This is a genomic window from Mesorhizobium sp. M0296 (assembly GCF_040321675.1).
GTDB lineage: Bacteria > Pseudomonadota > Alphaproteobacteria > Rhizobiales > Rhizobiaceae > Mesorhizobium.
On sequence record NZ_JAMYRZ010000006.1, the window covers coordinates 54,160 to 107,221 of the forward strand.

Annotated in this window: 66 protein-coding genes and 1 pseudogene (1 of these 67 cut by a window edge); 41 read left to right on the forward strand and 26 right to left on the reverse strand. The window is 62.9% G+C overall.

Translation table 11 applies throughout. From position 1 onward, the window contains the following. Positions 1–79: 79 nt before the first annotated feature. Positions 80–1,105 (reverse strand): aldo/keto reductase, encoded by a 1,026-nt coding sequence (locus tag NKI97_RS08360; protein ID WP_352750041.1) that lies wholly within the window; start codon positions 1,103–1,105, stop codon positions 80–82. Between the two features lie 328 nt (positions 1,106–1,433). Between NKI97_RS08360 and NKI97_RS08365 the strand changes: the two genes are divergently transcribed. From NKI97_RS08365 to NKI97_RS08375, 3 genes are all read left to right on the forward strand, one after another. Next, on the forward strand, positions 1,434–2,330 hold the full coding sequence (locus NKI97_RS08365) for a LysR family transcriptional regulator (protein ID WP_352451546.1): 897 nt from the start codon (positions 1,434–1,436) through the stop codon (positions 2,328–2,330). A gap of 311 nt (positions 2,331–2,641) precedes the next feature. Then, the gene (gene nadE / locus NKI97_RS08370) at positions 2,642–3,475 is read left to right on the forward strand and encodes an NAD(+) synthase (protein WP_352750038.1); all 834 of its coding nucleotides are present in this window, start codon (positions 2,642–2,644) and stop codon (positions 3,473–3,475) included. A gap of 385 nt (positions 3,476–3,860) precedes the next feature. Continuing rightward, a complete protein-coding gene (locus NKI97_RS08375) occupies positions 3,861–4,043 on the forward strand; it encodes a LexA family transcriptional regulator (RefSeq protein WP_352451545.1) in 183 nt (60 codons plus the stop codon). A 6-nt stretch (positions 4,044–4,049) separates the two neighbouring features. Here the strand turns inward: NKI97_RS08375 and NKI97_RS08380 are convergent, their stop codons facing one another. After that, the gene (locus NKI97_RS08380) at positions 4,050–4,322 is read right to left on the reverse strand and encodes a hypothetical protein (protein WP_023676123.1); all 273 of its coding nucleotides are present in this window, start codon (positions 4,320–4,322) and stop codon (positions 4,050–4,052) included. Positions 4,323–4,579: 257 nt separating this feature from the next. On the opposite strand from NKI97_RS08380, the gene NKI97_RS08385 reads away from it, so the two are divergent. The 8 genes from NKI97_RS08385 to NKI97_RS08420 are packed head-to-tail and all read left to right on the forward strand — an operon-like array spanning position 4,580 to position 13,539. Then, positions 4,580–5,686: an NAD-dependent epimerase/dehydratase family protein gene (locus tag NKI97_RS08385; protein ID WP_352833524.1), complete on the forward strand. Its 1,107-nt coding sequence runs from the start codon at positions 4,580–4,582 to the stop codon at positions 5,684–5,686. Then, positions 5,683–6,762 (forward strand): NAD-dependent epimerase/dehydratase family protein, encoded by a 1,080-nt coding sequence (locus NKI97_RS08390; protein WP_352833526.1) that lies wholly within the window; start codon positions 5,683–5,685, stop codon positions 6,760–6,762. Before NKI97_RS08385 ends, NKI97_RS08390 begins: the two co-directional genes overlap by 4 nt. Further along, positions 6,759–8,051, forward strand: coding sequence for a TIGR04295 family B12-binding domain-containing radical SAM protein (locus tag NKI97_RS08395; RefSeq protein ID WP_352743947.1), 1,293 nt, complete (start codon positions 6,759–6,761; stop codon positions 8,049–8,051). The genes NKI97_RS08390 and NKI97_RS08395 overlap by 4 nt, the downstream gene beginning before the upstream one ends. Next, positions 8,036–9,139 carry a glycosyltransferase family 4 protein gene (locus NKI97_RS08400; protein ID WP_352743949.1) on the forward strand — a complete coding sequence of 368 codons (1,104 nt, stop codon included), beginning with the start codon at positions 8,036–8,038 and terminating at the stop codon, positions 9,137–9,139. Before NKI97_RS08395 ends, NKI97_RS08400 begins: the two co-directional genes overlap by 16 nt. Before the next feature lie 2 nt (positions 9,140–9,141). Continuing rightward, positions 9,142–10,272, forward strand: a complete 1,131-nt coding sequence (locus NKI97_RS08405; RefSeq protein ID WP_352833528.1) for a CgeB family protein — start codon at positions 9,142–9,144, stop codon at positions 10,270–10,272. After that, positions 10,269–11,363, forward strand: coding sequence for a CgeB family protein (locus NKI97_RS08410; protein WP_352833531.1), 1,095 nt, complete (start codon positions 10,269–10,271; stop codon positions 11,361–11,363). The genes NKI97_RS08405 and NKI97_RS08410 overlap by 4 nt, the downstream gene beginning before the upstream one ends. Continuing rightward, positions 11,360–12,469: a CgeB family protein gene (locus NKI97_RS08415; RefSeq protein ID WP_352451537.1), complete on the forward strand. Its 1,110-nt coding sequence runs from the start codon at positions 11,360–11,362 to the stop codon at positions 12,467–12,469. The genes NKI97_RS08410 and NKI97_RS08415 overlap by 4 nt, the downstream gene beginning before the upstream one ends. 23 nt (positions 12,470–12,492) lie before the next feature. Continuing rightward, positions 12,493–13,539 (forward strand): UDP-glucuronic acid decarboxylase family protein, encoded by a 1,047-nt coding sequence (locus NKI97_RS08420; RefSeq protein WP_352451536.1) that lies wholly within the window; start codon positions 12,493–12,495, stop codon positions 13,537–13,539. A 243-nt stretch (positions 13,540–13,782) separates the two neighbouring features. Here the strand turns inward: NKI97_RS08420 and NKI97_RS08425 are convergent, their stop codons facing one another. After that, entirely contained in the window at positions 13,783–15,528 is a 1,746-nt protein-coding gene (locus NKI97_RS08425; protein ID WP_352833535.1) for a protein kinase family protein, read from the reverse strand. Positions 15,529–15,767: 239 nt separating this feature from the next. Between NKI97_RS08425 and NKI97_RS08430 the strand changes: the two genes are divergently transcribed. From NKI97_RS08430 to NKI97_RS08475, 10 genes and pseudogenes are all read left to right on the forward strand, one after another. Beyond that, positions 15,768–16,871, forward strand: coding sequence for an inositol-3-phosphate synthase (locus tag NKI97_RS08430; protein WP_352451533.1), 1,104 nt, complete (start codon positions 15,768–15,770; stop codon positions 16,869–16,871). Further along, positions 16,868–17,464, forward strand: a complete 597-nt coding sequence (locus tag NKI97_RS08435; protein WP_352743960.1) for a histidine phosphatase family protein — start codon at positions 16,868–16,870, stop codon at positions 17,462–17,464. The genes NKI97_RS08430 and NKI97_RS08435 overlap by 4 nt, the downstream gene beginning before the upstream one ends. Positions 17,465–17,478: 14 nt before the next feature. Continuing rightward, positions 17,479–18,582 carry a CgeB family protein gene (locus NKI97_RS08440; protein WP_352451531.1) on the forward strand — a complete coding sequence of 368 codons (1,104 nt, stop codon included), beginning with the start codon at positions 17,479–17,481 and terminating at the stop codon, positions 18,580–18,582. Next, the gene (locus tag NKI97_RS08445) at positions 18,582–19,382 is read left to right on the forward strand and encodes a nucleotidyltransferase family protein (RefSeq protein ID WP_352593695.1); all 801 of its coding nucleotides are present in this window, start codon (positions 18,582–18,584) and stop codon (positions 19,380–19,382) included. The genes NKI97_RS08440 and NKI97_RS08445 overlap by 1 nt, the downstream gene beginning before the upstream one ends. A gap of 2 nt (positions 19,383–19,384) precedes the next feature. Beyond that, positions 19,385–20,146, forward strand: a complete 762-nt coding sequence (locus tag NKI97_RS08450) for a TIGR04290 family methyltransferase (RefSeq protein ID WP_023676138.1) — start codon at positions 19,385–19,387, stop codon at positions 20,144–20,146. Then, positions 20,139–21,071: a glycoside hydrolase 5 family protein gene (locus NKI97_RS08455; protein WP_023676139.1), complete on the forward strand. Its 933-nt coding sequence runs from the start codon at positions 20,139–20,141 to the stop codon at positions 21,069–21,071. Before NKI97_RS08450 ends, NKI97_RS08455 begins: the two co-directional genes overlap by 8 nt. Before the next feature lie 20 nt (positions 21,072–21,091). Further along, on the forward strand, positions 21,092–22,156 hold the full coding sequence (locus tag NKI97_RS08460; protein ID WP_352833538.1) for a glycosyltransferase family 4 protein: 1,065 nt from the start codon (positions 21,092–21,094) through the stop codon (positions 22,154–22,156). A gap of 7 nt (positions 22,157–22,163) precedes the next feature. Then, entirely contained in the window at positions 22,164–23,153 is a 990-nt protein-coding gene (locus tag NKI97_RS08465; protein WP_031211613.1) for a GNAT family N-acetyltransferase, read from the forward strand. A gap of 59 nt (positions 23,154–23,212) precedes the next feature. Beyond that, a pseudogene (locus NKI97_RS08470) lies at positions 23,213–23,917 on the forward strand (class I SAM-dependent methyltransferase); the annotation flags it as partial. A 222-nt stretch (positions 23,918–24,139) separates the two neighbouring features. After that, on the forward strand, positions 24,140–24,358 hold the full coding sequence (locus tag NKI97_RS08475) for a hypothetical protein (RefSeq protein ID WP_023676213.1): 219 nt from the start codon (positions 24,140–24,142) through the stop codon (positions 24,356–24,358). A 188-nt stretch (positions 24,359–24,546) separates the two neighbouring features. Here the strand turns inward: NKI97_RS08475 and NKI97_RS08480 are convergent, their stop codons facing one another. Further along, a complete protein-coding gene (locus NKI97_RS08480; RefSeq protein WP_352451525.1) occupies positions 24,547–24,675 on the reverse strand; it encodes a hypothetical protein in 129 nt (42 codons plus the stop codon). Positions 24,676–24,725: 50 nt separating this feature from the next. Further along, entirely contained in the window at positions 24,726–25,289 is a 564-nt protein-coding gene (locus NKI97_RS08485; protein WP_023676143.1) for a sigma-70 family RNA polymerase sigma factor, read from the reverse strand. Positions 25,290–25,602: 313 nt separating this feature from the next. Here NKI97_RS08485 and NKI97_RS08490 point away from each other — a divergent pair, with 313 nt between their 5' ends. From NKI97_RS08490 to NKI97_RS08500, 3 genes are all read left to right on the forward strand, one after another. Continuing rightward, the gene (locus NKI97_RS08490) at positions 25,603–25,806 is read left to right on the forward strand and encodes a hypothetical protein (protein ID WP_023676144.1); all 204 of its coding nucleotides are present in this window, start codon (positions 25,603–25,605) and stop codon (positions 25,804–25,806) included. Between the two features lie 125 nt (positions 25,807–25,931). Next, the gene (locus NKI97_RS08495; protein ID WP_352833541.1) at positions 25,932–26,225 is read left to right on the forward strand and encodes a DUF982 domain-containing protein; all 294 of its coding nucleotides are present in this window, start codon (positions 25,932–25,934) and stop codon (positions 26,223–26,225) included. A gap of 70 nt (positions 26,226–26,295) precedes the next feature. Continuing rightward, complete coding sequence (locus NKI97_RS08500) at positions 26,296–26,595, forward strand: DUF982 domain-containing protein (RefSeq protein WP_023676146.1); 300 nt, start codon at positions 26,296–26,298, stop codon at positions 26,593–26,595. Positions 26,596–26,627: 32 nt separating this feature from the next. Here NKI97_RS08500 and NKI97_RS08505 read toward each other — a convergent pair whose 3' ends face one another. The 3 genes from NKI97_RS08505 to NKI97_RS08515 all read right to left on the reverse strand — a co-directional run bounded on the left by NKI97_RS08505 (position 26,628) and on the right by NKI97_RS08515 (position 28,419). Then, on the reverse strand, positions 26,628–27,122 hold the full coding sequence (locus tag NKI97_RS08505; RefSeq protein ID WP_023676147.1) for a hypothetical protein: 495 nt from the start codon (positions 27,120–27,122) through the stop codon (positions 26,628–26,630). Positions 27,123–27,310: 188 nt separating this feature from the next. Continuing rightward, a complete protein-coding gene (locus NKI97_RS08510; RefSeq protein ID WP_352451523.1) occupies positions 27,311–27,496 on the reverse strand; it encodes a hypothetical protein in 186 nt (61 codons plus the stop codon). Positions 27,497–27,588: 92 nt separating this feature from the next. Further along, positions 27,589–28,419, reverse strand: coding sequence for an SIR2 family NAD-dependent protein deacylase (locus tag NKI97_RS08515; protein ID WP_502894793.1), 831 nt, complete (start codon positions 28,417–28,419; stop codon positions 27,589–27,591). 329 nt (positions 28,420–28,748) lie between these two features. Here NKI97_RS08515 and NKI97_RS08520 point away from each other — a divergent pair, with 329 nt between their 5' ends. From NKI97_RS08520 to NKI97_RS08560, 9 genes are read left to right on the forward strand one after another with little or no spacing between them, the layout of a single operon-like run. After that, positions 28,749–30,542, forward strand: a complete 1,794-nt coding sequence (locus tag NKI97_RS08520; protein WP_352744053.1) for a methanol/ethanol family PQQ-dependent dehydrogenase — start codon at positions 28,749–28,751, stop codon at positions 30,540–30,542. Continuing rightward, on the forward strand, positions 30,523–31,386 hold the full coding sequence (locus NKI97_RS08525) for a substrate-binding domain-containing protein (RefSeq protein ID WP_352451521.1): 864 nt from the start codon (positions 30,523–30,525) through the stop codon (positions 31,384–31,386). The genes NKI97_RS08520 and NKI97_RS08525 overlap by 20 nt, the downstream gene beginning before the upstream one ends. Before the next feature lies 1 nt (position 31,387). Next, positions 31,388–31,921, forward strand: coding sequence for a c-type cytochrome (locus NKI97_RS08530; protein WP_352833544.1), 534 nt, complete (start codon positions 31,388–31,390; stop codon positions 31,919–31,921). Beyond that, complete coding sequence (coxB, locus tag NKI97_RS08535; RefSeq protein WP_352833547.1) at positions 31,918–32,934, forward strand: cytochrome c oxidase subunit II; 1,017 nt, start codon at positions 31,918–31,920, stop codon at positions 32,932–32,934. Before NKI97_RS08530 ends, coxB begins: the two co-directional genes overlap by 4 nt. After that, entirely contained in the window at positions 32,931–34,907 is a 1,977-nt protein-coding gene (gene ctaD / locus NKI97_RS08540; RefSeq protein WP_352451518.1) for a cytochrome c oxidase subunit I, read from the forward strand. Before coxB ends, ctaD begins: the two co-directional genes overlap by 4 nt. Then, positions 34,904–35,509, forward strand: a complete 606-nt coding sequence (locus NKI97_RS08545; RefSeq protein WP_352451517.1) for a cytochrome c oxidase subunit 3 — start codon at positions 34,904–34,906, stop codon at positions 35,507–35,509. The genes ctaD and NKI97_RS08545 overlap by 4 nt, the downstream gene beginning before the upstream one ends. A 1-nt stretch (position 35,510) precedes the next feature. After that, on the forward strand, positions 35,511–35,852 hold the full coding sequence (locus tag NKI97_RS08550; protein WP_352743974.1) for a hypothetical protein: 342 nt from the start codon (positions 35,511–35,513) through the stop codon (positions 35,850–35,852). Then, a complete protein-coding gene (locus NKI97_RS08555; protein WP_352833550.1) occupies positions 35,849–36,733 on the forward strand; it encodes a cytochrome c oxidase assembly protein in 885 nt (294 codons plus the stop codon). Before NKI97_RS08550 ends, NKI97_RS08555 begins: the two co-directional genes overlap by 4 nt. Continuing rightward, positions 36,714–37,283 carry a c-type cytochrome gene (locus NKI97_RS08560; RefSeq protein WP_023676158.1) on the forward strand — a complete coding sequence of 190 codons (570 nt, stop codon included), beginning with the start codon at positions 36,714–36,716 and terminating at the stop codon, positions 37,281–37,283. Before NKI97_RS08555 ends, NKI97_RS08560 begins: the two co-directional genes overlap by 20 nt. Before the next feature lie 39 nt (positions 37,284–37,322). On the opposite strand, the gene NKI97_RS08565 is transcribed toward NKI97_RS08560, so the two are convergent. Genes NKI97_RS08565 through NKI97_RS08590 form a run of 6 tightly spaced genes read right to left on the reverse strand, consistent with a single transcriptional unit; the run spans position 37,323 to position 41,411 of the window. Continuing rightward, a complete protein-coding gene (locus NKI97_RS08565) occupies positions 37,323–37,796 on the reverse strand; it encodes a DUF2269 family protein (protein WP_352451514.1) in 474 nt (157 codons plus the stop codon). Then, complete coding sequence (locus NKI97_RS08570; protein ID WP_352743978.1) at positions 37,796–39,082, reverse strand: SDR family oxidoreductase; 1,287 nt, start codon at positions 39,080–39,082, stop codon at positions 37,796–37,798. Before NKI97_RS08570 ends, NKI97_RS08565 begins: the two co-directional genes overlap by 1 nt. A gap of 34 nt (positions 39,083–39,116) precedes the next feature. After that, complete coding sequence (locus NKI97_RS08575; RefSeq protein ID WP_352750024.1) at positions 39,117–39,458, reverse strand: hypothetical protein; 342 nt, start codon at positions 39,456–39,458, stop codon at positions 39,117–39,119. After that, positions 39,455–39,817, reverse strand: coding sequence for a hypothetical protein (locus tag NKI97_RS08580; RefSeq protein ID WP_352451511.1), 363 nt, complete (start codon positions 39,815–39,817; stop codon positions 39,455–39,457). Before NKI97_RS08580 ends, NKI97_RS08575 begins: the two co-directional genes overlap by 4 nt. After that, entirely contained in the window at positions 39,817–41,037 is a 1,221-nt protein-coding gene (locus tag NKI97_RS08585; RefSeq protein ID WP_352833553.1) for an NRAMP family divalent metal transporter, read from the reverse strand. The genes NKI97_RS08580 and NKI97_RS08585 overlap by 1 nt, the downstream gene beginning before the upstream one ends. Continuing rightward, positions 41,034–41,411, reverse strand: a complete 378-nt coding sequence (locus tag NKI97_RS08590; protein WP_352451509.1) for a hypothetical protein — start codon at positions 41,409–41,411, stop codon at positions 41,034–41,036. Before NKI97_RS08590 ends, NKI97_RS08585 begins: the two co-directional genes overlap by 4 nt. A gap of 240 nt (positions 41,412–41,651) precedes the next feature. Between NKI97_RS08590 and NKI97_RS08595 the strand changes: the two genes are divergently transcribed. From NKI97_RS08595 to NKI97_RS08605, 3 genes are read left to right on the forward strand one after another with little or no spacing between them, the layout of a single operon-like run. Continuing rightward, on the forward strand, positions 41,652–41,867 hold the full coding sequence (locus tag NKI97_RS08595; RefSeq protein ID WP_023676165.1) for a DUF2934 domain-containing protein: 216 nt from the start codon (positions 41,652–41,654) through the stop codon (positions 41,865–41,867). 5 nt (positions 41,868–41,872) lie between these two features. Then, positions 41,873–42,001 carry a hypothetical protein gene (locus NKI97_RS08600; RefSeq protein ID WP_280952094.1) on the forward strand — a complete coding sequence of 43 codons (129 nt, stop codon included), beginning with the start codon at positions 41,873–41,875 and terminating at the stop codon, positions 41,999–42,001. An 8-nt stretch (positions 42,002–42,009) separates the two neighbouring features. Then, positions 42,010–42,198 (forward strand): hypothetical protein, encoded by a 189-nt coding sequence (locus tag NKI97_RS08605; protein ID WP_352451508.1) that lies wholly within the window; start codon positions 42,010–42,012, stop codon positions 42,196–42,198. A gap of 17 nt (positions 42,199–42,215) precedes the next feature. Here the strand turns inward: NKI97_RS08605 and NKI97_RS08610 are convergent, their stop codons facing one another. From NKI97_RS08610 to NKI97_RS08635, 6 genes are all read right to left on the reverse strand, one after another. Then, a complete protein-coding gene (locus tag NKI97_RS08610; RefSeq protein ID WP_352451507.1) occupies positions 42,216–43,001 on the reverse strand; it encodes a GntR family transcriptional regulator in 786 nt (261 codons plus the stop codon). 70 nt (positions 43,002–43,071) lie between these two features. Further along, positions 43,072–43,854 carry an SDR family NAD(P)-dependent oxidoreductase gene (locus NKI97_RS08615; protein WP_023676169.1) on the reverse strand — a complete coding sequence of 261 codons (783 nt, stop codon included), beginning with the start codon at positions 43,852–43,854 and terminating at the stop codon, positions 43,072–43,074. A gap of 98 nt (positions 43,855–43,952) precedes the next feature. Next, positions 43,953–44,867 carry a PfkB family carbohydrate kinase gene (locus tag NKI97_RS08620; RefSeq protein ID WP_352743984.1) on the reverse strand — a complete coding sequence of 305 codons (915 nt, stop codon included), beginning with the start codon at positions 44,865–44,867 and terminating at the stop codon, positions 43,953–43,955. After that, entirely contained in the window at positions 44,864–46,063 is a 1,200-nt protein-coding gene (gene uxuA, locus NKI97_RS08625; protein ID WP_352743985.1) for a mannonate dehydratase, read from the reverse strand. The genes NKI97_RS08620 and uxuA overlap by 4 nt, the downstream gene beginning before the upstream one ends. A 148-nt stretch (positions 46,064–46,211) precedes the next feature. Then, the gene (locus NKI97_RS08630) at positions 46,212–46,871 is read right to left on the reverse strand and encodes a ThuA domain-containing protein (RefSeq protein ID WP_352680924.1); all 660 of its coding nucleotides are present in this window, start codon (positions 46,869–46,871) and stop codon (positions 46,212–46,214) included. An 11-nt stretch (positions 46,872–46,882) separates the two neighbouring features. Then, positions 46,883–47,980: a Gfo/Idh/MocA family protein gene (locus NKI97_RS08635; RefSeq protein ID WP_352743987.1), complete on the reverse strand. Its 1,098-nt coding sequence runs from the start codon at positions 47,978–47,980 to the stop codon at positions 46,883–46,885. A gap of 265 nt (positions 47,981–48,245) precedes the next feature. Between NKI97_RS08635 and NKI97_RS08640 the strand changes: the two genes are divergently transcribed. Beyond that, on the forward strand, positions 48,246–49,154 hold the full coding sequence (locus NKI97_RS08640) for a dihydrodipicolinate synthase family protein (protein ID WP_352833557.1): 909 nt from the start codon (positions 48,246–48,248) through the stop codon (positions 49,152–49,154). Here NKI97_RS08640 and NKI97_RS08645 read toward each other — a convergent pair whose 3' ends face one another. The 6 genes from NKI97_RS08645 to NKI97_RS08670 form a co-directional block, all read right to left on the reverse strand. After that, entirely contained in the window at positions 49,155–49,553 is a 399-nt protein-coding gene (locus tag NKI97_RS08645; RefSeq protein ID WP_352744055.1) for a DUF1801 domain-containing protein, read from the reverse strand. It abuts the gene before it with no gap. Positions 49,554–49,644: 91 nt separating this feature from the next. Then, on the reverse strand, positions 49,645–50,115 hold the full coding sequence (locus tag NKI97_RS08650; protein WP_352833560.1) for a DUF1801 domain-containing protein: 471 nt from the start codon (positions 50,113–50,115) through the stop codon (positions 49,645–49,647). A 4-nt stretch (positions 50,116–50,119) separates the two neighbouring features. After that, positions 50,120–50,350: a hypothetical protein gene (locus NKI97_RS08655; protein ID WP_352547400.1), complete on the reverse strand. Its 231-nt coding sequence runs from the start codon at positions 50,348–50,350 to the stop codon at positions 50,120–50,122. Between the two features lie 87 nt (positions 50,351–50,437). Further along, positions 50,438–50,830, reverse strand: coding sequence for a VOC family protein (locus NKI97_RS08660; protein WP_352833562.1), 393 nt, complete (start codon positions 50,828–50,830; stop codon positions 50,438–50,440). Positions 50,831–50,901: 71 nt separating this feature from the next. Then, positions 50,902–51,312, reverse strand: a complete 411-nt coding sequence (locus NKI97_RS08665) for an SRPBCC family protein (protein ID WP_352833565.1) — start codon at positions 51,310–51,312, stop codon at positions 50,902–50,904. Beyond that, the gene (locus tag NKI97_RS08670; protein ID WP_023716560.1) at positions 51,309–51,632 is read right to left on the reverse strand and encodes an ArsR/SmtB family transcription factor; all 324 of its coding nucleotides are present in this window, start codon (positions 51,630–51,632) and stop codon (positions 51,309–51,311) included. The genes NKI97_RS08665 and NKI97_RS08670 overlap by 4 nt, the downstream gene beginning before the upstream one ends. Before the next feature lie 259 nt (positions 51,633–51,891). Here NKI97_RS08670 and NKI97_RS08675 point away from each other — a divergent pair, with 259 nt between their 5' ends. The 4 genes from NKI97_RS08675 to NKI97_RS08690 all read left to right on the forward strand — a co-directional run. Next, positions 51,892–52,134, forward strand: a complete 243-nt coding sequence (locus tag NKI97_RS08675; RefSeq protein ID WP_352451010.1) for a type II toxin-antitoxin system Phd/YefM family antitoxin — start codon at positions 51,892–51,894, stop codon at positions 52,132–52,134. Beyond that, positions 52,131–52,559 carry a type II toxin-antitoxin system VapC family toxin gene (locus NKI97_RS08680; RefSeq protein WP_352743996.1) on the forward strand — a complete coding sequence of 143 codons (429 nt, stop codon included), beginning with the start codon at positions 52,131–52,133 and terminating at the stop codon, positions 52,557–52,559. Before NKI97_RS08675 ends, NKI97_RS08680 begins: the two co-directional genes overlap by 4 nt. A gap of 107 nt (positions 52,560–52,666) precedes the next feature. Continuing rightward, on the forward strand, positions 52,667–52,897 hold the full coding sequence (locus NKI97_RS08685) for an AbrB/MazE/SpoVT family DNA-binding domain-containing protein (RefSeq protein ID WP_023676182.1): 231 nt from the start codon (positions 52,667–52,669) through the stop codon (positions 52,895–52,897). Next, positions 52,887–53,062: the 5' portion of a PIN domain-containing protein gene (locus tag NKI97_RS08690; RefSeq protein ID WP_352451008.1), read on the forward strand. The gene runs 232 nt beyond the window's last position; the window shows 176 of its 408 coding nt (coding positions 1–176); its start codon is at positions 52,887–52,889; the stop codon falls past the right edge of the window. The genes NKI97_RS08685 and NKI97_RS08690 overlap by 11 nt, the downstream gene beginning before the upstream one ends.

Sequence of the window (53,062 nt, forward strand, 5' to 3'; positions counted from 1 at the left end):
CACAGAGGTGGCAGCGCCTCGGACAAGAAGCGCCGCAGGTACCCGGCTAGACTTCAGCCCGTCGGTTCTTGTGGGTTGGTCACCTGACCGGTGACATGCCGGTTCCGCCCTTGGAACTCGTTCCAAGTTTTGCGCCGGTATCGATCATCGCGAGCATTGGTGGGCTCAGACGCGCGCCCTGGACCGTGATCCGGGCAAAGCCGTCATCGATCTCCTTGACATCGGCCGCACTCAACTGGACCTGCAGCGCGTCCATGTTCTGGTCCATCTGGTCCTCCGTTATCGGGCCGGGAATGGGCACGATCCACGGCTTGCGGGCGAGCAACCAGGCAAGGGCGACCTGGCCGGGCGCAGCCTGATGACGTGCGCCTACGCGCTGTAGCAGTTCGACCACCGGCCAGTTGGCGCGGCGGGCTTCAGGCGTGAAGCGCGGCAGGTTGGCCCGTAGGTCGGCAGGGCCATGCACGAACATGGGGGTGACTGTACCGGTCAGGTATCCCATGCCGAGCGGGCTCCATGGCACGAACCCGATGCCAAGCTCCTCGCAGGTCGCCAGAACCTCCACCTCCGGATCGCGGGTCCAGACAGAGTATTCATTCTGCACCGCCGTGACTGGCTGCACTTTGTGGGCGCGGCGGATGGTCGCTTCGCCTGCAGCGGACAAGCCGAAGTGGCGGACCTTGCCTTCACGGATCAATTCCTGCACCGCTCCGGCCACTTCTTCGACGGGCACGGTCGGATCGACACGGTGTTGGTATTGAAGATCAATGTAGTCCGTCTTCAAGCGGCGAAGCTGTTGCTCGGTCACCCGCTTGATATTGTCAGGGCGGCTGTTGAGGCCTGTGACCTGGCCTTCGGGCGTGATGTCGAAGCCGAACTTGGTCGCGATGATCACCTGGTAGCGGATCGGCGAAAGCGCCTCGCCAACAATATCCTCGCCCAGGAAGGGTCCATAGACTTCAGCGACGTCGAAAAAGGTCACGCCCCGGTCATGCGCCGCCCGGATGATCCGCACGGCCTCCTGCCTGTTCGTCGGCGGGCTGTACATCCCGGCAAAGTTTTGGCAGCCCATCCCCATGGCAGAGACTTCCAGCGAGCCGAGCATGCGACGCTGAAGGTTCGATGACCTTGCACCTGTGGCTGCGGCACCCGATGTTGCCGTTTGAGCTCTCGACTCGGAAAGAGGCAGCAGTGACGCTGCGGCGATGCCTAGCCCAGCGGCGAACAATTTACGGCGGCTTGGCATCTCGGGAGCGCCTGTTTCGAAATCGTCTGCATAGTTCTTCATGGTGCTGCACCTCCACTGGGTTTGATCAACCTCCGAAACACATCAGCGTTTGCGGCTGTGTCTTCGTGAGTGAGCGCAGAATACGATGGCCGTTCCTTTCAAAAAATGGCATTCGGGTTGATGCGACATTAACCAGAGGTTCATAATGGACAAGGATCAGCTTGATGGGCTTGTGGCGTTTGCGCTTGTCGCCGAGAAGCGGAACTTCACGGCGGCGGCAGAAGCACTCAGGGTTTCGCCGCCTGCGATAAGCAAGATGATCAGACACCTCGAAACTCGCCTGGGCGTCACCCTGCTTACAAGAACGACACGAGCTACGAGCTTGACCGAAGCCGGGGAGAAATTCCTGCAACAGGCGGGACCGGCGCTGGATGCGATCCTTTCCGCTATGAAGGACGCGGGAAGCGCAGCGGACAAGCCTGCCGGTCGTCTGCGCTTGAATGTCCCGCAGACCGTCTATCCGAACTTCCTTAGGCCGCTGATCGCGACCTTTATCGAAAAGTACCCGGATGTGACGGTTGAGATCTTCTTCGAGAACGCGGCCACCAACATATTCGAGCGCGGGTTTGATGCAGGAATACGGGTGTCAGACATCCTTGCCAAAGATGTCGTGGCGCTCAAACTCTTCGGTCCCGTCCGATGGGTTGTGGCTGCTGCACCGGCCTACCTTGACAAGCATGGGCACCCTGAACATCCAAAAGACCTGTTGGCCCATCCTTGCATCTGCGCGGGAGCTGGCAATCGTGTGTACGATCGGTGGGAGTTCGAGAGCGACGGCAAGGAATTTGAGGTTCAGGTAAAGGGGCCGCTGATCCTCAATGATGTTCTGCTGGCGATCGATGCGGCCGTCGACGGCTTAGGGGTCGTTTACAGCCCTGAAGAAGCGATCAGCGACAAGGTGACGAGCGGCAAGCTCGAAGTCGTTCTGGACCACTTCACCGGGACAAGCTCGGGTGTGTACCTCTACTACCCGCAGCGGTCTCAAGTTCACCCCAAACTGCGGGCCTTCATCGAACATCTCAAAGGCCTGGAGAAGAGGTAGCGCGAGCTTCCTATTGGACGCAGCTTTCGCTTCCCACAGAACCGCTGTCAACGCGAAGAATATTGACCGCCTTCGTCACCTTGGTGCTGCGGATCGCAATCCAACAACGTCCGAACGCGACATGCAGCGCTTCTTCGGCGTCACCGCGCCTTTCGTCCATAAGATGGTGCTCGCCCTTGAGCGCGCTGGATTGATCCGCAGGCAACCCAGCCTCGCGCACAGCATTGAACTGCTCGTCAAACCCGATATCTTACCCAGGCTACAACCCATCGAACCCGTCATTGCTGTGATATCAGGAGCACCCACTGCCAATGACCGAACAGGAAATGATCATCAACGCGTTGGGTGTCGCTCCCAGTGTTGACGTCGCGCTGGAGGCACGCCGGCGTATCGACTTTCTCGGCACGTATCTGCGTGCATCGGGGCTCAGCACCTATGTGCTGGGGATCAGCGGCGGGGTGGATTCCCTTACCGCGGCCCTTCTGGCTCAACGGGCCGTTGAGGAACTGCGAGCGGCTGGATACGACGCCAAATTCCTGGCCGTTCGGCTCCCGTATGGCAACCAGGCCGACGAGAGCGACGCCCAGCGGGCTTTGGACACCATAGGGGCGGACGAAGTGCATCGGGTCGACATCAAGCCGGCTGCCGACGCAATGCTAGATTCGATCAAGCGGGCTGGTGTCGAGTTCGGCGACGCAGGCCGCGAGGATTTCTTGCTTGGCAACATCAAGGCGCGTCAGCGCATGATTGCCCAGTTCGCGCTCGCCGGTGCCAGCCGAGGACTGGTCATCGGCACCGACCATGCGGCCGAGGCACTGATGGGCTTCTTCACCAAGTTCGGTGACGGCGCCGCCGATATCCTTCCTCTTTCGGGGCTAAACAAACGCAGGGTGCGAGCCTTGGCCGCGCATCTGGGCGCTCCGCCCGAACTCGTCGACAAGATCCCGACCGCCGACCTGGAGAACCTTGTCCCGCTTCGTCCTGACGAAGATGCCCATGGCGTCACGTATGAACAGATCGACGATTTCCTCGAAGGCAAGGAAATCGACGAGGCCGCGCGGACGCGGATTCTTCATGTGCATTCCAGCACGGCACATAAGCGCGCGCTTCCGGTGACAGCGATTGCGCTAACACTCTCGCCATGACGGCATTGGCAATAGTTCCATGATACCGTTTCGTGGTCAGCACCTCGTGGAGATTGCTTCCTCCATGTTGGCAACCGCATCGATGAGCACTTTGACGGCATGAACAGCCGGACCCTCGATAACATTCCGCACTCTGGTTTGCTGCCTTCGAGCGCCTGAGCAGGTTGGCCGATCCGACGTAGGCGGCGACGCCATCTGCAAGCACGATCTTCACGTGAAAGGGTTCTTGCGTGAGGCCGCCGCAGCCATAGTCGATGATGCGCGTCGTCGCCTTTTCCAGGCGAAGTCTAGCGTCGGCGCACCCCGAGAGTTGAGAGGCATCCCTTATGACGAGGACGCGCTCGATCGCTTCCGTCGTCTCGAATAGTTCTGCGGCCAACGCGACATGCAGCGCTTCTTCAGCGTCACCGCGCCTTCCGTCCATCAGATGGTGCTCACCCTCGAGCGGGCCGGATTGATCCGCAGGCAACCGGGCCTCGCGCGCAGCATTGAACTGCTCGTCAAACCCGATATCCTACCCAGGCTACAACCCATCGAACCCGTCGAATCCTCTGTGCAGGGGTACTAGACGATGTTAGCCTTTCCGGCTGCGCTCGACGAACTTGTTGAAGCGGCTAGTCTTTCCGCCGCTGGTCTCATCCTGGTAGAGGAACGCCAGTTCGTTCTCATCGAAGATCCTGAAGAACTCGTCCCATTCAACGGGCTCGAACGTCTCTTCAGGCTCGCCGAAGTCGATGCGCAGTATGCCGCCCTCGCCCTTGGTGCGCACAACCGCCGGCCGCCCGTCGCGATCCTCGGCCCAACGGCGGATTTCGTCGTGATCGGTGGTCGTCTTCGATTCAGACATCGCAATCTCCCTTCGATTCCACCGCAGACCGCGAGACCCCCGCGTTGCCGGTCTGCCTCCACACAACCAGCAGATGCATCGCTGCCCGGCATGTGCGCGCGGTTAGTCGAACATGGCTCCTAACACCAAGCAGCCTTCGATGTTCCCACGCCTGGTTGAACCTACCCCGGCGAGCCTCCTGAACTTTGTTGAAGCAAGGGAACAAACCTTTCGCCCGGAAGTTTGGGGCGGCAAAGCCATTCGTATGAGGAGTTGTCGTGAAACGTATACTGGTCACGGGAGGCTGCGGTTTCATCGGCCGCCACGTCGCCCAGGAACTCGTTGAACATGGCTATGGGGTTTCAATTCTCGATGCGCTGCTGGACCAGGTGCATGGCGGCGAGGCAATCAGCCTGCCGCCAGGCGCCAAGCTGATCAAAGGCGACGTTCGCGATCGCGACGCCGTCGCAGAGGCGGTCGACGATGTCGACGCGATCATTCACCTGGCGGCTGAAGTGGGCGTCGGCCAGTCCATGTACGAGATCGCCCGCTATGTCGGCGCCAACGACCTCGGCACCGCCACGTTGCTGGAAGTGCTGATCAAACGCCCGATCGAACGGATCGTCGTTGCGTCGTCGATGAGCGTCTATGGCGAGGGTCTCTATGCCACGCCGGACGGCCGGCGCATCGACAATGCAAGACGGCAGCCGGACGACATCCGCAGCGGCCAATGGAATCCCCTGTCGCCGGAAGGTGAAGTCCTGTCGCCGCTGCCGACCGACGAGCAGAAACCGGTCGACCTCGCCTCGATCTACGCATTGACAAAATACGCCCAGGAACGCGCCGTGCTGATCTTCGGCGAAGCCTATGGCGTCGATGCGGTGGCGCTGCGCCTGTTCAATGTCTTCGGCGCCGGACAGGCACTCTCCAACCCGTATACCGGCGTGTTGGCGAACTTCGCCTCGCGCATCGCCAATGGCCAGCGGCCGCTGATTTTCGAAGACGGCGAACAGCAGCGCGACTTCGTTCATGTACGCGATGTCGCCCTCGCCTTCCGGCTGGCGCTGGAACAGCCTCAGGCGCGAGGCCACGTGATCAACATCGGCAGCGGGCGGGCCTACCCGGTCAGCGAGGTCGCCCGGCTGCTCGCCGAAACCATGGGCGTGCCTGGGCGCCAGCCGGAAATCCTCGGCAAGGCACGCTCCGGCGATATCCGCAACTGCTTTGCCGACATCTCGAAGGCGCGCGAACTGCTCGGCTTCCAGCCGCAGTACCGGCTGGAGCATTCGCTCGGCGATTTCGTCGCCTGGGTGCGCAACACGGTCGCCATCGATCGCAGTGCAGAGATGAAGCGGGAACTCGAAGCGCGAGGGCTGGTATCATGAGACCGGATTCACGCAATTTTCGCGAAGCGCCCGTCGCCATTATCGGCGGCAGCGGCTTCATCGGCTCGAACCTCGCCGACAGCCTGTTGTCGGACGGCGAGCCGGTGCTGGTCATCGACAATCTGAGCCGTCCCGGCGTCGAGCAGAACCTGGAATGGCTGACGCAAAAGCACGGCAACCGCCTCGCTGTCGAGATCGCCGATGTCCGTGACGCCGAGGCGCTCACGCCGTTGGTGGCAGGCTCGAGGGCAGTTTTCCACTTTGCCGCGCAGACCGCCGTCACCACGAGCCTAGTTCGGCCGGACGAGGATTTCGACATCAACCTGCGCGGGACGTTCAACGTCCTGGAAGCCGCTCGCCGCAGCGGCAAGCGCATCCCCGTCGTTTTCGCCAGCACCAACAAGGTCTATGGCCGCCTCGCCGACCTCGCCATGCGCGAAGAAGACGGCAGATACGCGCCTCGCGACGCGGGCGTCCGAGCGCACGGCGTCGACGAGACGCGCGGCCTCGATTTCTGCACGCCCTATGGCTGCTCCAAGGGCGCAGCGGACCAGTATGTCCTCGATTACGCCAAGTCATACGATCTGCCGACGGCGGTGCTGCGCATGAGCTGCATCTATGGACCGCGCCAGTTCGGGACGGAGGATCAGGGCTGGGTCGCCCATTTCCTGCTTAACGCGTTCTCCGACCGGCCGATCACCATCTACGGTGATGGCAAGCAGGTGCGCGACATCCTCCACGTTGCCGACGCGGTCGCGGCTTACCGCGCCGTGCTCGACCGCATCGAGGCGATCAAGGGCCAAGCATTCAATCTCGGCGGCGGACCGGAAAACGCCGTCAGCCTGCGCATGCTGCTGAAGGAGATCCGCAACATAACGAAACGGGACGTTCCGATTCGTTACGACCGCGAACGCACCGGCGACCAACCGTTCTTCGTCGCCGACACACGGGCGATCGAGGCGGCACTGGGATGGAAAGCGCACGTCCCGTGGCAAAACGGCATCCGCGACCTCGCCGACTGGCTGCAGCGTCATCGCCTCGACCCGCATCCCGAACCGGCGAGGTACGTGGCATGAGGGTCGCTCTGGTCAATCCGTCCTGGACGTACCAGGACAGCATCTATTTCGGCTGCCGCCAGCCGCATCTGCCGCTCGAACTCGGCTATTCGAAAGCGCTGCTCGAAGCCGCCGGCCACGAGGTGCTGATGCTGGACGGGCAGATCCAGAAGCTCGACAACGCCGCGCTCGCCGATCGCGTCGCCGCATTCGAGCCTGACATGACCGTCGTCAGCACCGCGCCGACCTACCTGTTCTGGCGCTGTGCACCGCCCGAGTTGCGGGTGCCGGCCGATTTCCTCAACCGGCTTGCCGGACGCGGCGGGCGCACCGTCGCCGTCGGTCCGCATGGCTCGGCGACGCCGGCGCCGACATTACGCAAGCTTGGCGTCGACATTGTCGTGCGCGGCGAATGCGAGGAAGTGGTCGCTGAACTTGCCCGGCGCGACGACTGGAGCGCGGTGCCGTCCACCGCCCATTTCGAGGATGGAAAACTGGTCTCGAACGGCGGCGTGCATGCGAGCTCGTTCATCGATCACCCGCCGCTCGAATGGCCGTCGGACTGGATTGCCGCGCATTCGCACCACCATCACCGCTTCGACGACAACCAGGTCGGTTTCGGTGCGGAGGTCGAGGCGTCGCGCGGCTGCCCGTACAATTGCAGCTTCTGCGCCAAGATCGATTTCCGCGATGCCTATCGCCGCCGGAACCACGAAGCAGTGATCGCGGAGATCGACCGGCTGATCGCACAGGGCGTCGGCTACATCTACTTCATCGACGAGATCTTCCTGCCGCAAAAGGCTTTGCTGGAGGCGCTGGTCGATCGCGATGTGAAGTTCGGCGTGCAGACCCGTATCGACCTCTGGAAACCGGAACTGCTGAGGCTGCTCGGCGCCGCCGGCTGCGTCTCCATAGAGGCGGGGCTCGAAAGCCTGACTGTGGAAGGCCGCGCCATGCTGGCAAAACGCTGCCGTTTGGGCACCGAGGAGCTGGCCGCGCTGCTGGTCGACGCCAGGCGCCACGTGCCGTTCGTGCAGGCCAATCTGATCGGCGTGGTCGAGGACGATCCCGCGCTCGTCGATTATTGGCGGAAGCACCTGATCGACAACGGCGTTTGGGCCAACGAACCGGTGCCGCTGTATCCTTATCCGAGTTCGCCGAGCTACCGCGAACTTTGGGGCGAGCCGGACGATCTCGCCTGGGAGCGCGCGCATGAACATTATCTCGCATCCTTCCGAACGTTCAGCGACATCCAGGAGAAGCGGCCGCGTCCGCTGGCCGAATTGGAGGCCACATGTTGCGGACACTGAGCCCGCGGCCGCGGCGTATCCTGATGACTGTCGATGCCGTTGGGGGCGTCTGGCGTTATGCGCTCGATCTGGCCAGGCAACTGGTCGCCGGCGGCGACAGCGTCGTGCTTGCCGGGCTTGGTCCGGAACCGTCCAGGCAGCAGGCCGAGGAGGCCCAGTCATTCGCGGCGCTGACCTGGCTCGCCACACCGCCCGACTGGATGACCCGCAACGAGCACGATCTCGACACATTGCAGCAGGAGCTGCACCCACTCATACGTGACTACGCCATCGACGTCCTCCATCTCAATGCGCCGACGCAGGCTGCGGGGCTGGACGTGCCCTGCCCCGTCGTGGCGGTGTCGCATTCCTGCGTGGTGACATGGTTCCACGCCGTCAAAGGACAGGCGGCAGACGGCGAATGGGCTTGGCAGAAGGACCGCAACCGGCGCGGTTTCGACAAAGCAGGCATGGTCGTTGCGCCCAGCCGCAGCCATGCCGACATGCTCGAAACCTGCTACGGGCCGATCGCGCGCCTGAGCGTCGTCGGCAACGGCGCACGGCCCGGCGCGAAGAGCGAAAGGCGGGAATCGGTCGTTTTCGCCGCCGCGCGCTGGTGGGACGAAGGAAAGAATGCGGCGGTGCTGGACCAGGCCGCCTCCCTGACGCAATGGCCGGTTTTCGTCGCCGGTTCGCTGCAAGGGCCGGACGGCCAGCATGTTGGCTTCAGTCATGCGGTTCCCGTCGGGCCGGTGCCGCATGAGGAAGTGCGCTTGCTGATGGCCCGGGCCGGCATTTTCGTATCGCCGTCGCTCTACGAACCGTTCGGTCTGGCCACGCTGGAAGCCGCGATGTCGAAGACGCCTTTGGTGCTCGCCGATATCTCGACCTATCGCGAATTGTGGGACGGCGCGGCCTTATTCTACGACGCGCGCGATCCGGACGATCTCGCCAGATGCATCAACAACCTTTGTAGCGACGCGCAGCGCCGGCGAGAACTCGGTGAGGCAGCCGCCCGCCGAAGCCGCAGATTTTCATTGGCAAGACAGGCGACTGCCATGCGCGGCGTCTACGACAAGGCGGCCCTGGCCACCATGGCGGATAGTTGATCATGCGGTTTTTGTTCTACACCCATTCGATCGTTTCCGACTGGAACCACGGCAACGCACATTTCCTGCGCGGCATCATGCGTGAGCTGGTCGCGCGCGGGCACCAGACGATCGCGCTGGAACCCGCCGACGGTTGGAGCCGGTCGAACCTGGTAGCCGAGAAAGGGTCCTTCGCGATCGAGCGATTCCGGAAGGATTTCCCCGAGTTGATGCCGGTGACCTACGATGCCGCTTTCGACCACGAAGCCTGGATATCCGATGCCGATGTGGTGATCGTGCATGAGTGGACCGAGCCGGACCTTGTTGCGCGGCTGGGCAAGGCGAAAGCAACTGGCGGCCGTTTCACGCTGCTGTTCCACGACACGCACCATCGCGTCATCTCGGCCACGCAAGCGATTTCTGCCTTGCAGCTTGAACATTACGACGGCGTGCTCGCCTTCGGCGAGGCGCTGCGGGAAAGCTATCTTCGCGCCGGATGGGGCAAGCGGGTCTTTACCTGGCACGAGGCAGCCGATGACCATCTGTTCCAGCCCCATCCTGAAATCGAGCGCAGCGCCGACCTGATCTGGATCGGCAATTGGGGCGACGACGAGCGCAGCGCCGAAATCAGAGAATTCCTGGTCGAGCCGGTGCGTGAGCTCGGATTGAGCGGCACTGTCCACGGCGTTCGCTATCCACGGCAAGCGCTCGCCGACCTTGCGGCCGCCGGCCTGCACTACGAAGGTTGGATCGCCAACGCCGACGTGCCGAAGGCGTTTGCAGCAAACCGCATCACAGTGCACATCCCCAGGCGTCCATACCGCGAAAGCCTGCCCGGCATCCCGACCATCCGCATGTTCGAGGCGCTCGCCTGCGGCATCCCGCTCGTTTCGGCGCCGTGGTCCGATGTCGAACGCCTGTTCAGGCCCGGCGTAGATTTTCTGTTTGCAAACAACGGTTCCGAGATGCGGCGTCATCTTCGCGCCGTGCTGCACGACGCGGATCTCGCCGCTTCTCTGGCGACATCGGGCCTCGAGACCATCCGCTTGCGGCACACATGCCGGCACCGGGCGGATCAATTGTTCGGCGTGCTCGCCGAATGCGGGCGCCGCCAAGCCGCCGACACGATCCTTGCAACGGAGGCCGCCGAATGAAGATTGCATTTTACGGGTCAAGCCTGCTGTCGTCCTACTGGAACGGCGCGGCCACCTATTACCGCGGGCTGCTCAAGGCTCTGGCCAGGCTCGGCTATGACATCACCTTCTATGAGCCCGATGTCTACGATCGCCAGAAGAACCGCGACATCGAGGCGCCAGACTGGTGTGCCGTCGTCGTCTATGAGGCGACCCCACAGGCGCTGATGCAGGTGGCGGCGCGGGCGGCGGAGGCAGATATCGTCGTCAAGGCGAGCGGCGTCGGTTTCGCCGACGACGCGCTGTTGCGGGCGGTGCTCGATCACGCCCGTGCCGGTGCGCTCACCGTATTCTGGGATGTCGATGCGCCGGCGACGCTTGGCCAGTTGCGCGACGAGCCCGACCATCCGCTGCATCGCGCGCTGCAGGAAATCGACTTGGTGCTGACCTATGGCGGCGGCGACCCGGTGGTCTGGGCCTATCGGGCAATGGGGGCGGCCGAATGCGTGCCGATCTACAACGCGCTCGATCCGGAAACGCATCATCCGGTCGGCAAGGACATTCGCTTTGCCTGCGATCTCGCCTTTCTCGGCAACCGGCTGCCGGACCGCGAGGCGCGCGTCGAGGCCTTCTTCCTCGACCCGGCCGGCCGCTCCGCCGATCAGCGCTTCCTGCTCGGCGGATCGGGCTGGGGCGACAAGCAGATGCCCGCCAATGTCCGATGGCTCGGCCATGTCGGCACGCGCGACCACAATGCATTGAACGTCACGGCCAAGGCGGTGCTGAACATCAGCCGCGACAGCATGGCGGCCAATGGCTTTTCACCTGCGACGCGCGTTTTTGAGGCGGCGGGCGCCGGCGCATGCCTCATCACCGACGCCTGGCTCGGCGTCGACCTGTTCCTGAAACCCGGCGAGGAAATCCTGGTCGCGCGCGATGGCGAGGACGTCGCCGAGATCATGCAAAGCCTTAGTGCCGAACGGGCTAAGGCGATCGGGACATCGGCGCTTCGGCGCGTGCTTGGCGAACATACCTATACGACACGTGCCGTTTTAGCCGACGCTATCTTCAGGCGCCATTTCGAGCGTCCGACCGTGGAGGCGGCCGAATGACAAAGCCGCTCGACATCGTCTTTCTTGGCCTGTCGCTCTCCTCATCCTGGGGAAACGGCCACGCCACCACCTTTCGGGGGCTGCTTAAAGGTTTCCACGAACTCGGTCACCGCGTCACCTTTCTCGAACGCGACGTGCCGTGGTACGCAAGTCACCGGGATCTGCGCGATCCCGATTTCTGCGCCTTGCGCTACTATGAAACGATCGATGATCTTCGCCGCAATTTTGCGCGCTGCCTGCGCGATGCCGATATCGTGGTCGTCGGCTCCTTCGTTCCCGAAGGCCCTGAAATCATCGACGTCGTGGCATCGCTATGCACGGGTCAGTTCTGCTTCTACGACATCGACACGCCGATCACGCTGGCAAAGCTTTCGACCGATGATTGCGAGTACATTGCCAGGCGGCAGGTCCCGTATTTCGACGTCTACTTCTCCTTCACCGGCGGGCCGACGCTTGCCCGTCTGACGGCGGAATTCGGCGCGAGGCGGGCCGAGCCGCTCTACTGCTCCGTCGACCCGGAACGGCATCACGGAACCGGTGATCCAATCCGCTGGGATCTCGGCTATCTCGGCACCTACAGCCCCGACCGCCAGGCGACGCTGGAGGCCCTGCTGTTCGAACCGGCGCGTCGCATGCCGGAGCGCCGCTTCGTCGTGGCAGGCTCGCAATATCCGCGCGAAATCGCCTGGCCGGACAATGTGGATCGCATCGAACACCTGCCGCCGGCAGATCACGCCGCCTTTTACAGCCGCCAACGCTATACGTTGAACGTCACGCGCAGTTCCATGATCGCGGCCGGATGGTCGCCCAGCGTGCGCCTCTTCGAGGCAGCCGCCTGCGGCACGGCGATCATCAGCGATAGCTGGGCGGGACTGGACAGCCTGTTTCCGGGGCAAACGATCCACATGGCGCGCAGGACCGAGGACGTGATCGGCATCCTGTCTGGGGAATCCGACAGCGCCCGGCTTGCCATGGCCAGGCAAGCGCGCGCGCTCATCCTGGCAGCCCACACAAGCACCGCGAGAGCCCGCGAATTCGTTTCGCTGCTGGCGCAGGCCAAATCGCCACGTTCTGCTCTCGATCTGGATGTCGAGAGTGCAGCATGACCCGCAGACGGGAGAAAATAGAGATGCAGCTATCAAGAAAGGCGCAACGGACCAGGACCGTGCTTGTCGCCGGCGGCGCCGGTTTCCTCGGTTCGCATCTTTGCGAGACAATGCTCCAGACCGGCTGGCGCGTGATCTGCGTCGACAATTTCCTTACCGGCCGTATGGAGAACATAGCATCGATCGCCGATCGTCCGGATTTTCGGTTGATCAAGCAGGACATTTGCCGACCGTTGGAGCTTGGCGAGCCGGTGGATCGCATCTTCAACATGGCGTGCGCGGCCTCGCCGCCGCGTTACCAGGCCGACCCGGTCCATACGACGCGGACTTGCGTCATCGGAACGCTCAATCTGCTGGAGCTCGCCGCCCGCAATGGCGCCCGGTTCCTGCAGGCGTCCACCAGCGAAATTTATGGCGATCCCGAACAGCATCCGCAGAAGGAAGACTATGTCGGCCACGTGAACTGCATCGGCCCCCGCGCCTGCTATGACGAAGGCAAGCGCACCGCCGAAACCTTGTGCTTCGATTATTTGAGAATGGGAAAGGCCGATATCCGTGTAGCGCGCATCTTCAACACCTATGGTCCCAGGATGGATCCTGCGGATGGACGGATCGTTTCCAATCTGATCATGCAGGCACTCGAGAGACGGCCGCTGACGATATTCGGCGACGGGCTGCAGACCAGGTCGTTCTGCTACGTTTCCGATCTGGTCGACGGCTTGATCCGGTTGATGGAGGTCAATCCCAACCCGCGCCAGCCGATCAATCTAGGCAATCCGGGGGAGTTCACCATCCTGCAACTGGCGGGCCTGGTGAGAGGCATGACCGCCACCAAATCGGACTTGAAATTCCTGCCGCTGCCGCAAGACGATCCTCGTCGTCGGCAACCCGACATTTCCCGTGCAAGGAAGCTTCTCGGCTGGTCGCCCAAAGTGCCGCTCAGGCAGGGTTTGATGCGCACAATCGCCTATTTTGCCGAGCTTGAGACGGCGCAGATGGTCGACAGAAGACGTCGAATTGCCGCCACCGTGCGTTCTGCCTCAGGCCGGCTGCAAAACCTGCCGGCCTGAGGCGGGGAGCGTCTGGCCGCTGCATGAAAGCGCCGTCGTCTCGGATTTGGTCACTTTTTCTCGTCGCGGGAACAACCCGTCCAGCTTCTGGTTCTGTCAAGGTACCGGCATGGAGACGATTGTGCATCCGAAGCGATCCGCCAAAGACATCGAACAAATGGCCGCAAAGGAGACGGCTGCCTTCCTGCGGCGCGCCTCCATCACCTATCTGGAATGTTGTGTGAGCCTGATGATGACGCATCTTCAGCGCGAGGAGGTAGCGGCCATCCTCGAAAAGGAAGCGGATATGCTGCGCCGGCTGGACTGATCCTGGTCGAGCGGCGGCAGGTCGCCTTGGCTTTCCAGGAAACGAAGCAGCGCGGCAGCGTAACGTCTTGCCGCGGCCGCCAGCCGGATTTGTTCCCGATCATCGCCCGATCGCTCAGCCATGCTCCACAAGCCAAGCTGGAAGGCGAGATAGCAGGGCTCGTAGTAGTGGACCAGATTGGCATCGACCGGACGAGACGTAGTCGCCTCGACAGCTTTGCACAGTGCCGCAGTCGCCGCGTCGGCGAGGCTGTACTCGACACGGGCGCCGGCAATGTCCCAGGCGATGTCCTGGCAGCCGACCAGATCGTGCGACCGACAATGGTCGAGGGCGTCCGTCTTGATCAGCGTTCCGCCGCGCGAAAGGATGAACTCCCACGGATGAAGCCGCCCGTCGATTTCGACCCGCTGCATGGTCTTTGGTGGAGCCTGTTTCGAGAACCAGTTCCGCAGCTCCGCCGCGCGGCTTTCGCCCAAAGCCTCGCTTGTATTCCGCACGGCCATGTCGGCAAGCGCCTCCAGCGAGGCGCCCGGTTCGGAGGCGGGCAGATTGGCTGCCCGCCAGGACAGATAGCGCGCGAGACGAGTGACCATTTTTTCTTTCGAAAGCCTTGCCCGGTCCAGCGTTGCACCGTCGATCCAGCGTTCGACGAGAAAGCCATGGCACAGCCCGGCGACTTCCGGGCCAAAGCCTGCATCGTGCAGCTTCCTGGCGGTCTCGGCCTTTTGCATTCCGATTTCGCCGAGGCCAACGAATTTGACCGACCATTTTCCCCGGCCCGCAAAAGCGAGGAACTTTCGCCGCTCGAAGCCGCGGTGAACAGGTGGCCAATGATCCAGCGAGCCATAGTGCAAGCGACGCCACTCTCCGGCGGATGTTTCGGTCAGGCTGGCCGCTGTGCGGCCGATCGTCCTGGCCACCCAATCCCGCAACGTCGGGACAGCGGATCCAGCGGGGAAAGTCCGTTCGAAATCCGCGGTGTGTTTTTGGCAAACCGTCCATGCCTCACGACTGTCCGCCGATGCCTCGGGACCCGGCCCACCCGAATGGCTGGGGAACAGATGGATGCGCCCGGCATCGATGCCCAGCCTTTGCAGCCATGCGACGACGGCGTGAAACGAACTTCCTGACAGGCCCGGGCCTTCGTCGACGATGGCAAAGCGGGCCGACGGCTTCGTCATCCAGCTACCGATCAGTTCCGGATCGGCGGCAAGCCGCCTGCGAAACGGATGACCGGTCGGACGGACGCTGACGGGTGCCGGTGCGCCAATGGCTGCAGCCACCATCGCTGCAAGCCCCAGGCCGATGCTGCGGATGCCGATTACGCATGTGTTCGCATCGAGACCCGACTGCCGCGCGGCGACGAAATAGCTCTCCGGATAGAGCGCGTAATGGGCGTAGCCCTCGGCCGTGTCGATGAGGATTTCGCCGTCGCAATCGAGTTCGGCCAGCATTCGCGGCACGTCCGCACGGACCGGGCCGTCGATCGCGAATCCGGCCGCCCACGATCTGCCCACGTCCCGGGCCAAGCCGACCAGGAGATTTGCGCCCGCGATCCGCTGTCGGGAATTCCTGTCCATGCAGTTGGCCTCGAATTCAGCATCGGCAAGGCCCTGGACCAATTCCGAGATCTTGATGAACAGGCCGACCAGGGCTGCGTGGCGTTCGATCCCGCTTGGCATGTCCGCAATGTGCCCGGCCGCTTTGCAGGCTGAGCCGCGAACATATCCCGCGCTCTCAATTCGCTTGTGGTCGCCATAGACGATCATTGTCCCGTCCCGGTTGGCCTCACTGCACAACTCGGCGAGCGCTACTTTGATCCACCATCGGTTGCACGATTTTTGCAGCCGGCAAGGAACAATCAGCGAGGCAGGCGGTTTGGCACGAAGAACTTACCTTCAACAGCATAGGCAGCGGTTTCGTGGGATCGAAGAAAGTTCGGATCGGAATAGTCGGCGTCGGCAACTGCGCCTCCTCCCTTGTTCAGGGCATCACCTATTACCGCGACGCAAGGAGCAATGAGCCCATACCCGGGCTGATGCATGCCGATCTTGGCGGCTATCATGTCAAGGACATCGAAGTGGTCTGCGCTTTCGACGTCGCCAAGGGCAAGGTCGGACGCGATGTGGCAGACGCGATCTACAGCGCGCCGAACAATACTTTCCGCTTTGCCGATGTGGCGGCTACCGGCGTTCGCGTCGAACGCGGGCCGACACTGGACGGCATCGGCAAATATCTGCGCGACGAGATCCAGGAGGCCGACGACCCCGTCGCCAACATCAGCAAGATCCTCGCCGAAAGCGGCGCCGAAATCCTGGTGTCCTATCTGCCTGTCGGTTCGGAGGAGGCAACGCGCTTTTATGCCGAGTGCGCGCTCGAGGCCGGCTGCGCCTTCGTCAACTGCATACCCGTCTTCATCGCCTCGCGGCCGGAGTGGCGCCGCCGCTTCGAGCAGCACGGCCTGCCGCTGATCGGCGACGACATCAAGAGCCAGGTCGGTGCGACGATCGTACATCGTCTGCTCGCCAACCTGTTCCGCGAGCGCGGCGTGCGTATCGATCGCACCTACCAGCTCAATTTCGGCGGCAACACCGACTTCCTCAACATGCTGGAGCGCGAGCGACTGGAATCGAAGAAGATCTCAAAGACGCAATCCGTCACCAGCCAGATCGACGTTCCCCTGGAGCCCGGCAACATTCACGTCGGGCCGAGCGACCATGTCCCGTGGCTGACCGATCGCAAGTGGGCCTATATCCGGGTCGAAGGCACGACCTTCGGCGGTGTGCCGCTGAATGCCGAGCTCAAGCTGGAAGTGTGGGATTCGCCCAATTCGGCCGGCGTCGTCATCGATGCGGTGCGTTGCGCCAAGCTGGCGCTCGACCGCGGTATCGCGGGCGCGCTGACCGGTCCCTGCAGCTATTTCATGAAATCGCCGCCCGAGCAGTTCACCGACGCGGAAGCCCGCCAGCGCACGCTCTCTTTCATCGCCGGCAAGGACGAGCCGATGCTCGATGCCGCGGAATGACGACGACGTTCTTTCTGGTGCGCCACGCCGCGCACGACAATGTCGGCTGTTATCTTGCCGGACGGATGGCCGGCGTTTGCCTCGGCGAAGCCGGCAAGGCACAGGCCTCGCATCTGGCAGACCGCATGGCACGCGAGGCGATAGCGGCAATCTTCTGCAGCCCGCGCGAACGCACGCAGGAGACTGCCAACCCGATCGCGCTCGCCTGCAATGCCGGTGAGATCGTGATCCGCGAGGAACTCGATGAGATCGACTTCGGCACCTGGTCGGGAAAGACCTTCGAAGAGCTGAACCAGGATGCCGACTGGCGAGTGTGGAACGACCAGCGTCAGCAGGCGAGAACACCGAGCGGCGAGACCATGCTGGACGTGCAGCAACGCGTCGTCTCATTGATCGAGCAGGTCCGCGGCACCTACCAGAACCAGGGCGTCGCACTTGTCAGCCATGCCGACGTCATCAAGGCCGCCGTGTGCAAGGTGCTCGGCCTGTCGCTGGGAAACTGCTTTCGCTTCGATATCGACCCAGCGTCGATCACCACGGTTGTTTGGGGGGACTGGGGGTCGAAGCTGATCAGACTCAACGAAGCTGCCTGACGAGGAATTGCCGGATGCGCATGGTCATTTTCGGTCTTACCGTGACATCGTCGTGGGGCAATGGGCACGCCACGCTGTGGCGCGGATTGATCCGGGCGATGGCCGGGCTGGGCTGGTCTATCACCTTCTTCGAACGCAACACTCCCTATTATGCCGGGACGCGCGACCTCGACCAATTGGATGGCGGCAACCTCGTCCTTTATCAGGATTGGGAGGACATCCAGCGCGTTGCCGAGCAGGCGATGAATGAGGCCGATGTGGTCATCGTCACCTCCTATTGCCCCGATGCCGTGAGCGCATCGCGCCTTGCCCACCAGGCCTGTCGCGGGCTGAAGGTGTTCTACGATCTGGATACGCCGGTGACACTGGCGCGGATCGAACAAGGTGAGCCTCCGGCCTATTTCGGGCCGGAAGGGCTTCGCGATTTCGATCTCGTGCTGAGCTACACGGGAGGCACCGCGATCGACGCATTGAAGTCGATGCTGGGTGCACGCCGCGTCATGCCGCTCTACGGCCATGTCGATCCAGAGCGACACCGGCCGGCTCCGCCCAGGCCGGAGTTTGCCGGCGACCTTTCCTATCTCGGGACCTATGCGGCAGACCGCCAGGTCGGGGTCGAGAGGCTGCTGGTCAGTCCGGCTGCGCGCCTGCCGGAGCGCCGCTTCATCATTGGCGGCGCACAATATCCGCAGGAATTCCCGTGGAGCGACAATATTTTCTTCGTCCGGCATCTGCCGCCGGCCGACCACCCCGCCTTCTTTTCATCATCACGGCTGACCCTGAACGTGACCCGCGAGGCGATGGCCGAAAGGGGCTGGTGTCCTTCCGGCCGGCTGTTCGAAGCCGCCGCTTGCGGTGCCGCGATGGTGAGCGACACATGGCCGGGACTGGAGGCCTTTTTCCGGCCCGGCGAAGAGATCGTCGTGGCGAACAGCACCGACGACGTGGTCGCCGCGCTCGACCTGTCCGACGCCGAGCTTAACGCTATCCGCCGCCGAGCGCGCGAGCGGGTGCTGGACGAACACACCTCGGCGCGGCGCGCGAAGGAATTCGACCGCATCCTGTCCGATGCACTGCACGGCTCCACGCATGGCGAGCCGTTGAAGGAGGCAGTTTGATGTTGGGCATCGTGCCCGCAGCCGGACGGGGAAGCCGCATCCAGCCGCTCGGCTTTTCGAAGGAGCTTCTGCCGGTCGGCAGCCGCATCGACGGCAACACCGAGCGGCCTTGCGCGGTCAGCGAATACCTGGTGCGCCGCATGGTGCGCGCGGGGGCCGACAAGATCTGCTTCGTCATCGGCTCGGGTAAGTCGGATATCCTCGAATATTATTCTGCCGGCTATGCCGACGCGACTGCGCTGTTTGTGGTGCAGCCCTCTCCGGTCGGCCTTTGCGACGCCATCTTCCGTGCCGCACCGCTCGTCACAGCCGATGAGACCGTTCTGGTCGGGTTGCCCGATACGATCTGGTTTCCCGAAGACGGCTTCCTGGCCCTCCCGGACGACGGCCTGTCCTTCCTGCTGTTTCCGGTGGACCAGCCGGAGTTCTTCGATGCCGTCGTTGTCGACCAGGACGACCGGGTGAAGCAAATCCAGGTCAAGCAGCAGAATGCCCAATCGAACTGGATCTGGGGTGCGTTCAAGATGCCCGGCCGCACCCTTCACCAGCTCGCCGCGCTGTGGCGGGAACGGGACCGGTGCGACGAATATATCGGCACGCTGGTCAATGCCTATCTCGCCGCCGGAGGCGATGCCTATGGCATCAAGGCTGGCACCGCCTATGTCGACGTCGGCACCTTCAACGGCTACCGCACCGCACTTCGCCTGCTTGAAAGCGCCGCCGGTACCAAGGACGACCAAGTCGCCATTACGCTGCCCGGCCACCAGCACGTCCCTGTCCTCGCAGGCGAAGGAGGCTAGCCATGCTGCATTCCGATGCCGAAATCCGCCGCCGTATCGATGCGCTCGGCCCATGGTTCCACAATATGGAACTGGCCGGCATCGAAACCGCTCCCGACCATTTCCTTGGCAACTATCCGCTGATCAAATGGCGCAAATTCGCGGACGCCATCCCCGCCGATCTTTCCGGCAAGGCGGTGCTCGACATAGGCTGCAATGCGGGTTTCTATTCGATCGAGATGAAACGCCGCGGCGCCGGCCGCGTGCTTGGCATCGATTTCGATGAGGCTTACCTAGCGCAGGCGCGCTTTGCCGCCGAGGTTGCGGACTGCGACATCGAATTCCGGCAGCTCTCGGTCTACGACGTTGGCGCCCTGCATGAGCGGTTCGACATCGTGCTGTTCATGGGCGTGCTCTACCATTTGCGCCATCCCTTGCTCGCTCTCGATCTGATCCGGGAGCACGTCGCCCGGGACCTGATGATCTTCCAGTCGATGCAGCGCGGCAGCACCAACGTGCCGGCGCTCGAGCAGAATTATCATTTCTGGACGCACGACCTGTTCGACCGGCCGGATTTCCCAAAGCTGCATTTCATCGAGCATCGTTACGCCGACGACCCGACCAACTGGTGGATTCCCAATCGCGCCTGCACCGAAGCCATGCTGCGCAGCGCCGGCTTCGAGATCGTCCTGCAACCGGAGCAGGAGGTCTATTTCTGCCGCACCGCCGACGTGCCGGCCGGTGGCGGCGTCGTCTACCCGTCGAAAGGACAAATAAATGATTGAAGCCGCGATGATCTGGAACGAGCCCAACAACAAATCCCACTGGGATCCCGAGCTCGACCCCGACTGGAGCCGCTTCGCCAACATGGCAACCCTGGTCGCCGACGCGATCGCGTCGGAGAATCCGGCCTTGACCAAGGTCCTTGGCGGCATCTCGCCGATCGATGCCGGTTTCATGACACGGATGAAGGAGTTCGATGTGCTCGATCATGTCGATGCTGTCGCCGTGCACGGTTTCCCGCTCGACTGGAACCTCTGGCAGATCCACGAATGGCCGCAGAAGATCGGCGAGATTTCGGCTGTCACCGATCTTCCGGTATGGGTCAGCGAGGTCGGCGTGTCGACCTTCGGCGCCGAGGAGGTACAGGTCTGGGGCCTGCGCCGGACCGCGGAATTGCTGATCGGCAACGCACCGCGCATCCAATGGTACAGCCTCTACGACCTGCCGCGCGAGTGGGAAGCGACGACGCGCCATCGCGAGGCGGAAGGCTCGTCTTACTACCGCCATTTCTACATGGGCCTGCTCCGCCAGGACGGCACGCCAAAGCCCGCGCTCGAGGAGTTCCTGCACCACACGCCGGCAATGGGACTGGTGCAGTGGTTCCATTTCGAAGATCACCGGCTGGACGACGCCGTTGCCTGGATGAAACGGCTCGGCGTCACCAATCTGCGCACCGGGCTTTCCTGGGCCGACAGCTTCAGGCCGAACGCACTTGACTGGTTCGACCGGCAGATGGAGGCTTTGGCCGACTTCGACGTGACGGTTACTTTCTGCTTCACGCCGGAACACCGCGGAATGATGCCGCACCACAGCAGTCCGCCGCTGGTGCCGGAGGAATTCGCCGACTTCTGCGCGGCAATGACGCGCCGATATGCCGGCAGCATCGCTGCCCCTTCGGTCGGCAGGCTGCGCGCCTCCGCAGCGTGAGGAGCTTCGGCTCTCCAGCCATGACGCTCACCGTCCTCAACGTCGCCTATCCCCTCGCCCCGGTCGGGCCGGATGCGGTCGGTGGTGCCGAGCAGGTGCTGTCGATGCTCGACCAGGCGCTCGTACAGGCCGGACACCGCTCGATCGTGATCGGCTGCCAGGGCTCGAGCGCTGCGGGTGTCCTCATCGAGACGCCGGCCGAATCGGGCGTGCTCGATGAAGCGGCGAAGCGTCGGGCGCAGCGTGCTCATCGCGCTGCGATCGCCAACGCGCGGGCTCGCTGGCCAATCGACGTGGTCCATTTGCACGGTATCGATTTCGATGCCTATCTGCCGGGCGACGGGCCGACATTGGTGACCCTGCATTTGCCGCTCGACTGGTATCCGGCCGACGCTCTCAATCCGGCGCGGGAGGATCTGTGGCTGCATGCCGTATCGGCGGCTCAGCAAAGAACCGCGCCGCCGGGAGCCAGGCTGATCGGGCCGATCCCCAACGGGGTGGACATAGACGCTTTGAGTGAACGGCGGGCCAAACGCGACTTTGCGCTCGTGCTCAGCCGCGTCTGCCCGGAAAAGGGCATCCATCTGGCGCTGGACGCAGCCAAGAAGGCCAGCGTGCCGCTGGTCATCGGTGGCAAGGTCTACCCCTATGAAACGCACACAGCGTATTTTCGCGACGAGGTCGAACCCAGGCTGGACGACCGGCGCCGCTTCCTTGGTCCGCTCGGCTTTGTCGCCAAGCGGCGCCTGCTGAACACGGCCCGCTGCCTAGTCATCCCGAGCCTTGCCGCGGAAACCAGTTCGCTCGTCGCCATGGAGGCGCTCGCCTGCGGCACCCCCGTGGTGGCCTTCCCGAATGGCGCACTGCCGGATGTGGTCGAGCACGGCAAGACCGGGTATCTGGTCGGGGATGTCGACGAGATGGCCGAAGCCATCGCTGCCGCACCCAGCCTGGACCCCGAGACCTGCCGGGCCGAGGCGCGGCGGCGCTTTTCACTCGACCGCATGGTTTCCTCCTACATGGACGCCTATCGGGCGCTGGCACGGCTCGGCACAGACAGCGGGCAGCTCGCGACGGCAAAGTGAGCGCGACATGCTCCGCAGTGAGATCATCGACGATCCGGCGGACCTCGAAGCCCTCGAGCCGCACTGGTGGGAACTCTGGTCGCGCAGTCCCTCGGCGACGCCGTTCCAGTCTCCCGCATGGTTGCTGCCATGGTGGCGGACATTTGCTCCCGGCGAGCTAGCGACGGTCGCCATCTGGCGTGGCGACGATCTGGTCGGCCTGGCGCCACTCTATCTGGAACGCCACGACGCCGGCGCGCGATTGCTTCCGCTCGGCATTTCGTTGAGCGACTATCTGGATGTCCTTTGTCTTCCCGAGATCGCCGAACCGGTCGGCGCAGTCATCGGTGGCGCCGTTCTTTCCGTCGGCTGGTCACAGTGGATCTTGCAGGACCTGCCTCCCGGCGGCGCCGGCCTTGCCATCAGGCATGCCGCGCTCGAATCGTGCCAAGCCGTCGGTCACGCCGCTTGCCCGGTGCTCGCCCTCGCCGGCGACCAGACGCTTCAAGGCTGCGTTCCGGCGCGGCGGAGGCGCCAATTGCGCCGCGCCCACAGGGCCGCGTCGAGACGCGGCAGTGTCTCCATCGAACCCGCTTTGTCCGATCCGCAGACATTCCTCGACCACCTGATCCGCCTTCACCGCGCGCGCTGGGCCGGACACGGCGACGGCGTTCTGTCCGATTCTCGCGTGGAAGCATTCCACCGTCAGGCGCTGCCGCAGCTGGTCGCACAGGTGCTTGCCCGATGCTGGCTTATCACGATCGGTAACGCGATCGTGGGCGCCTATTACGGGTTCCATCATCGGGGCCGCGCTTGCGCTTACCTCGGTGGCTTCGATCCGGCCTATGCCGAGGAAAGTCCCGGCGCGCTGCTCATCGGCCAAGCGATAAGGCAGGCGATCTGCGAAGGCGCGGAAGAGTTCGATTTTCTGCGCGGACAAGAGGCCTACAAGTACAGCTGGGGCGCCGTAGACCGGTGGACGATGCGCAAGATCTGGACGCGGAGCAAAGGGCGATGAGCGCGACCCAGCCAGGATCTCGGCGGTCGACATCAGCAAGGCGGGTGCTGGAGGATTGCATGGCAGACGGTGCCGGCGTCGAAGCCGTCATCGCCAGGCTGGCTCTCCGTTTCGAGACAGGAATCGATGCCGCAGAATTGGCGAAGATTGCGCAAAACACGCACTCGGCTGACCCGCGAAACACGGCAAAACTGCAACGGATTGCGGACCTGCTGCGGCGCAGGCCCGAGATCTTCGCCACGCTGCGCAAAACGGGTGCTGCCGTTCGGCACGAGCGTGGCGAGGACGAGACCGACGATGCGGTCGTCAAGCGGCTGGCGGCCGGGTTTGACGCGGCGGCGGCGATCTCCCCGGCGGCCAGCGTCCAGCTGTCATCGCTGGGCGATGAGGAAAAGCTCTCGGCCGTTACGGCTGAGATCGTTGCATGGCTGGAGAGGCGAGGCTTTACCGGCACTGACCGCGACATACTGGATATCGGCTGTGGTATCGGTCGGTTCGAACAGGCGCTCTCCGCTCTGTCGCACCGGATCGTCGGCAGCGATATATCCCCAGCGATGATCTCGATCGCCCGCCGGCGATGCGCCGGGCTCGGCAATGTAGAATTCCGCCCTACGCGCGGTTTCGATCTTGCCGATTTTTGCGATGCCAGCTTCGACCGCGTGCTGGCCGTCGACAGCTTTCCCTATCTGGTGCTGGCCGGCCTTGCGGAGCGACATTTCCTGGAAATCGCGCGCGTGCTGAAGAGGCCGGGCATGGCCGTGCTTTTGAATTATTCATATCGCGGATCGCCGGCGCTGGATCGCGCCGATGTCCATAACTTCGCCAACGCAAATGGCATGCAAGTCCTCGTCGACGGCGAAAAGCCTTTCCGGCACTGGGACGGCGATGCCTTCCTGCTTACGATTTCCAGCGGAACATTGCGGCCCAACGCTGGTTCGGATGCCGAACGGGAAAAGCCGCTATTCGACAGTATGAAGGAGAACAAGATGGCGTCCGGCAGCAAGAAGCACATCGGTCGCGGCAGTCACGGCAAAGGCGCTGGCGCTGGCGCGATGACCGATCTTCCCAAGGACAAGATCGGAGAGAACGCCGTTCTGTCCAACAGAGACAAGAAGCAGCACACCAAGGAGCGTGGGCTCGACGGCAATCGGGTCAAGTCCGAGCAGTACCAGGATCATTCAGCGGATCGGCGGCCTGAAGACTGATCGTTGCGGCAGCATGTGGCTTGCGGCCGGCGAGCAATTGAAACACCGCGAGAGCCCAACCGCTGACGAAGCTGTGCAAGGACCGAAGCCGGTCGCATGGACGCCCTGCAAATTCTTGCAAACTCGCACTGTTGCCACCAGAGTGAGGTGAAGGGACCAACATTTGCCAAGAGAACGCGATGTCTCGCTCAAGGGAAGATTCCGTCAGCACGCGTGCCGATCTGACGATAGACCGGGAAATCGCTTCCTTGCTTGCGGCCATCGAGCAGGAAAGGGTTCCTGACAGGCTGACCAAACTTGCGATCGAGTTGCAGCATGCGCTTGTCGAAAGGCGCTTGCGCGAGACCAGCAACTAACGTGACGTGTATTAGCGGCGCCTCTCGGCTTCGAAGTCCAGCTGTCCTTCGGACAGATAGCTGCGCCTTTCCATCAGGGTCTGTGAGGAACTTTCGCCAAGGTATTCCAGCACGCCGGCGCGTGCCCTGTTGAGCCGGCTCTTCACGGTTCCCACCGCGCAACCGCATATTTCGGCCGTTTCCTCATAGCTGATGCCCAGAACGCCTATCAACATCAGAACCTCGCGCTGGTGCTCAGGAAGACTCTGGATGGCCTGGTGGACCTCCTTGCCCTGTACGGACCATTCCTGCGTCGCTTCCGAGATCGGCCGCAGCGAAGCGCAGTCGAGCAGGCCGGGCGCTTCCCTCACCGCGGCCCTGACACGCGTGTAGTAGGTGTTGCGCATGATCGTGAAGAGCCATGACTTCATGCGCGTTCCAGCTTCGAACTTGTCAATGTTGGCCAAGCCCTTGGTCAGCGTCTCCTGGACCAGGTCGTCGGCATCATCGGGAGTGCGGCAGAAGGTGCGGGCGAAAGCCCTCAAAGCGGGTATGAGGTCGACGATGGAAACTTCTTCGGTTTCGCGAGTCGCCAAGGCGTAGGCTGTAGGTGGCAATGGTCCAGCTCCCGTCCAGAATGAGTTCGTGAGCGCAGACCAGTTAAATGCATTGGGCGAAAGATCGTTCCGGCTGGCGAAAATCACCCGGTCCAGGAACCGGAGCGGCTTGGCTGGGCAATCCCGGCCGACGGCGATATTTTTGACGGAACAACCGTCGGGATCGCGGAGTTGGAATCTAAGCCGTCCGAAAATCCGGGGCGCCGCCATTGGCGTGTCGAAACGCGATTTTCGCAGCGAGCCTGGGCCGCCACCTCAAGGACAGTCCGCCACCTCAAAACAGGAGGAACCCATGACAGGAAACAAGCACGCCAAAGGCAAAACGCCGGCCGATAGCGACCTTGCCAACGATCCCGGCATCGGCAGTTCCAAGGGCACGATCAAGGAGGGCGACCGGCTCGATCAGGGCGACAACACGTTCGAAGGCGATGTCGAGAACGACACCACGCCTCAAGGCGGTATCAATCCCCGGCAAAAGATGCGGACCAACAAATGACGCCAGCATCGGCCGGCGCACGATCGAACAAACCCGCTGCAACCCGTGCAGCAATCCCGCGTTAAAGAGCATGGGCCTCGCGTCCGCCCAGCGTTGATGCGACAGGCTCTTTCGCGGAGACACAGATGACAAAAAAATCGTTTGGCCGCCCCGTTCCAATTCTCGTCGGCCTTGGTTTCCCTCGCCATGTCGAAAATATCTGGCAGGCCTATGACGTCTTAAACGAATGGCCGAGCCGCGGTCCGGCGCACAAGGCGGCGTTCGACGCCTGTCGCGCCGGGCTGGCTGACGAGGTCGACGTCGAGACGGTGCGCGCGGCGTTCGATTCATTCGCCCGCAAGGCGGGCATTCTGGCCTACGATATCGCCGCCGAAATACCAGCAGGCACCAATCCCACTGCGGTTCGCGACGTCGGCTAAAATGCCCAGCAGGCCATGTGACCCGCTGAGGCTAATTTATATCAAGGGTGGTTAAATCGGGAGGACCGCCATGCTGGAGATAAAGTTCGATGCTCCGGTTTGCATCTACTTCGGCAAGCCGGGACGATCGCGAATGGTCAGCTCCGTTTTCGAGGCTTCTTACTGCCTCAAAAGCGAGAAATGGCCTGCCCGCAATGCCCCGTTGTCGCTGATGGCGGGAGATGCACTGGATGGCGCCCAGATCGGCCAGATTACGGCAGCGGAAGCCCGCGAAGCATTTATCGACGCGGCTTTGGAAGCGAAGATTCTTGTCGAAGGCGAGCCGCATGACACACATGCCCGGACAGCCTTCATGCCGGACGGCGGGTGAACCGGCAGGCTGCTTCCCCGCAGAGCCGTTTATCACGAATGGCTGGCTTCCTCGGCCTTTTTCTCCCGCTGCTGCCTGAGGACCTCGTCGGTTCCGACCAGCTTCTTCGATCCGCCGGGGATCGCGGTGGAAACAACAGCCGGCGGGTCGCTTGCGGGGAAAGAATCCTCCAGACCCGCCTGCAGCTGGTCTTCCAGCGTCTGCGGCTCTTCCGAGCGGCCAGGGGTCCTTCGGGTGTCTACATTCTCCAGCGGCTGTGTCATGTCCGGTGAAGACCTGACCTCTCGAATCCAGCCATAGAGCTGTTCGATGGCAAATTCCTTCATCGTGTCGAAATCGGCCTTTTCGTCACGCGATGCCTCGATTTGGTCAACCATGGTCTTCTCGAACCGTTCGAGGCTCTCGCTTCCACACGCTCGGCAGAGACGCACCAGCGCCTCGCGCAGTATGAGCGGCGCAAAGTGCGCTGTCGCCTCAAGCCTGAGCTGCTGCAAACGCTCCGGGGTAGCGGCTTGGAACTTCGACATGTTCGACCTCTCGCCTTGTGGAGCATGTCAACGAAAATTGTCGGCGGATGTTCCATCGGCGGCCGCTGCATCGCTCGATCCTCAGCGGTGCGCGCCACCACCGACTGCCATGCGGATTACCGAGACCGACGACGAAGCAGCTGTGCCGGATGACCGTCCCGGCCGCCCGCTATGTAGAACCCATGCGGCTACTTCGGCCCGGATTCGCCAGATGCCTTGGTGCCATCGTTGGACCTGCCGGCATTTCGCATCATCTTGAGTGCTTCGTCCCTGGTCAGGCCGCACCTGCGGGCAAAGAAATTGACCTCATAGGCCTGCTCGGCCGACAGGCCGTCTTTGGCATGCACTCTGCGCTTGTGTTTGCGTCCGCTCATCGAGGCTCGGTCCCGGATACGTTAGTCCTCCCGAACTCACATCGGATCAGCCGGTTCCCACTGCCGGACCAATCCGCTTTCCGCAGGTTCTCTCACGCGCTTTCTGGCCGGCCCACCCTGTCCTTGAGTTCGTTCAGGAATGCGAGCAGCGCGTCCTCAGGATCGTCGGCCGCTTCGGTCAGCATATCGATGCCCCAGCGGCCGAGGACAGCCTCCTGGACGATGCTCGGCTGCGACATGAAGATGAAGGATTTCGGGCGATTCTTGTCATAGCCGGAGCGGCGCCAGGTCTGCCAAAGCCGGTGCAGCAGCAGACGGATGTTCATGTCGGACATGCTGTAGCCGATGAACAGGATGGTGCGCCCGAGCGCGTCGGCCCGAAATTTCACGTCGAGCGGCGAATCGAAGGATAGCCGGTCGAAATAGTCGGTCTCCGCCAGGACCAAAGATTTGTCGTCGTCGAAATCGCCGTGGAATTTGATGATCTGCGTCACCTCGCCAGTGGCCTTTGGCAAATCCTTCGCATTGGCGACTTTGACAAAGGGCCGGCTATGGATCTCGAAGGCAACTTCGAGATTTCGGTCGTAGTTTGTCGTGTAGATGATCGGAAAATCGAGCGACACGATGAGCTTGTGGATCGCCGAGCCCTGCACTTTCTCCCGCGAGACGCTCCATTCACGATCCATCCAGCTGCGCAAAGGGCCGAGGCTCCCCTGCTTCAGCCGGTAGTATTCGGCAAGCGCCTGATAGCTGGCCTCCGGCGCACCGATCGTATCCTCGTCCAGACCGAGCTCTTTTTGCATGTGTTCGATGAGCTTTTGCCAGGACGGCAAGCCGACGCTCATCGACACCCCGGCTCCAACGAACAAGATCGCTCGCCGCTCTTTTACCGATTGAGCCAGTTGCTCGACTGCAGACAGCATTCGACACAACTACGAAAAGCGCCGCTCCGTTCCAGCCGAACCCGGACCACCGGGAATAGATTTACTTCCGACTTCAGTGCTAACATTCGGATCGGCTGTCCCGAGCGCCCGGCCGCCGACTTTGGCCAACCGAATCCGACATTTATTTCGTTGCATTTGGCACTTCTGCGCCGCTCACGCGTTGGAGAGTGTTCAACAAACACGGCGCAGCTGCAGCTAATGGAGCTCTGCGCCAACGTCGGCAAACTCGACAGCCAATGAGGCAAGCGCGACTGGTGGCGGCGAAAAATAGGGTGCCTGGCAAAAGGGGAAAGAGGCCACTGGCTGCGATGCTGGGATGGACGCTGCTGGCAGGCTTCGCGCTGACTACCGCGGCGGTTGCTCAGTCAACGTCAAGCTTTGCGATAAATCCGCCTGCCGCAGCTGCTCCGCCCGACGACGGCCAATGGGCGATGCCGGCAAAGAACTACGCCTCGACCCGCTACAGCGAACTTGCGGAGATCACCGAGGACAACGTCAAGAACCTGCAGGTGGCCTTCACCTTCTCGACCGGCGTCAACAAGGGCCAGGAGGCCGCGCCCCTGGTCGTCGGCAACACGATGTACATCGTGACGCCCTTCCCCAACATCCTCTATGCGCTTGACCTTACCAAGCCCGGCGCGCCGATGAAGTGGAAATTCGAGCCCAACCCCGAGCCCGCCGCGCAGGGAGTTGCCTGTTGCGACGTGGTCAACCGCGGTGCAGCCTTCTTCGAAGGGCGCATCTATTTCAACACGCTCGATGGCCATGCCATCGCCGTCGATGCGGCCACCGGCAAACCGGTCTGGAACACCCATATCGGCAACATCAATATCGGCGAGACCATCACCATGGCGCCGCTGGTGGTGAAGGGCAAAGTTCTGGTCGGCAATTCCGGCGGCGAAATGGGCGTACGCGGCTGGATCAAGGCGCTCGACGCCAGCGACGGGCACGTCGTCTGGACGGCCTACAATACCGGCCCGGACGCCGAGGTGCTGATCGGCCCCGATTTCAAGCCGCATTACGACATGGACAAGGGCAAGGATCTCGGCGTGACGTCGTGGCCGCCCGACGCCTGGAAGATCGGCGGCGGCAATGTGTGGGGCTGGATCTCCTATGACCCGGACCTAAACCTGATCTTCCATGGCACCGGAAATCCCGGTCCGTGGAATCCGGATCTGCGGCCCGGCGACAACAAATGGACCGCCGGAATCTTTGCCCGCGATCCCGACACCGGCGCAGCCAAATGGTTCTATCAATGGACCCCGCACGATTTGCACGACTACGACGGCATCAACGAACAGGTGCTGCTCGACATGACCTGGCAGGGCAAGCCCCGCAAGGTGCTGGTCCGACCGGAACGCAACGGCTACGTCTATCTGTTGGATCGCACCACAGGCGAGGTCCTGTCGGCAGTCCCCTTCGGGCCAGTCAATTCCAGCACGGGCGTCGACCTCAAGACCGGCCGGCTGATTGTAAATCCGGACAAGAAGACCGGCACCGGCAAGGTCGTGCGCGACATCTGCCCGACCGCATCGGGCCTCAAGGACTGGCAGCCTTCGGCATTCTCGCCCAAGACCGGTCTGCTCTACATCCCGCACAACAATCTCTGCATGGATGAAGAGGGCGTCGAGGTGAATTACATCGCCGGCACGCCCTATGTCGGCATGAACGTGCGCATGATCCCCGGGCCGGGCGGCAATCGCGGTGCTTTCACCGCCTGGGATGTCGCCGCCGCCAAGCCGGCGTGGAGCCTGAAGGAGAACTTTCCTGTGTGGAGCGGCGCCGTCGCCACCGCCGGCAACATCGTGTTCTATGGCACTATGGAAGGCTGGTTCAAGGCGGTCAGCGCCAGGACCGGCGAACTGCTGTGGCAGTTCAAAACGTCGTCCGGCATCATCGGCCAGCCGGTCACCTATCGCGGCCCGGACGGGCACCAATATGTCGCGATTCTTTCGGGCGTCGGCGGCTGGGCCGGCGCGATCGTATCCGGCGATCTCGATCCGCGCGACGCCACCGCCGCGCTCGGCTTCGTCAACGTCATGAAGGATCTGAAGGATGTAACCACGCCGGGAGGTACACTGTATGTGTTCCGGCTCCCTTGAGACGACCGGCCGAGTTGCGCGCGCACGGAGAAAATCTTCCCGGCGGGTTGGCGCCGCGGTCGGCGCACTGGCGCTCTCGCTCGTCGCCGCCGTTGCCGATGCGCGCGAATTGAGGATCTGCGCTGATCCCAACAACATGCCGTTCTCCAATGCCGCCAGGCAAGGCTTTGAAAACAAGATCGCCGAACTCGTCGCGACGGAGCTTGGCGCGACTGTTTCCTACACATGGTGGGCACAGCGCCGTGGCTTCGTCCGCAACACGCTGAAGGCCGGGCTATGCGATCTGGTGCCCGGCGCGCCCGCCAATCTTGAGATGCTGCGCACCACCGCGCCCTACTACCGGTCTTCCTATGTGTTCGTGACACGCAAGGATGCGCCGGAAATCACGTCCTTCAACGATCCTCGCCTGCGCGATCTGCACATCGGCGTCCAGCTGATCGGCGACGATGGCGCCAACTCGCCCCCCGTCCAGGCGCTTGGCCGTCGTGGCATCGTCGGCCATCTCATCGGTTTCCCCGTCTATGGGGACTATTCGGCGCCGAACCCGCCAGCGCGCATCATTGAGGCGGTCGCGAATGGCGACATCGATATGGCCGTCGTCTGGGGGCCGTTGGCCGGCTACTTTGCATCCAGGCAGAAGGTGGCGCTGCGGATCACGCCGGTTTCGCCGCGCGTGGACGGCCCGCAACTGCCGATGATCTTCGACATCTCGATGGGAGTGCGCCGTGGCGACGATACGCTGCGCAGCGAGGTGAACGCCGCCCTGACCAGACGCCGCGCCGAGATCGACGCGATCCTGGCGACCTACCAGGTGCCCCGCCTCGATCCTGTCGGAGCGCCTTGAAATGAAGCGAGGTCTTCTCTTGCTGGTGTTCGCAATCCTCGCGGTTGCCGCTTGCCAGCGTGAGGAACGCGACACGCGTCCACAATCGGCGCTCGGCTCGGGCGATCAACCGGCAGCCGTGACTGCCCTCGAGCCGGGCGGCCAACGGCCGACCTCGTCCGACAGCAAGGCCGGCGTGTTCGAGGCCAACGCCTTCCACCTCAGCGAGGGCAAGCGTCTGTTCAACTGGTTCAACTGTTCCGGCTGCCATGCCAATGGCGGCGGCGGCATGGGCCCGGCGCTCATGGACCAGAAGTGGCTCTATGGCAGCTCGATCGAAAGCATCCACGCCACGATCAGGGACGGCCGGCCAAACGGCATGCCGAGCTTCCGCGACACGATCCCGGATGACCAAATATGGGAGCTTGCTGCCTTCGTCCGGGCACTGAGCGGCAACGCACCGTCCTCCGCCGCGCCGGGCCGCGACGACGACATGATGCCCCATCCATCCGAGAATCGCCTGCCGGACGCCGCGACGCTGGGGAAGTCGCCGTGAGCCGCGGTGTCTGGACGGTGTGCGGGTGCACGGCCTGCATCCTGCTCCTTGCAGGGTGCAGCGGCTGGCAATCCGCGCTCGACCCAAAGGGGCCGGCCGCGGGCGAACTCGCATGGCTGATCTGGTTCTTCACCGCGCTGTGCACGGTGGTCTGGCTTCTGGTGATGGCCGTGCTGATCGTGCCATTGGCCCGGCGCCCGGCGCCGCTCGGCGACCCGCTTGTCCTCGACGCTGCCGCCGAGCGCAGCAAGATGCGAATTGTCGTCGCCGCACTCGCCGCTACCGCCCTGATCCTGGTCGGCCTGACGCTGCTGAGCTACTTCGCTAACCGGACGCTCGCCGCCATCGGCTCGGATGCGGCGCTGACGATCCGGGTGACCGGGCATCAATGGTGGTGGGAGGTGCGCTACGAAAACGATCAGCCGAACCGCATCCTGACGACCGCCAATGAAATCCACATCCCGGCGGGCGAGCCGGTGCGGCTTGTGGTGACCTCGACCGACGTTATCCATTCCTTCTGGGTGCCGAACCTCTCGGGCAAGCTGGACCTTATCCCCGGCCACGAGAACGTTCTCGATCTGAAGGCGGACAAGCCCGGCGTCTATCGCGGGCAATGCGCCGAGTTCTGCGGCGCGCAGCATGCCAATATGAGCACCTTCATCATCGCCGAACCTCGGCCCGTCTTCGATGCCTGGCTGAACGATCAGCTGCGGCCGGCGGCCGCTCCCGTGTCGGCCGAGGCCAAAACCGGCCACGACCTGTTCCTCAAACGGCCATGCGTGATGTGCCACAAGATCGGCGGCACCATCGCCGGCGGCACGGTCGCCCCAAACCTCACCCATATCTCAAGCAGGCAAACGCTCGCTGCCGGCACGCTGACAATGAGCCGCGGCAATCTCGCAGCCTGGATAGCCAATCCGCAGGGGATCAAGCCAGGCGCCCACATGCCCGTGGTGCGACTGGACGGGGACGAACTGAATGCGATCGTCGCCTATCTCGAGGGCCTGAAATGAGCAGCGCCGACGTGGCCCGTGAGCGTCGGCTCGCCGGCGAGCGAGCAGCGGCCGGCAAAGGAGACCTGGCCCCCGAGCGCGACGGTCCTCGCGATACCAGCCTCGACGACTCCAGCCTTGACCGCTGGCTGGCGCGGACATGGCAGACGGCGCCGGGCATCATCGGTGCGCTCTCGAGCGTCGACCACAAGATTGTCGCGCGGCGCTACCTGATCACCGCTTTCGCCTTCCTGTGCCTCGGTGGCCTCAGCGCCGTTGCCATGCGCATCCAACTGTCGGGGCCGGAGCGCGGGCTGATCGGGCCCGACCGCTACAACCAGCTGTTCACCATGCATGGCGTGACCATGATGTTCCTGTTTGCGGTGCCGATCGTCCAGGCGACCGGCATCTACCTCGTGCCGCTGATGGTCGGCACCCGCAACATCGCCTTTCCGCGCCTCAATGCATTCAGCTTCTGGATTTATCTCTCCGGTGGCCTCTTCGCCTGGGTGTCGTTTGCACTCGACATGGCGCCCGACGTCGGCTGGTTCTCCTACGTGCCGCTGTCCGGCCCTGAATTCGGGCCGGGCAAGCGTTCCGACGTGTGGGCGCAGATGATCACCTATACCGAAGTGTCATCGTTGGCGGTCGCGGTTGCCACCATCGTCACCGTGCTGAAGCAGCGTGCGCCGGGCATGTCGCTGGACAAGATTCCGCTCTATGTCTGGGCGATGCTGGTCACCTCCTTCGTCATCGTGTTCGCCATGCCGGCGGTCATGATCACGTCGACGTTCCTGATCCTCGACCGGCTGGTCGGCACCCATATCTTCAATCCCGCCGAGGGCGGCGACGTATTGCTGTTCCAGCACCTGTTCTGGTTCTTCGGCCACCCCGAAGTCTACATCATATTCCTGCCGGCTACCGGCATGGTGTCCTCGATCATCGCCGCTTTCGCCCGGCGTCCGGTATTCGGCTATCTGGGCATGGTACTCGCCTTGATCGCAGTCGGCTTTCTGTCGTTCGGCCTGTGGGTTCACCACATGTTCGCAACCGGTCTGCCCAAGCTCGGCGCGAGCTTCTTCACGGCCTCGAGCATGCTGATCGCCATTCCGAACGGGTTGCAGATCTTCTGCTGGCTGGCGACATTGTGGGACGGACGCCCGATAATCAGAACGCCGCTGCTGTTCGTGTTCGGCTTCTTCTTCACGTTCGTCGCGGGCGGCCTGACTGGGGTGATGCTGGCGTCGGTGCCATTGGACCTGCAAGTGCACGACACCTATTTCGTGGTCGCGCATTTCCATTACGTGCTGATCGGCGGGTCGGTGTTCCCGCTGCTCGGCGCGACCTATTTCTGGTTCCCCAAGATCACCGGCCGGATGATGAGCGAACGTCTCGGACGCTGGCACTTCTGGCTTGCCTTCCTGGGCTTCAATGCGGCGTTCTTTCCGATGCACATTGTCGGCCTGTGGGGCATGCCGCGGCGGGTCTACACCTATCCGGTGGAACTCGGCTGGGGCAACATCAACCTGTTCATCACAGCCGGCGCGATCATCCTGTTCCTAAGCTTCGTTCTGTTCACTATAAACCTGGTGTACAGCGCCTCGAGGGGCGCCCCGGCCGGGGACAATCCCTGGAATGCCGGCACGCTGGAATGGGCGACGAGCTCTCCACCGCCGAGCTATAATTTCGCTCGGATCCCGGTGGTTACCCACGCCGAGCCGCTCTGGGCCGAACGTGACACGCTGCCTGTCGCGACCGGGCTTCGCGTCGACGCGCGCGAACTTGTCATTTCGACCGTGGCAGAGGCGCATCCAGAGGTGCGCGAGAAGTCGGCGACGCCGTCGATCTGGCCATTGTTCGCCGCGCTCGCCGTCGGCGCCACCTTTCTCTATTCGATCTTCAGCCCGTGGGCGGTGGTCTGGGGAGCCGGGCCGATCGCCATCACTTTGATCGGTTGGTTCTGGCCGAAAGGCGATCCGGAGGATGAGGAATGAAACAGCGTCTTGTCGCCGATCTTTCCAAACTCCCGACCTTCGGGATCGGACCGCGCAGCCCGACCTGGTGGGGCACTCTCGCCTTCATGGCGCTGGAAGGCACCGGCTTTGCGCTCGCCGCAGGCACCTATCTTTACCTCGCCTATCTGTCGCCCAAATGGCCATTGGGCGTGCCGCCGCCCAACCATTGGCCGGGCACCATCGTCACGCTGTTGCTGCTCGCCAGCGTGGTGCCCAATCACATACTGAACCGCTACGCCGAAGCCTGTGCCATGGTGCCCGTGCGCATCGGCCTGATCGTCATGTCGCTGCTCGGTATCGCACCGCTTGTCGTGCGGTGGTTCGAATTTCCGGCCCTCAACATTTATTGGGATACCAATGCGTACGGCTCGATGTTGTGGGTCCTGCTCGGCCTTCACACAACGCACCTGATTACCGACGTCGGCGACACGCTGGTGCTGACGGTCCTGATGTTCACGCGCCATGGCTATAGCGGCCGGCGTTTCGGGGACGTTGGCGACAACGTCTTCTACTGGGATTTCGTGGTCGCGACCTGGATCCCGATCTATCTGTTGATCTACTGGATGCCGAGGCTTGACTGAGATGCGTGCGCTTCGCTTGGGCACATCATGGGGCGGGCTGTTGTCCGGACCTTTGGCCTGGGCGGTGTCGACGCAGCTGAATTACGCGGTCGTGGAGTGGCAGTGCGCCCACGGCATTCCCGTCATACCGGTCATTGCGCTGGTGCTGACAGTGCTGGCCTTGCTCGGCGGCGTGCTTTCGTGGCGGGCGCGACAGCAAGGTGGCGCCGCCTTTAAACCGGATCGTACGCGCGGCACCGAGCATTTCGTCGCCAATATCGGCATTCTCAGCGCGGTGCTGTTTGCGCTGGTAATCGTCATGCAAGGCGCGGCTTCGCTCATTGTTGACGGCTGCCTACGATGAGCTTCGACGCGCTCTTCTCGACCTCGATCTGCTACGGTGCCGGCGCCCCGCAGGCCGGCTGGACGCTGGCGTTGCCGATCACGCTGCCACTAACCATGATCGCACTGCTTTACGCGGCAGGCGCCTTTCGGCTGTGGCGGCGGAGTGCCCGCAGCCGCCCGTTGCGGTTGCGGCAAGCCTTGCTGTTTGCGACCGGCTGGGCCATTTTGGCGGCAGCACTGGTCAGTCCGCTCCATGCATTGGGTGAGCGCGTTTTCACCGCCCACATGATCGAGCACGAGCTGTTGATGGCGGTGGCGGCACCCCTGCTGGTCGCCTCCCGTCCGGCGGCGGCGATGATGTGGGCATTGCCGATCAAGCTGCGGCTGGCATTTGGCGCAGCCGGGCAGGCGAAGGTGCGTCGAGCCGTTTGGGCCGCCGTCAGCCGCCCTCTAGCCGCGACCTTCCTGCACGGCGTCGCGATATGGGCGTGGCACGTTCCGGCGCTGTTCGAGGCGGCGCTTGCACAGGGTGTCCTGCATTATGCGCAACATGCCAGCTTCTTCGGTACGGGGCTGCTGTTCTGGTGGGTGCTGCTGCCGCGTTCAGGCCGCGAACAAGCCTACGGCAGCGCAGTCATGCACCTCTTTTTCACCTCGCTGCACACCGGCCTGCTCGGGGTGCTGCTGCTGGTCTCGCCAAGGCTGTGGTACCCGGTAAACGCAGCCGGCGCGGAATTGTGGAGCCTTAGCCCGCTCGAGGACCAGCAGCTCGCCGGCTCGGTGATGTGGGTTCCGGCCGGCCTGATTTATGGCGGAGCCGCGTTGCTGCTGGCCGGTCTGTGGATTCGCTCAAGTGGACAGAGAAGATGGGAGGCGTCGCATGCGCTCCAGGCTGTCTAAGCTGGTCATTGGTGCCGGGACGGCAATTGCCGTGCTGGCCGCAGCTTGGGCGGCGCTGACGTTGTGGCCGGAGCGCCTCGTCAGGGTCGCGCATAAGACGGACAATGCCCCTGGCAGCATCGGCGTGCGCGCAACATCGCGCTTCACTCCGTCCGGACCCATCCTCGGCGCCGCGGCAATTGTCGTGCTTGTTGCAGCCCTGGCCGGGATCGCGTTGTACTTCGAGCAAAGCCGTCGAGTGGAGCAGAAGGCCGACAATGCAACCGGCGGTGTTGGCGCCCGCGCCATACCAATCATCATGGCCAATGGCTGTGCCGGATGCCACACGATCACTGGCGTGCCCGGCGCGCAGGGACTGGTCGGTCCACGCCTCGACGCCAGCTTGGCCACCCGGGTCTATATCGGCGGCGTATTGTCCAACAACCCGCGAAACATGGTTCGTTGGATACGCGCCGCAAGAGAGATCAATCCGCACACGGCAATGCCTTCGACCAGAATTTCCGAGCAGGAGGCGCGGGATATCGCGGCCTATCTCTATTCGCTGAAATGAAAGTCATCGCTGATCCCGGCAGCTGCACGCGGCCTGTCTTCACCAGTCGATCGCAGGCCGAGTGATCATCAGCCAGAAAATCCCGAGTACCGCAGCGAAGGCGGGGAAGCCGAAGGCGAACCACAGCCAGAAGAGCCGATGATAGCGCGGCGGCAACGGCGCGCCTGCAGTGGCGGCTTGCGATGCCAGCTTGCGCATCTGCATTTGCATCCAGACGACCGGGAGCCAGAACATTCCGGTGAAGATATAGAGCGCGATCGAAAGTACGATCCAGCCCTCCGACAGCGAGTAGCCTGCCTGCCAGGCGAGCGCGGCTCCGGTCAAAGGCTGCGCGACCACGGCCGTCGCGGTGAAAAGGAAGTCGGCGACGACGACGATACGCGCCACCGCCGCAACCGTCGCGGCATTGCCGGTCCTGTGGGCGAGCAGCATGAAGAAAGCGATACCGGCGCCGGTACCAAGCAGCACGGATGCGCCGATGACATGCAGAAATTTCAGCAGGAAATAGAGCATCAACGCTCCTCCAGCACTGCCAAGGCCACAAAGTGCAGCACCAGGATCGGCAACACCTTGAGGAACGGCCCAAGCGGGTCGTTCCACAGCTCGGGGCTCAGGAAGCTTCCGACGACCAGGTAGAAGAGCGAGAGCGCGATGCCGCCATAGAGGCCTTTTCGCGCCGCCGGCCGCCAGGCTATGAGCACGCCGACGGCGATGTCGGCAAGAGCGCCGGCGATCACGGCCGGTGCCGACAGGATGCCGGCCCCCGTGCCTTGCATCAGATCGACGCCGCTGCCGTAGCCGGTTGTCAGCGACACGATTCCCGTCATGATCCAGAAGAAGGGCAGGACGACGAAGATCGCCGGCTTGATGAAATACAGCCGGGCAAACCATTTTTCCTGCACCGTTGCCGGATTGAGCGCGAGGAAGCCCGCCAGGGTTTGCGGGCGTATGCCGGTCGCAGCGGTCCAGTCCGAGGGATCTCCAACCGCTCCTCGGCCGATCTCTCTGGCCGCGTTGGTGCGCATCGGTGGACGCCAGCCGAACATCGCGGCAAGGTCGCCGAGGCGGTAGAGAAGCCTTGCAACAGCCGCCGGCAAGACAAACCTGGCTGCAGGAGCCCAGCCGAGCCATCGGCGATAGCTGCCGACGACCTCGTCCATGCTCAGCTGTTCGGGACCGACAAGTTCCAACACGACGCGAGACGGACTGTCGGGATCGAGAAGGAAGACGACTGTTGAGACCACATCGTCGAGTAGTACCACCTGGAGCCGGCCGGTGGCGGGCATGGACGGCAGCACCGGCAGCGAGGCGAGACCCCTAAACAATGCGCTGGCCCCAAACACCGGCCGGCCGAGCACCACGGACGGGCGCAGGATCACCCAATCCAGATCAAGCGCCATAAGCGCTTGGTCGCCGGCCAGTTTCGTCGCCGAGAACGTCGAAGGCTGCGCCCGATCGACGCCGATTGCCGAGAAGTGGATCACCCGGGCAACCCCTGCCCGCGCACAGGCGAGGAAGAGTGCTGCCGCCGCCTCGCGATGGACTTCGCGCGTCTTTTCACGAGGGCTATCCTGCAGAACGCCGGCACAATTGACGACGGCGTCTATGCCCCTGAGATGCGGTAGCCAGTCTTCGGGCTGCAGCGCCACCGCCATGTCCAGCACCAGCAATTGATAATTGCCGGTCCGGTTTGCGCCGGGGCTGCGGACCAATCCGATCACCTCATGTCCTTCGGAAAGAAGGCGTGCCACGACCGAGGCACCGATCAGGCCGGTGGCGCCGGTAACCAGGACTTTCACTGGACCCCATTCTCCGACGGCGGGAAAGTATCGTTCATTCCGGTTTATCGCCCTCGATACTCCCCTTCATACCGGAAAGTTCTTCCGTCGCGCATAACAACCGCGGCCGCGCCGGATCGGAGATGTCGAGCTTGTCCCAAGGGATGCGGTACATGCTGTCGCGACTGCGCAGTCCAAAGACATTGAGGACCGCAATGCCGATGGCCGAAGCGGACAGACGCTCGAAGGCCGCGTAGATGCCGACATGGTACTCGCTAATCACAAGGTCGTCGCCATCCGGTTCGGCGCGTATCTCCTCGATATGACCGATGCTTTTGCCGCGCTGCGAAAGCACATTCCTGCCAGCCAATTGCTCGAGATTGATGGTGGCCATCATCCAGCTCCCGGGATGCGCCCAATGACATGATCGCGCAGCCAGTCCTGCCAGTCGAAGATCGCCGTTTCGCGGACGTCGATATCGAACTCGATGTCGACGCCGATGTCGCGCACCTTGTTCCAGGCGATGCGGTGCGGCTCGGCATGGCGCTTGCCGCCGAGCCTTGCCGCAAGCCGCGCCATCCAGCGCCCGGGTCGCTCGCCAAGCCGACGCGCCAGCGTGATCGAGCCGAGCTCGACCGCAACGATTTTGGGCGGCTTGCCTGGCCTGAGCTCGGCCACCAGACCGTCCACCTTGCCGATCTTGACCTGCTCGCGGTCGACCACTTGCTTGTCCAGAATGTCGCGTAGCAAATCCATCACGTGCCTCCGAATATCTGCAAAGGAATGGTCACGATCGCGAGCACGAAACCGAGCGCAATGATGAAGATGACCGCGGCATTCGCGATCATGCCATTGCGGTGCTCGCCGACATAACGCTCGTCATTCAGCAGGAAAAGGAACGGCACCACGGTCAGCGGCAGGCTGGCGGCCGTCAGCGCCATGGAAAAGATGGTTAGCTTCAGCGGATCGAGACCCAGTGCGATCGGAATGGCGGCGAGAAACAGCGAGACAGTGTAGACGGTGCTGAAGCCGGGATCGTCGCGCGGTTTCTGGTCCTCGCCCCACGTCCAGCCGAAACCCTGCGCCACGAGATAGGCTTGCTGCAGCCCGATTTCGAGCGCGGCACCGAAGCAGGCAATGCCGAGCGATGCGACGAACAGGATGAATCCCCAGAAACCGAAGATCTGGATCAGCATCAGCGGCAATTGATGGTAGTCGTCGACCTGCTCTATGCCGTGCGCCGCCAGCACGAGCGCCGCCACGATCAGCACACCGATCGCGATCGTGCCGCCAAAACTCATGCCAATGCCGGCAATCGCCCGATTGGCTCCGAGATAGCTCCTGTCCCACTGATCCTCGATCGCTCCCGACGAATAGAACATGAACAGGTAAGGCGATATCGACGCGCCAAGAATGCTGACCGCCATGAACCAGTATTTGGCCGCGTCGTGGTCCGGCAGAGTGGGCACGGCGCCGGCCGCGACCTGCCCCCAATCGGGTCTCAGCATGATAGCGCCAACCACGAAGCACAGCGTGACGAGACCGAGGATCGAGACGCCTTTTTCGATGAAGCCGAACGTGCCTTTCCAGAGGAACAGCCATGCCAGAAAAGCGACCGGCAGCGCCCACCAATGAAAGCCGATGCCGGTGGCGAGCTCGAGCGCAATGGCAACACCGCCGATTTCGGCTGCCATGACCAGGAAATTGACCAGCAAGGTCGCAAGCAACGGCCACAGAAAGGCGTTGAAGCCAAACCGTTCCCGGATCCCGTCGGCGATGGTGTGATGGCTAACTGCGGCGAAGCGTCCGGCCATTTCGACCAGGAAGATGATGCAGATCGTGCCCAGGACGACGGCCCATATCAGCTGAAACCTGAACGCCGCGCCGGCCTGAGCGGCGGTCGCCACTGATCCGACCTCAAGAAAGCCGCCAACGCTGGTGACGACGCCGAGCGATATTTCGAGCAGCTTCTTCATGATTTCGGCGCGAAATATTTCGCGTAGGACGTGCTCAGATCGGCGGCGGCGGCCCGCAGATCCTGCTGCGCGTGTTCCACTTCCGAGCGGTTGCCGTTCTGCACGGCCGTCGCCGCGCGAATTACCGCTGCCGAAAGCCGTCCAACCGCCATCGTCAGACCGGCTTGCCCGCTGGGCTCAGGCGACTTGGCGGACTGGATTTGCGCACCGGCATCGGCGAGCGCCTTGCCGACCGATTGCAAAGTGCGCGACGTGTATTCCGACGGGGCTCCCCCAGCGATCCAGCTCTCCAGGACCAGCGATGCGGTCTGTGTGGCGGAAGCCGCGGTTTTCGACTGCTGCTCGACCTGGTCGGAAGGCGAGCATGCCGTCAATACAAATATTATCAGCAGCAAGCACGGGCGGTCTGGTCGAAGACCGACGGCTGTAACGGCATTTACAATACGTGCTTGTAGCGTTGCTGCCACACGATTGTTCTCCCCGCACCAAGCGACTTCGGCGCGAAGGTTGATCTAGAGCGCTGGGTGATCAGGTCAACTGAACCGCGATGAACGGCGCTGGCACCGCGGAACAAACCAGCGATCGCCGGATTAGGGGATGAGGAGGCAAAGGCCATGGACAGGGAAGAGCGTATCAGGCAGCGAGCCCATGAGATCTGGGAGCGCGAAGGCCGTCCGCAAGGACGCGAGCGCGAGCACTGGGATCAGGCCGTGCAGGAGATCGAAGCTGAGGGTTCCGAGGCCGAACGCGGCCCGGTCGTGCCCGATCCAACGGTCGAGGCCGGCTCCGATCCGGAGGCACGCGGCAGCAAGCGGCGGCGAGGGACATGAGGCCGATGCCTCGTTTCGTCGCCTGGATCGTGGTCGTACTGGTCGTGCTGTTCGCCGCCTGGCTGATGATCGGGCGCGACAGAACCGGCGGCGGAGGTCAGCCCACGCCGCACGCAATTGATCAAAATGGATAGGAGCCGACATGACGGGAACCGATACTCATCCTGAACAAGACCCGGCGGAAGGATCGCGATCGATAGTGGAAAAGCAGCTCCGCAAGGAGCAAGGCGGCGAGGGTCAAGATCGCAAAGCCGAGCCAGCTTCCGACAAATCCGGCAGCAAGACCAAGACACCTTCGGAAGCGCCGAAGAAAGGCCCAGGCTTGGATTGAGCCGGCTGACAGCGGGCTCACACTATTGGTTGACGTTCGGCCAAACCGACGGCAGCTGCTTCGGTCCTCTTTCCCGTCGAGCCTGGGGCCTCGAAATAGTGGGGATAGCGCTGCTGGACGATTTCGAGCACCTCGAAGATGCGGCGAAGATGCGTTCGCATCGCCTCTTCCGCCGCAAACGCGTCGGCCTGCTCAAGCGCATCGACAATCCGCCGATGCTGGCCGAGGACCACCGACATGCTGTCGAGGCGCGGAAAAGACAGGAAGCGGAAGCGGTCCATGTGCAGCTTCGCCGCGCTGATGTCGGCCCAGATTCCGGGGAAGCCGGCATGGCTGGCGATGTGCTGGTGGAACAGCTCGTCCGACTTGAAGAAGCGCCTGTCGTCCGCGATTGAGGCGAACGTCTCCTGGACGGCCAGTTCGCCTTTGAGCACGGCAAGCAGGTCGGCACGGCGCGGGCTCTCGACCGCGCGCTTGATCAGGCCGACTTCGAGCGCTTCGCGCAGGAACTGCGATTTCTCGAGATCGGCAATCCGGAGCGGCGCCACCATGCTGCCGCGCTGCGGATAAATGTCGATCAAGCCAAGACCGGCCAGCCGGGCGAGCGCCTCCCTGACCGGCGTGCGGCTCACGCCAAGGGCTTCCGACATCGCCTTTTCCGAGATCACTTCATGCGGCTTCAGACGGAAGGTCAGGATCTGGTCGAGCAGAACCTCGAACGTCCTCGCCGCGACCGATACGCCGGGGCCGGTTTCGCCCAACCGCCCCTCGGTGGTGGTCCGCATTCCCAAAAGCCCTGCCATCGGCGACCCCTTATAGGCTCTGCAGCGTCAAGCCGTTCATGAAATGCCTGCGCAAGCAGCAGCGCCGACGTTATTCCTTGCGCGGAGAACCGCCGATGCGCGCCAGCAGGCCGCCATCGACGCGTACGACCTCGCCGGTGACGAAGGAGGCATCGTCGGACAGCAGGAAGGCGACGACTGCGGCAATCTCTTGCGGCCGGGCGGTACGGCCGAGCGGATGCATATTGTCGAGGATGCGCAGGATCTCGTCGGGCTTATCGTTGAGTTTGACCGCATCCCGCAGCATCGGCGTGTCGACCGCACCCGGAGCGACGGCATTGACGCGCACGCCGAGCGGCGCATAGTCGACGGCCATCGATTTGACCAGGCCGATCAGGCCGTGCTTGGCCGTGCTGTAGGCCAGAACCCCTTCCTGGCTGGCCAGACCCTGCACCGAGCTCATATGGACGATGGCGCCGCGGCTTTGCCGCAGCAGCGGCATCGCCGCGCGGGAGAGCAGGTAGGCAGCCTTGAGGTTGACGTTCATCACCTCGTCCCAAAGCGCCTCGTCCGTGGTCTCCACCGTTCCGTAACGCTGGATGCCGGCATTGTGGGAGAGCATGTCGAGCCCGCCGAACGCGGACCGGGCAAGCTCGACGGCGCGGCCACAGGCCTCAGTGTCGGCGGTCGAGCCAAGCACGGTGTGCACGGTCACGCCGCGCGCCGAAAGCTGCGCCGCTACCTCATCCAACTGATCGCCCGCCCGGTCGAACAGGATCAGGTCGACGCCTTGCTCGGCCAGTCTTTCGGCGACAGCACGGCCGATGCCCATGGCCGCCCCGGTGACCAGTGCGCGTTTTTTGAACTCAGCCATTTATCCTCCCTCGAACAGTTGCGCAGCGACTGCCATGGTAGCCGACGGGCGCCACTCGACGTGCTCTTTCCACCGAACCGGCCCAAGCGTGTTCGGCGTCATGTCGATCCTTGCATGAAAGCCAGCGTTTCCGCGCGCGTCGGCGCGCCGAGCCGTCCGCCAAAACGCAGGCATTTCAGGGCGGCGGCGGCGCTGGCCACTGCTATCGCCCGCTCTTCGTCCCAACCTTCGGCCAGGCCGAGAGCGAAGGTGCCGTGGAACACGTCGCCTGCCGCCAGGGTGTCGACGGCTTCGACCCGCGGCGACGGCAGATGACGGACGTCATTGCGGCCCGAGTAGCGGAACACGGTGCCGTTCGCGCCATCGGTGACCGCCACGAAGGCGCCGGTCCGTTCGCCGAGAATGGCGACGGCAGAACCGGCGGATATCTCCGGACCGCAAAGGATGCGTGCCGCCGGCAGCGAAGCAACGACATGCGAGGCGAGCGGCAGCAACCGGTCGAGCACCGGTCGCGACGCGACATCGGCGTCAAGGATCGCCGGGATGCCGCACTCGCGAGCCTTCGCCAGCGCCAGCGCGGCGGCTCCGGGCCAGCGGACATCGACCAGCACGGCGTCGAAGCGGGAAAAATCTGCATGTGGAAGACGGTCCGGATCGGCTTGCGTGACGGCATCGTAGAAGGGCACGATCATACGCTCGCCGGCGGCATCGACCAGGATCGTAGCAATGGCCGAGCGGCCGCCCTCGACCTTTCGCACCAGCGAACAGTCGACCCGCTCCGCCTCCATCTGGGCGGTGACGTCCCGGCCGACGGCATCGTTGCCGACGCTTGCCCATAGCCAGACCTGACCGCCCTGGCGGCTGGCCGACGCGGCCGCGCTTGCTGCCATGCCGGCCGCGATCTGCACGGCCTCGCTTGGCAGGAACTTGCCGGCGCCGGAGGGCAGGACATCGAGGCGCAAGATCGTATCGTAGGTGAGCGCGCCGACGCAAAGCAGGCGGGGCGCCGTCATTGCAGCCGGTAGCCGCGCTGATGGGCAATCGCCGTCATCACGCCTCTCAATTCGGCAAGGCCGCGAAGACGGCCGATCACGGGATAGCCGGGATGGGTGTGCCGCGCAGCGTCATCGATCAGCTCATGGCCATGATCCGGGCGAAACGGCAGCAACGCCGCCGGTTCGCCGGCGTCGCGGCGGCGTTGCTGCTCGTCGAGCAAGATCGAGACCACCGAGACCATGTCGACATCGCCGCTCAGATGCTCGGATTCCATGAACGAGCCGTCCGGGTCCTTGCTGACGTTGCGCAGATGCACGAAGTTGATCTTGTGCGCAAAGCGGCTGGCGATGGCGGGCACGTCATTGGCCGGGTTGGCGCCCAGCGACCCCGTGCACAAGGTAAGGCCGCTATTAGCCGATGGCACTGCGTCCAGGATAAAGGCGATGTCGTCCGCGTTCTTGACGATCCGGCACAGGCCGACGAGATCGCGCGGCGGATCGTCCGGGTGGATCGCCAACGTGACGCCCGCCTCTTCGGCCGCCGGCAGAACGTTTTCGAGAAAACGGACGACGTTCTCACGCAGCCGGTCGTGCGACAGGCTCGACTGCTCGGCCACCACTTCGCGCAATTCCGCTACGTCGTAGCGCTTGAAGGCGCCTGGCAGGCCGGCCATGATGTTGGCAAGCAGACGCTCTTTTGACGCACCCGGCGTCGTCTCGAACCATTCGCTCGCCCGCTGGAGAACATCGGACGCATAGTCGCGCTCCGATCCCTTGCGCTGCAGCATGTAGCAATCGAACGCGGCAAGCTCGTGCATGTTCATGCGGAGCGCCCGTCCGCCGCCCGGCAGCGGCGCAGCCAGGTCGGTCCGGGTCCAGTCGAGGATCAGCATGAAGTTATAGCAGACCGTGCGCACACCGCAGGCGCCGAGATTCCGTAAGGTCTGCCTGAAATTGTCGTAGAGCCGGTCGAGATCGCCGCGGCCGAGCTTGATGTCTTCGTGCACGGGCACACTCTCGACGACGCTCCATTTCAGGCCCATCGCCGGATCCGCCTCGATAAGCGCCTGGCGCTGCCTGATGGCGTCAATCGGCCAGACTTCGCCGTAAGGGATGTCGTGCAGTGCCGTCACGATGCCGGTCGCGCCGGCCTGCCTGGCATGGGCAAGCGTTGCCGCGTCGCTCGGCCCAAACCATCGCCACGTCTGCTCCATTCGACCTCCAGCCATGGAATTTTCGATGAGACCCCGGTGTATTGGATGCTACCATGGCAGTCAATTGCCGCAGTCCAGTGCCTGTGTCCGCGTTCGGGCGGCCGCCCTATGAGAGATTACAACGATACGTGGCGTTCAGATTGAACGGCTATTCAAGGTCCGAGTTTCGGCTGGCCCAAATCGCGCCGCGTTCGAACATCGTGCGCATTTGCGGCACGGCGAACTCGTCGGCGGTGTGCCCGAGCGCGCTGTAGAAGACGCGGCCCTTGCCGTAGCGGCGCTTCCAGACAACCGGCATGACGACGCCGGCGATGAAATCGAGATGCTCGCCGGTGAAAGTAGTCGTCGCCAGCACCTCGTTGGTCGGATCGACATGCATGTAATACTGCTCTGAACGGTAGGCGAAGCCGTCGATGCCTTGCACGACCGGATCGTCTGGACTGGTGATGTCGACGTGATAGTCGATGATGTTGCCGGGATGGGCGATCCACTGGCCGCCGGTCATGAACTGATATTCCGGTTCGTTGCGGAAGCTGTCGCACATGGTGCCGTGAAAGCCCGCAAGGCCGGTGCCGGCCCTGACGGCGCTGGTCAGGTTTTGCAGCTCCGGCTTTTCGATTGTCGACATGGTGATCACCGGGACAATGAGATCGAGCTTGCCCAGCTGCGGATCGGCAAGTGCCGAAGTCCCCTGCTCCAGCTGCACGTCGAAGCCGTTGCCGGCCAGCATCTCCTTGACGATTTCGGCGCTTCGGGCCGGGGTGTGACCTTCCCAGCCGCCCCAGAAAATCAGTGCCGTCTTGCTCATCGCATTGTTCCCTATTCCAGAATTCCAAAAGGCAGATCGGCGCGCATCGGCGCCGGCCGGGCGCAGCCATATCTGAGATCGATACGCCGCCCTGTCTCAGATGAAGAGATGATCGATTCCATGATTTCCAGGACATGGAGGGAAAGGTCGAGACTGGCGCGGTGTTGTCTGCCCGAGACGATCGCCTGCGCCATGTCGGCAAGGCCGAGGCCCCGGTAATTGCCGTCGCCATAGGAATTGATCTGATCGGCCACCGTCCAGTCGCCCTTGCGCTGGCTGGTCCTGATGTCGCCCTGGAACTGGTTGGGATCGGAGACGATCATCGAGCCCGTGGTTCCGTAAAGTTCGATGTGATTGTGTTCATGCTTCCAGACGTCGAAGCTGGTGGTGATCGAGACCGCGGCGCCATTCTCGAATGCGAGCAGCCCGGAAATATGGGTCGGCACCTCGACCCGGATGGTTTCGCCCTGGCGCGGTCCAGAACCGATGGTGCGGGTGGCGTAGGAAGACTTCGCCTGCCCGGTCACGGATTTTACCGGACCCAGGAGATTGACCAGGCAGGTCAGATAGTACGGTCCCATGTCGAGCATTGGCCCACCGCCGGGCTGATAGTAGAAATCCGGATTGGGATGCCAGAGCTCGTGGCCGGGCACCTGCATGAAGGCAGAGCCGGCGACAATGGTCCCGACCGTATCCTTATCGACCAGGCGCCGCGCCGTCTGGTGGGAGCCGCCAAGAAAGGTGTCGGGTGCGCAGCCGACGCGCACGCCCTTTTCGCGCGCGGCCGCGACCAGCCGCTCGGCGTCGCTGAGCGTCGTTGCCAGCGGCTTCTCGGAATAGACGTGCTTGCCTTGCCCGACAGCCTGCAGGCCGACCGGCACATGATGCTGCGGCGTCGTCAGATTGAGCACGATCTCGACGCGCGGATCGGCCAACAGCGCGTCGACCGGCATGGCAGCCAGGCCGTGGGCCGCTGCTTTCGCCTCGGCTGCCGCCCGGTTGATGTCGGCGACGCCGACAATGTCGAGCACCGGGAATTGTGGCGATGCCTTCAGATAGGCATCCGAAATGTTGCCGCAGCCGATAATGCCGACGCCGATCCTCCGCATGGGCTTCTCCTCAAAAGGCGGCATTGATGAAACAGCAGAACTCGTTTGTCACCCCCCTTTCGGCCGGACGACGTTATCCCGTGACAAGTATATACCTAGAGAGCCTCAGAACCGCTGCCCGATCACAATCGCGCGCCTATGCGCGAGCCGCTTGCTTTCGAGGTCGAACGGCCGGTACTCAGCAACACTGCTTCATGTAGCTTGCTCGACATTTCTGATGCCGGCTTTGAGCACAGCACAGATTTTCACCCGTAGAAGGACGCACATGATCCGCCCACAAGGAACCATCGCACCGATTCTGACGCCGTTCGAAAACGACGGCCGCATTGCCCGCGACCTCTGGATATCACACGCCAAATGGGTGCTGGATCAGGGAGCGCATTTCCTGTCGCCGTTCGGCACCACGGGCGAGGCGTTGTCCGTCTCGTTGCGCGAGCGCATGCAAGCGCTGGAGTGGCTGGTCGAGGCCGGCATTTCGCCAGGCCATCTGATGCCCGGCACCGGTGTCACAGCACTTGCCGAGACCGTCGAGCTGACGGCGCATGCCGTCGGGCTCGGCTGTGCCGGGGTGATGGTGCTGCCGTCGTTCTTCTATACGGCCGCCGGCGACAACGGACAGGCCCGCTACTATGGCGAGCTGATCGAACGGGTGGCGAACCCGGCGATGAGGATGATCCTCTACCACATCCCGCAGAATTCCGGCGTACCGGTGAGCCCGGCGTTGACCGCCCGCTTGAGCGAAGCGTTTCCGGATGTCGTGGTGGCTTACAAGGACAGCGCCGGCGATTGGAACAACACCGCGGCGGTCATTGCGTCAGCTCCAGGGGTCGCGGTGTTCCCTAGTTCGGAAGCACAGCTGACGAAAGGCCTCGCCAACGGTGCTGCGGGCTGCATCTCGGCGACGATCAATCTGAATGCCGCAGCGATCCGGGCCGTCTACGACGCTGCGCTGGCGGGAGAGGACATTACTGACGCGGATGCCGCCATCAAGGCGTTCCGCAAAATCATCCAGGACGCCGGCCTCATCTCCGCGATGAAGGCAGTGCTGGCGGTACGGTCCGGCGACAGACGCTGGCTGAACCTGCGCGCGCCGCATGAGAACGCGACGCAAGCCACCGGCGAAGCTTTGCTCGCCGCTCTCGGCCCGCTAGCCGACCATATCGGCCGGAGCTGACTATCGGGCCGTGTTCAGGGCGGCAGCAGCGCGTATCAGCGCCTTGAACGCATTCTCATCTATGTCTTCGCCCTCACGGATATCGATGGCGCGCCTGGTGTTGCCTTCGAGACTGGAGTTGAACAGGCCTGCAGGATCCGGCAGGGAGGCGCCCTTTGCGAAGGTCACCTTCACGACGTTCTTGTAGGTCTCGCCGGTGCAGATTATTCCGGCGTGCGACCACACCGGAACGCCTCGCCACTTCCACTCCTCGACCACTTCCGGGTCAGCCTGCTTGACGAGAGCGCGGACATGGGAAAGCGTCTTGCCTCGCCAATCGCCCAGCTCACTGATCCTCGCATCTATCAGCTGAGAGGGAGAGCTCTCTGCATTTCCTTCCATTGAGCCACTCTTCATCATCATTGTCGCTTTCCCTAGGGTTGTTGCCGCTCGCCCGTCACATGAATACCGCTAGTCGGCACCGGGTTTGCGGGAATGACTCGCATTCCACTCACATTTGCTCGCCAGGCAACTGGCCGGCTTGCTTTACCCAGTCGGTGAGTTGAGCTTCGTCGAGCTGGTCGTCCTCGCGGATGTCGAGGTAGCGCACGTCCTTGTGCTTGGACTCGCCTGGAGGGACAGGATGCAGCGACGTGCCGCGGAAGAAAGCCAGCTTGATGTACTTTGTGAAGCGATGGAAGTTGAGGAACCAGCCTTGACCCTCGACGCCATAGAAGGGCGAGTTCCATTTGACGGCCTTGCGCAGGTTGGGAACGTTGCGCTCGATGAGCGCGTCGAGGCGACGGCCGACGTCGCGTTTCCAGCCAGGCATGGCCGCGATGTAGGCCTGCACAGGAGCGTCACCATCACCGTTCGGAATCTGCGGGTTGCCGCCTGCGAGGAGGACCGGCTTGGCGGCTACAGGCTTGGCGGCGGGCTTCTTCGCGACCGCCGCTGACTTGATGGACGTCTTGTTGGCCATGCGTTCACTCCAATGCGCCGGTGCCCCCCGCGTTGCGCCACTTGGGAGCGTAAGGCAGCACGAACATGTACAGACCGGTAAGCAGGAGCAAGCCGAGTGGAAACAGCGGCAAGAGGTATACCCAGTAGGCGGGTTCCTTGCCTACTCCCAGGCTAATGAAGATGGCGGCGACGACCGCCGCAAAGATAATCGACAGCCAGCGGTGGATCTGCCGAACCCATTTGTTCCAATCCATTGAGACCTCCTCTGAAGACGAACCGAAGCGGATCGGGCGGCCCGTTTGGCGACTCCCGCCGGGCAGCCACGCCACTGAACGCATGCTTTACCAGCGCGCCAGTTGGGTGATTTGAACGAGATTGCCGCAGTTGTCGTTCAGCTGGGCGATGGTCGAGCCGGTTACTTCGGTCGGCGGCATCGTGATCTCGGCGCCGCGCGCTTTTATGCGCTCGTAGTCGCCCTTGACGTTATCGGTGAAGAACATGACCGCGGGCTGGCCCTGCTGGAAAATGGCTTGCTGGTAGGTCTTTGCAGCGGGGTTGTCATTGAGCGCGAGTTGCAGCTCGGCACCGTCCGGCTCGTCGGGTGATGCGACGGTCAGCCAGCGAAACGGCCCATTACTGAAATCGGCCTTCTTGGTAAAGCCGAGCATTTCGGTGTAAAAGCCCAGTGCCTTTTCCTGGTCGTCCACGTATACTTTGGCCAACTTGATCTTCATTGGCTTGCCTCCATTATCGCCTCGTGATGTCGCTCTGTAACAGAGCCCTTGGCTGGATGGCCCAGCGGATCTCAGTCCGTCCGCGCCAGAACCTGCTCCAGATCGTCAAAGAACCTCGGCCAGCCGACTTTGGCACCCCGGAAGTAAGGCTGCTGATCCGGCCGGAAGCCCGACTGTTCCATGCGCAAGCGGGCTCCGGTGCTCGTGGGAGTGAGGGTCCAGGAGACGACACTCTTGAGATCCTTAGTATCCCACGTGTAAGTCAGTGTTCTGTTCGGCTCGACCGTCTGCACCTGACATTCGACAGCGCCCCAGTCTGCGTGAAGATTGAAGCGGTGGTTCGCGACAGGTTTGAAGTCATTTTTCATGAGCCACTCCTCGATCAAGTGTGGTTGCGTGAGCGCGCGCCAGATCTTCTCGGGCGGATAAGCGATTTCCCGTTCAACAATGACGGAGAGTGTTTCGGTCGACGTTCGGTTCACTGGTCCATCCTTTTGAGCAGGTCTTCGAGGTCGTCGAACCGGCTCTGCCAGAACCCGGTCATCTGGCTTGTCCAGTCAATCAGGGGGGCAAGCGCAGCAAGCTGCGCGCTATAATGGGTCTGTCGCCCTGCATGGCGGTCGCGCACGAGCCCGGCCTGCCTCAAAACGCCGAGATGTTTTGACACGGCCGGTTGCGAGATCCCGGCCTGAGCCGTTAGAGCCCCGACCGTCTGCTCTCCTTCGCGACACAGCCGCTCAAAAATAGCGCGCCGAGTCGGATCGGCAAGCGTTCTGAAGAGTACATCGTGAGCGTTTGGCATTGGGATCGATAACCCTTCGGCTATTGATCGATGTATAACCACCGGGATATGTGTGAGTCAAGCGGGAAGCGGCATAATTCTCGTTGCAGGAGCGATCACCTGCTTCGCTCACACAGCGGTCTTCAAGAAGTGGAACGAGAAAATGGTCGCGCGCCGCGACAGTCGCTGACCTGGGGCAGCCTGGTGTGCCAAAGTACTCTGCGCTGGAATCGTCAAGTATGATGCGCTATATGACTATCTACATGGTCAGGAGCGTGACATGGACGCGGTCAATCTGGCGGACGCCAAGGCACATCTGAGTGAGCTCGTCGACCGGGTCGAAGCTGGAGACTCGATCGACATAACCCGGCGTGGCAAGCCGGTCGCTAGGCTCACGGCCGTGGCCCGCCCTCGCAAACGGATCGACGCCGTCGTGCTCCAATCCCTGACCGCAACCATGCCTCTGCAGGCTCAGGCTGCCGCCGATCTGGTGCGATCGATGCGAGATGGCGATCGCTATTGACGTCCTATCTCGATACTTCGCTGATCATCGCGGCGCTATCCAACGAAGCCATGACCGCGCGCGTTCAGGGCTGGCTGGTGGAGCAGGACCCAGCGCAACTTGTGATCAGCGGCTGGACCATCACCGAGATGTCCTCCGCCATGGCGATCAAGCTTCGGACCGGACAGATCGACCTGGAGCAACGCGCGGCAGCGCTCGCGATGTTCAATAGGCTTGTCGCTGAGAGCTTCACCGTGCTGCCGGTGACGGGCGGGCATTTTCGGGTCGCCGCGAAATTCGCCGATCAGCATATGCTCGGGCTTCGTGCTGGCGACGCCCTGCACCTCGCGACGGCATCGGAGCATGGCGCCACGGTGTGGACCCTCGACCAGCGGCTCGCCGAGGCAGGACCGATTCTCGGCGTGCCGACGCAGTTGCTGGCATGATCGAGGCCCTCTCCTCCAAAATGAATAAACCGATTGGCTGCAATTCTTGACCTTGACGACTTGTGGATATACATTTCTTCCAGCGTATATCTAAGAGAGGAAGTGGCATGCAGGTCGCCAAATGGGGAAACAGTCTTGCGGTCCGCCTTCCCGCCGCTGTGGTCGAAGCGCTTGAACTCAGGGAAGGCGATGAGATCGAAATCCATGTCGCTGACGCCCGCCAGCTTGGCGTCGCGCGGAAGCCCGGGCGTGAGGAGTTGCTGAAGCGTCTCCGCGCCTTCCGCGGTCGGCTTCCCGCTGACTTCAAATTCGATCGGGACGAGGCAAATGCCCGTTAGTTTTTTCGATACCAATGTCCTTCTTCATATCGCGTCAGGCGACACGGCGAAGGCGGATCGGGCCGAGGCGGCCATCGCCGATGGCGGGGCGATCAGCGTGCAGGTTCTCAATGAACTCACCAATGTCGCGCGTCGGAAGATGCAAATGTCATGGGACGACACGCA

Bases quoted from the DNA above. Each gene is read 5' to 3' on its own strand.
- NKI97_RS08530 (WP_352833544.1), top strand. From the start codon at position 31,388: ATGAAGCGAGGTCTTCTCTTGCTGGTGTTCGCAATCCTCGCGGTTGCC.
- NKI97_RS08400 (WP_352743949.1), top strand. From the start codon at position 8,036: ATGTTGCGGACACTGAGCCCGCGGCCGCGGCGTATCCTGATGACTGTC.
- NKI97_RS08395 (WP_352743947.1), top strand. From the start codon at position 6,759: ATGAGGGTCGCTCTGGTCAATCCGTCCTGGACGTACCAGGACAGCATC.
- NKI97_RS08675 (WP_352451010.1), top strand. From the start codon at position 51,892: ATGGACGCGGTCAATCTGGCGGACGCCAAGGCACATCTGAGTGAGCTC.
- NKI97_RS08440 (WP_352451531.1), top strand. From the start codon at position 17,479: ATGCGCATGGTCATTTTCGGTCTTACCGTGACATCGTCGTGGGGCAAT.
- NKI97_RS08515 (WP_502894793.1), bottom strand. From the start codon at position 28,419: ATGCTGTCTGCAGTCGAGCAACTGGCTCAATCGGTAAAAGAGCGGCGA.
- NKI97_RS08405 (WP_352833528.1), top strand. From the start codon at position 9,142: ATGCGGTTTTTGTTCTACACCCATTCGATCGTTTCCGACTGGAACCAC.
- nadE (WP_352750038.1), top strand. From the start codon at position 2,642: ATGACCGAACAGGAAATGATCATCAACGCGTTGGGTGTCGCTCCCAGT.
- NKI97_RS08365 (WP_352451546.1), top strand. From the start codon at position 1,434: ATGGACAAGGATCAGCTTGATGGGCTTGTGGCGTTTGCGCTTGTCGCC.
- NKI97_RS08655 (WP_352547400.1), bottom strand. From the start codon at position 50,350: ATGGATTGGAACAAATGGGTTCGGCAGATCCACCGCTGGCTGTCGATT.
- NKI97_RS08635 (WP_352743987.1), bottom strand. From the start codon at position 47,980: ATGCGGAGGATCGGCGTCGGCATTATCGGCTGCGGCAACATTTCGGAT.
- NKI97_RS08500 (WP_023676146.1), top strand. From the start codon at position 26,296: ATGCTGGAGATAAAGTTCGATGCTCCGGTTTGCATCTACTTCGGCAAG.
- NKI97_RS08630 (WP_352680924.1), bottom strand. From the start codon at position 46,871: ATGAGCAAGACGGCACTGATTTTCTGGGGCGGCTGGGAAGGTCACACC.
- NKI97_RS08605 (WP_352451508.1), top strand. From the start codon at position 42,010: ATGACGGGAACCGATACTCATCCTGAACAAGACCCGGCGGAAGGATCG.
- NKI97_RS08560 (WP_023676158.1), top strand. From the start codon at position 36,714: ATGCGCTCCAGGCTGTCTAAGCTGGTCATTGGTGCCGGGACGGCAATT.
- NKI97_RS08685 (WP_023676182.1), top strand. From the start codon at position 52,667: ATGCAGGTCGCCAAATGGGGAAACAGTCTTGCGGTCCGCCTTCCCGCC.
- NKI97_RS08550 (WP_352743974.1), top strand. From the start codon at position 35,511: ATGCGTGCGCTTCGCTTGGGCACATCATGGGGCGGGCTGTTGTCCGGA.
- NKI97_RS08600 (WP_280952094.1), top strand. From the start codon at position 41,873: ATGCCTCGTTTCGTCGCCTGGATCGTGGTCGTACTGGTCGTGCTGTTC.
- NKI97_RS08615 (WP_023676169.1), bottom strand. From the start codon at position 43,854: ATGGCTGAGTTCAAAAAACGCGCACTGGTCACCGGGGCGGCCATGGGC.
- NKI97_RS08390 (WP_352833526.1), top strand. From the start codon at position 5,683: ATGAGACCGGATTCACGCAATTTTCGCGAAGCGCCCGTCGCCATTATC.
- NKI97_RS08510 (WP_352451523.1), bottom strand. From the start codon at position 27,496: ATGAGCGGACGCAAACACAAGCGCAGAGTGCATGCCAAAGACGGCCTG.
- NKI97_RS08545 (WP_352451517.1), top strand. From the start codon at position 34,904: ATGAAACAGCGTCTTGTCGCCGATCTTTCCAAACTCCCGACCTTCGGG.
- NKI97_RS08595 (WP_023676165.1), top strand. From the start codon at position 41,652: ATGGACAGGGAAGAGCGTATCAGGCAGCGAGCCCATGAGATCTGGGAG.
- NKI97_RS08415 (WP_352451537.1), top strand. From the start codon at position 11,360: ATGACAAAGCCGCTCGACATCGTCTTTCTTGGCCTGTCGCTCTCCTCA.
- NKI97_RS08450 (WP_023676138.1), top strand. From the start codon at position 19,385: ATGCTGCATTCCGATGCCGAAATCCGCCGCCGTATCGATGCGCTCGGC.
- NKI97_RS08565 (WP_352451514.1), bottom strand. From the start codon at position 37,796: ATGCTCTATTTCCTGCTGAAATTTCTGCATGTCATCGGCGCATCCGTG.
- NKI97_RS08610 (WP_352451507.1), bottom strand. From the start codon at position 43,001: ATGGCAGGGCTTTTGGGAATGCGGACCACCACCGAGGGGCGGTTGGGC.
- NKI97_RS08490 (WP_023676144.1), top strand. From the start codon at position 25,603: ATGACAGGAAACAAGCACGCCAAAGGCAAAACGCCGGCCGATAGCGAC.
- NKI97_RS08445 (WP_352593695.1), top strand. From the start codon at position 18,582: ATGTTGGGCATCGTGCCCGCAGCCGGACGGGGAAGCCGCATCCAGCCG.
- NKI97_RS08555 (WP_352833550.1), top strand. From the start codon at position 35,849: ATGAGCTTCGACGCGCTCTTCTCGACCTCGATCTGCTACGGTGCCGGC.
- uxuA (WP_352743985.1), bottom strand. From the start codon at position 46,063: ATGGAGCAGACGTGGCGATGGTTTGGGCCGAGCGACGCGGCAACGCTT.
- NKI97_RS08435 (WP_352743960.1), top strand. From the start codon at position 16,868: ATGACGACGACGTTCTTTCTGGTGCGCCACGCCGCGCACGACAATGTC.
- NKI97_RS08495 (WP_352833541.1), top strand. From the start codon at position 25,932: ATGACAAAAAAATCGTTTGGCCGCCCCGTTCCAATTCTCGTCGGCCTT.
- NKI97_RS08660 (WP_352833562.1), bottom strand. From the start codon at position 50,830: ATGAAGATCAAGTTGGCCAAAGTATACGTGGACGACCAGGAAAAGGCA.
- NKI97_RS08670 (WP_023716560.1), bottom strand. From the start codon at position 51,632: ATGCCAAACGCTCACGATGTACTCTTCAGAACGCTTGCCGATCCGACT.
- NKI97_RS08475 (WP_023676213.1), top strand. From the start codon at position 24,140: ATGGCGTCCGGCAGCAAGAAGCACATCGGTCGCGGCAGTCACGGCAAA.
- NKI97_RS08620 (WP_352743984.1), bottom strand. From the start codon at position 44,867: ATGACGGCGCCCCGCCTGCTTTGCGTCGGCGCGCTCACCTACGATACG.
- NKI97_RS08650 (WP_352833560.1), bottom strand. From the start codon at position 50,115: ATGGCCAACAAGACGTCCATCAAGTCAGCGGCGGTCGCGAAGAAGCCC.
- NKI97_RS08585 (WP_352833553.1), bottom strand. From the start codon at position 41,037: ATGAAGAAGCTGCTCGAAATATCGCTCGGCGTCGTCACCAGCGTTGGC.
- NKI97_RS08360 (WP_352750041.1), bottom strand. From the start codon at position 1,105: ATGCTCGGCTCGCTGGAAGTCTCTGCCATGGGGATGGGCTGCCAAAAC.
- NKI97_RS08520 (WP_352744053.1), top strand. From the start codon at position 28,749: ATGCTGGGATGGACGCTGCTGGCAGGCTTCGCGCTGACTACCGCGGCG.
- NKI97_RS08425 (WP_352833535.1), bottom strand. From the start codon at position 15,528: ATGCCAAGCGGGATCGAACGCCACGCAGCCCTGGTCGGCCTGTTCATC.
- NKI97_RS08455 (WP_023676139.1), top strand. From the start codon at position 20,139: ATGATTGAAGCCGCGATGATCTGGAACGAGCCCAACAACAAATCCCAC.
- NKI97_RS08380 (WP_023676123.1), bottom strand. From the start codon at position 4,322: ATGTCTGAATCGAAGACGACCACCGATCACGACGAAATCCGCCGTTGG.
- NKI97_RS08580 (WP_352451511.1), bottom strand. From the start codon at position 39,817: ATGGATTTGCTACGCGACATTCTGGACAAGCAAGTGGTCGACCGCGAG.
- NKI97_RS08645 (WP_352744055.1), bottom strand. From the start codon at position 49,553: ATGATGAAGAGTGGCTCAATGGAAGGAAATGCAGAGAGCTCTCCCTCT.
- NKI97_RS08460 (WP_352833538.1), top strand. From the start codon at position 21,092: ATGACGCTCACCGTCCTCAACGTCGCCTATCCCCTCGCCCCGGTCGGG.
- NKI97_RS08375 (WP_352451545.1), top strand. From the start codon at position 3,861: ATGCAGCGCTTCTTCAGCGTCACCGCGCCTTCCGTCCATCAGATGGTG.
- ctaD (WP_352451518.1), top strand. From the start codon at position 32,931: ATGAGCAGCGCCGACGTGGCCCGTGAGCGTCGGCTCGCCGGCGAGCGA.
- NKI97_RS08465 (WP_031211613.1), top strand. From the start codon at position 22,164: ATGCTCCGCAGTGAGATCATCGACGATCCGGCGGACCTCGAAGCCCTC.
- NKI97_RS08575 (WP_352750024.1), bottom strand. From the start codon at position 39,458: ATGATGGCCACCATCAATCTCGAGCAATTGGCTGGCAGGAATGTGCTT.
- NKI97_RS08410 (WP_352833531.1), top strand. From the start codon at position 10,269: ATGAAGATTGCATTTTACGGGTCAAGCCTGCTGTCGTCCTACTGGAAC.
- NKI97_RS08525 (WP_352451521.1), top strand. From the start codon at position 30,523: ATGTGTTCCGGCTCCCTTGAGACGACCGGCCGAGTTGCGCGCGCACGG.
- NKI97_RS08640 (WP_352833557.1), top strand. From the start codon at position 48,246: ATGATCCGCCCACAAGGAACCATCGCACCGATTCTGACGCCGTTCGAA.
- NKI97_RS08505 (WP_023676147.1), bottom strand. From the start codon at position 27,122: ATGTCGAAGTTCCAAGCCGCTACCCCGGAGCGTTTGCAGCAGCTCAGG.
- NKI97_RS08480 (WP_352451525.1), bottom strand. From the start codon at position 24,675: ATGCTGCAACTCGATCGCAAGTTTGGTCAGCCTGTCAGGAACCCTTTC.
- NKI97_RS08420 (WP_352451536.1), top strand. From the start codon at position 12,493: ATGCAGCTATCAAGAAAGGCGCAACGGACCAGGACCGTGCTTGTCGCC.